The organism is Leptothoe sp. LEGE 181152 (genome assembly GCF_032906605.1).
GTDB lineage: Bacteria > Cyanobacteriota > Cyanobacteriia > Phormidesmidales > Phormidesmidaceae > Leptothoe > Leptothoe turfae.
This window is the reverse complement of sequence record NZ_JASATU010000006.1, coordinates 1-57,671: the sequence shown is the minus strand read 5'-3', so window position 1 is coordinate 57,671 and position 57,671 is coordinate 1. Positions and strand designations below refer to the sequence as shown.

General features: G+C 47.9%; 49 protein-coding genes (1 of these 49 running past the window's edge). 22 read left to right on the top strand and 27 right to left on the bottom strand.

Features of this window, described 5'->3' with window-relative positions:
• Nucleotides 1-6 carry the start of an exodeoxyribonuclease VII large subunit gene (gene xseA / locus QGP82_RS03425; RefSeq protein WP_163661165.1) on the bottom strand. 1,227 nt of this gene lie to the left of the window's left edge, so the window shows 6 of its 1,233 coding nt (coding positions 1-6); it begins with the start codon at nucleotides 4-6; its stop codon lies off the left edge, out of view.
• Nucleotides 7-265: 259 nt separating this feature from the next.
• On the opposite strand from xseA, the gene recA reads away from it, so the two are divergent.
• Nucleotides 266-1,354 carry a recombinase RecA gene (gene recA / locus QGP82_RS03420; RefSeq protein ID WP_163661163.1) on the top strand — a complete coding sequence of 363 codons (1,089 nt, stop codon included), beginning with the start codon at nucleotides 266-268 and terminating at the stop codon, nucleotides 1,352-1,354.
• 39 nt (nucleotides 1,355-1,393) lie between these two features.
• Here recA and QGP82_RS03415 read toward each other — a convergent pair whose 3' ends face one another.
• From QGP82_RS03415 to QGP82_RS03395, 5 genes are all read right to left on the bottom strand, one after another.
• Nucleotides 1,394-2,023: an FHA domain-containing protein gene (locus tag QGP82_RS03415; RefSeq protein WP_163661161.1), complete on the bottom strand. Its 630-nt coding sequence runs from the start codon at nucleotides 2,021-2,023 to the stop codon at nucleotides 1,394-1,396.
• Nucleotides 2,024-2,329: 306 nt separating this feature from the next.
• Nucleotides 2,330-3,202, bottom strand: a complete 873-nt coding sequence (locus QGP82_RS03410; RefSeq protein WP_163661159.1) for an alpha/beta fold hydrolase — start codon at nucleotides 3,200-3,202, stop codon at nucleotides 2,330-2,332.
• A 108-nt stretch (nucleotides 3,203-3,310) separates the two neighbouring features.
• Nucleotides 3,311-3,652 (bottom strand): DUF1815 family protein, encoded by a 342-nt coding sequence (locus tag QGP82_RS03405; RefSeq protein ID WP_006517269.1) that lies wholly within the window; start codon nucleotides 3,650-3,652, stop codon nucleotides 3,311-3,313.
• Between the two features lie 522 nt (nucleotides 3,653-4,174).
• The gene (locus QGP82_RS03400) at nucleotides 4,175-4,390 is read right to left on the bottom strand and encodes a DUF2839 domain-containing protein (RefSeq protein WP_006517270.1); all 216 of its coding nucleotides are present in this window, start codon (nucleotides 4,388-4,390) and stop codon (nucleotides 4,175-4,177) included.
• A 35-nt stretch (nucleotides 4,391-4,425) separates the two neighbouring features.
• Nucleotides 4,426-5,991, bottom strand: a complete 1,566-nt coding sequence (locus tag QGP82_RS03395) for an ATP-dependent DNA helicase (protein WP_163661156.1) — start codon at nucleotides 5,989-5,991, stop codon at nucleotides 4,426-4,428.
• Between the two features lie 174 nt (nucleotides 5,992-6,165).
• On the opposite strand from QGP82_RS03395, the gene QGP82_RS03390 reads away from it, so the two are divergent.
• A complete protein-coding gene (locus QGP82_RS03390; protein WP_163661154.1) occupies nucleotides 6,166-7,044 on the top strand; it encodes a prephenate/arogenate dehydrogenase in 879 nt (292 codons plus the stop codon).
• 42 nt (nucleotides 7,045-7,086) lie between these two features.
• On the opposite strand, the gene QGP82_RS03385 is transcribed toward QGP82_RS03390, so the two are convergent.
• On the bottom strand, nucleotides 7,087-8,850 hold the full coding sequence (locus QGP82_RS03385) for an ATP-binding protein (protein ID WP_250564735.1): 1,764 nt from the start codon (nucleotides 8,848-8,850) through the stop codon (nucleotides 7,087-7,089).
• 495 nt (nucleotides 8,851-9,345) lie between these two features.
• Between QGP82_RS03385 and lepA the strand changes: the two genes are divergently transcribed.
• Nucleotides 9,346-11,151, top strand: a complete 1,806-nt coding sequence (gene lepA, locus QGP82_RS03380; protein WP_163661151.1) for a translation elongation factor 4 — start codon at nucleotides 9,346-9,348, stop codon at nucleotides 11,149-11,151.
• Nucleotides 11,152-11,469: 318 nt separating this feature from the next.
• Here lepA and polA read toward each other — a convergent pair whose 3' ends face one another.
• Nucleotides 11,470-14,346: a DNA polymerase I gene (gene polA, locus QGP82_RS03375; protein ID WP_499057075.1), complete on the bottom strand. Its 2,877-nt coding sequence runs from the start codon at nucleotides 14,344-14,346 to the stop codon at nucleotides 11,470-11,472.
• A gap of 458 nt (nucleotides 14,347-14,804) precedes the next feature.
• Here polA and amt point away from each other — a divergent pair, with 458 nt between their 5' ends.
• The 5 genes from amt to QGP82_RS03350 all read left to right on the top strand — a co-directional run bounded on the left by amt (nucleotide 14,805) and on the right by QGP82_RS03350 (nucleotide 20,883).
• Nucleotides 14,805-17,447, top strand: a complete 2,643-nt coding sequence (gene amt, locus QGP82_RS03370) for an ammonium transporter (RefSeq protein WP_499057074.1) — start codon at nucleotides 14,805-14,807, stop codon at nucleotides 17,445-17,447.
• A gap of 44 nt (nucleotides 17,448-17,491) precedes the next feature.
• Nucleotides 17,492-17,815, top strand: a complete 324-nt coding sequence (locus QGP82_RS03365; RefSeq protein ID WP_499057072.1) for a low molecular weight protein tyrosine phosphatase family protein — start codon at nucleotides 17,492-17,494, stop codon at nucleotides 17,813-17,815.
• A gap of 302 nt (nucleotides 17,816-18,117) precedes the next feature.
• Nucleotides 18,118-19,074 (top strand): metal ABC transporter substrate-binding protein, encoded by a 957-nt coding sequence (locus QGP82_RS03360; RefSeq protein WP_499057071.1) that lies wholly within the window; start codon nucleotides 18,118-18,120, stop codon nucleotides 19,072-19,074.
• A 137-nt stretch (nucleotides 19,075-19,211) separates the two neighbouring features.
• On the top strand, nucleotides 19,212-19,988 hold the full coding sequence (locus tag QGP82_RS03355; RefSeq protein ID WP_163661143.1) for a metal ABC transporter ATP-binding protein: 777 nt from the start codon (nucleotides 19,212-19,214) through the stop codon (nucleotides 19,986-19,988).
• Nucleotides 19,981-20,883, top strand: coding sequence for a metal ABC transporter permease (locus tag QGP82_RS03350; protein WP_284681701.1), 903 nt, complete (start codon nucleotides 19,981-19,983; stop codon nucleotides 20,881-20,883). The genes QGP82_RS03355 and QGP82_RS03350 overlap by 8 nt, the downstream gene beginning before the upstream one ends.
• 26 nt (nucleotides 20,884-20,909) lie before the next feature.
• Here QGP82_RS03350 and QGP82_RS03345 read toward each other — a convergent pair whose 3' ends face one another.
• Nucleotides 20,910-23,426: an HD family phosphohydrolase gene (locus tag QGP82_RS03345; RefSeq protein ID WP_499057068.1), complete on the bottom strand. Its 2,517-nt coding sequence runs from the start codon at nucleotides 23,424-23,426 to the stop codon at nucleotides 20,910-20,912.
• 478 nt (nucleotides 23,427-23,904) lie between these two features.
• A complete protein-coding gene (locus QGP82_RS03340) occupies nucleotides 23,905-24,693 on the bottom strand; it encodes an ADP-ribosylglycohydrolase family protein (protein ID WP_163661138.1) in 789 nt (262 codons plus the stop codon).
• A 190-nt stretch (nucleotides 24,694-24,883) separates the two neighbouring features.
• On the opposite strand from QGP82_RS03340, the gene QGP82_RS03335 reads away from it, so the two are divergent.
• The gene (locus QGP82_RS03335) at nucleotides 24,884-25,579 is read left to right on the top strand and encodes a peptidoglycan-binding domain-containing protein (RefSeq protein ID WP_499057066.1); all 696 of its coding nucleotides are present in this window, start codon (nucleotides 24,884-24,886) and stop codon (nucleotides 25,577-25,579) included.
• 14 nt (nucleotides 25,580-25,593) lie between these two features.
• On the opposite strand, the gene QGP82_RS03330 is transcribed toward QGP82_RS03335, so the two are convergent.
• Together QGP82_RS03330 and hisF are read right to left on the bottom strand one after the other, a co-directional pair.
• Nucleotides 25,594-25,890, bottom strand: a complete 297-nt coding sequence (locus QGP82_RS03330) for a hypothetical protein (protein ID WP_250564732.1) — start codon at nucleotides 25,888-25,890, stop codon at nucleotides 25,594-25,596.
• Nucleotides 25,891-26,050: 160 nt separating this feature from the next.
• Entirely contained in the window at nucleotides 26,051-26,812 is a 762-nt protein-coding gene (hisF, locus tag QGP82_RS03325; protein ID WP_163661733.1) for an imidazole glycerol phosphate synthase subunit HisF, read from the bottom strand.
• A 170-nt stretch (nucleotides 26,813-26,982) separates the two neighbouring features.
• Between hisF and petP the strand changes: the two genes are divergently transcribed.
• The 5 genes from petP to psb35 all read left to right on the top strand — a co-directional run bounded on the left by petP (nucleotide 26,983) and on the right by psb35 (nucleotide 32,265).
• Entirely contained in the window at nucleotides 26,983-27,177 is a 195-nt protein-coding gene (gene petP, locus QGP82_RS03320) for a cytochrome b6f subunit PetP (protein ID WP_036021259.1), read from the top strand.
• Between the two features lie 105 nt (nucleotides 27,178-27,282).
• The gene (locus QGP82_RS03315; RefSeq protein ID WP_499057064.1) at nucleotides 27,283-28,365 is read left to right on the top strand and encodes a Get3/ArsA fold putative tail anchor-mediating ATPase NosAFP; all 1,083 of its coding nucleotides are present in this window, start codon (nucleotides 27,283-27,285) and stop codon (nucleotides 28,363-28,365) included.
• Between the two features lie 54 nt (nucleotides 28,366-28,419).
• Complete coding sequence (chlG, locus tag QGP82_RS03310) at nucleotides 28,420-29,436, top strand: chlorophyll synthase ChlG (RefSeq protein WP_163661132.1); 1,017 nt, start codon at nucleotides 28,420-28,422, stop codon at nucleotides 29,434-29,436.
• 149 nt (nucleotides 29,437-29,585) lie between these two features.
• Entirely contained in the window at nucleotides 29,586-31,961 is a 2,376-nt protein-coding gene (locus QGP82_RS03305) for a transglycosylase domain-containing protein (protein ID WP_499057062.1), read from the top strand.
• Nucleotides 31,962-32,049: 88 nt separating this feature from the next.
• Entirely contained in the window at nucleotides 32,050-32,265 is a 216-nt protein-coding gene (gene psb35, locus QGP82_RS03300) for a photosystem II assembly protein Psb35 (RefSeq protein WP_163661128.1), read from the top strand.
• An 8-nt stretch (nucleotides 32,266-32,273) separates the two neighbouring features.
• On the opposite strand, the gene QGP82_RS03295 is transcribed toward psb35, so the two are convergent.
• The 5 genes from QGP82_RS03295 to QGP82_RS03275 all read right to left on the bottom strand — a co-directional run bounded on the left by QGP82_RS03295 (nucleotide 32,274) and on the right by QGP82_RS03275 (nucleotide 36,839).
• Nucleotides 32,274-32,474, bottom strand: a complete 201-nt coding sequence (locus tag QGP82_RS03295; protein WP_163661126.1) for a hypothetical protein — start codon at nucleotides 32,472-32,474, stop codon at nucleotides 32,274-32,276.
• A 196-nt stretch (nucleotides 32,475-32,670) separates the two neighbouring features.
• Nucleotides 32,671-33,480 carry an ABC transporter permease gene (locus QGP82_RS03290; protein ID WP_163661125.1) on the bottom strand — a complete coding sequence of 270 codons (810 nt, stop codon included), beginning with the start codon at nucleotides 33,478-33,480 and terminating at the stop codon, nucleotides 32,671-32,673.
• A complete protein-coding gene (locus QGP82_RS03285) occupies nucleotides 33,477-34,394 on the bottom strand; it encodes an ABC transporter permease (RefSeq protein WP_499057059.1) in 918 nt (305 codons plus the stop codon). Before QGP82_RS03285 ends, QGP82_RS03290 begins: the two co-directional genes overlap by 4 nt.
• Nucleotides 34,395-34,398: 4 nt before the next feature.
• Nucleotides 34,399-35,544: an ABC transporter substrate-binding protein gene (locus tag QGP82_RS03280; RefSeq protein ID WP_499057057.1), complete on the bottom strand. Its 1,146-nt coding sequence runs from the start codon at nucleotides 35,542-35,544 to the stop codon at nucleotides 34,399-34,401.
• A gap of 158 nt (nucleotides 35,545-35,702) precedes the next feature.
• Nucleotides 35,703-36,839 carry an ABC transporter ATP-binding protein gene (locus tag QGP82_RS03275; RefSeq protein ID WP_163661119.1) on the bottom strand — a complete coding sequence of 379 codons (1,137 nt, stop codon included), beginning with the start codon at nucleotides 36,837-36,839 and terminating at the stop codon, nucleotides 35,703-35,705.
• Between the two features lie 407 nt (nucleotides 36,840-37,246).
• Between QGP82_RS03275 and mrdA the strand changes: the two genes are divergently transcribed.
• Nucleotides 37,247-39,073: a penicillin-binding protein 2 gene (gene mrdA / locus QGP82_RS03270; protein ID WP_499057055.1), complete on the top strand. Its 1,827-nt coding sequence runs from the start codon at nucleotides 37,247-37,249 to the stop codon at nucleotides 39,071-39,073.
• Between the two features lie 51 nt (nucleotides 39,074-39,124).
• Here mrdA and pheT read toward each other — a convergent pair whose 3' ends face one another.
• Entirely contained in the window at nucleotides 39,125-41,548 is a 2,424-nt protein-coding gene (pheT, locus tag QGP82_RS03265) for a phenylalanine--tRNA ligase subunit beta (RefSeq protein ID WP_163661115.1), read from the bottom strand.
• 527 nt (nucleotides 41,549-42,075) lie between these two features.
• On the opposite strand from pheT, the gene QGP82_RS03260 reads away from it, so the two are divergent.
• Together QGP82_RS03260 and QGP82_RS03255 are read left to right on the top strand one after the other, a co-directional pair.
• Nucleotides 42,076-43,689, top strand: a complete 1,614-nt coding sequence (locus tag QGP82_RS03260; protein ID WP_163661113.1) for a serine/threonine-protein kinase — start codon at nucleotides 42,076-42,078, stop codon at nucleotides 43,687-43,689.
• A 92-nt stretch (nucleotides 43,690-43,781) separates the two neighbouring features.
• Nucleotides 43,782-43,991: a ssl0294 family protein gene (locus tag QGP82_RS03255; RefSeq protein ID WP_006517302.1), complete on the top strand. Its 210-nt coding sequence runs from the start codon at nucleotides 43,782-43,784 to the stop codon at nucleotides 43,989-43,991.
• Here QGP82_RS03255 and QGP82_RS03250 read toward each other — a convergent pair.
• Nucleotides 43,981-44,601: a tetratricopeptide repeat protein gene (locus QGP82_RS03250; RefSeq protein WP_499057053.1), complete on the bottom strand. Its 621-nt coding sequence runs from the start codon at nucleotides 44,599-44,601 to the stop codon at nucleotides 43,981-43,983. The genes QGP82_RS03255 and QGP82_RS03250 overlap by 11 nt on opposite strands.
• A gap of 321 nt (nucleotides 44,602-44,922) precedes the next feature.
• Here QGP82_RS03250 and QGP82_RS03245 point away from each other — a divergent pair, with 321 nt between their 5' ends.
• Complete coding sequence (locus QGP82_RS03245; protein ID WP_163700050.1) at nucleotides 44,923-45,384, top strand: hypothetical protein; 462 nt, start codon at nucleotides 44,923-44,925, stop codon at nucleotides 45,382-45,384.
• Between the two features lie 245 nt (nucleotides 45,385-45,629).
• Here QGP82_RS03245 and QGP82_RS03240 read toward each other — a convergent pair whose 3' ends face one another.
• The 3 genes from QGP82_RS03240 to QGP82_RS03230 all read right to left on the bottom strand — a co-directional run bounded on the left by QGP82_RS03240 (nucleotide 45,630) and on the right by QGP82_RS03230 (nucleotide 47,507).
• Nucleotides 45,630-45,767: a photosystem II reaction center protein K gene (locus QGP82_RS03240; RefSeq protein ID WP_006517305.1), complete on the bottom strand. Its 138-nt coding sequence runs from the start codon at nucleotides 45,765-45,767 to the stop codon at nucleotides 45,630-45,632.
• A gap of 91 nt (nucleotides 45,768-45,858) precedes the next feature.
• Nucleotides 45,859-46,983, bottom strand: coding sequence for a tRNA guanosine(34) transglycosylase Tgt (gene tgt / locus QGP82_RS03235; RefSeq protein WP_163700052.1), 1,125 nt, complete (start codon nucleotides 46,981-46,983; stop codon nucleotides 45,859-45,861).
• 68 nt (nucleotides 46,984-47,051) lie between these two features.
• On the bottom strand, nucleotides 47,052-47,507 hold the full coding sequence (locus QGP82_RS03230) for a hypothetical protein (protein ID WP_163700054.1): 456 nt from the start codon (nucleotides 47,505-47,507) through the stop codon (nucleotides 47,052-47,054).
• 289 nt (nucleotides 47,508-47,796) lie between these two features.
• On the opposite strand from QGP82_RS03230, the gene cobS reads away from it, so the two are divergent.
• On the top strand, nucleotides 47,797-48,579 hold the full coding sequence (gene cobS, locus QGP82_RS03225) for an adenosylcobinamide-GDP ribazoletransferase (protein WP_163661103.1): 783 nt from the start codon (nucleotides 47,797-47,799) through the stop codon (nucleotides 48,577-48,579).
• Here the strand turns inward: cobS and cysK are convergent.
• From cysK to QGP82_RS03205, 4 genes are all read right to left on the bottom strand, one after another.
• Nucleotides 48,562-49,527 carry a cysteine synthase A gene (gene cysK, locus QGP82_RS03220; protein WP_163661102.1) on the bottom strand — a complete coding sequence of 322 codons (966 nt, stop codon included), beginning with the start codon at nucleotides 49,525-49,527 and terminating at the stop codon, nucleotides 48,562-48,564. The genes cobS and cysK overlap by 18 nt on opposite strands.
• 21 nt (nucleotides 49,528-49,548) lie before the next feature.
• Complete coding sequence (locus tag QGP82_RS03215) at nucleotides 49,549-49,983, bottom strand: RrF2 family transcriptional regulator (RefSeq protein ID WP_006517310.1); 435 nt, start codon at nucleotides 49,981-49,983, stop codon at nucleotides 49,549-49,551.
• Between the two features lie 174 nt (nucleotides 49,984-50,157).
• The gene (locus tag QGP82_RS03210; protein ID WP_163700058.1) at nucleotides 50,158-50,517 is read right to left on the bottom strand and encodes a (2Fe-2S) ferredoxin domain-containing protein; all 360 of its coding nucleotides are present in this window, start codon (nucleotides 50,515-50,517) and stop codon (nucleotides 50,158-50,160) included.
• 329 nt (nucleotides 50,518-50,846) lie between these two features.
• Nucleotides 50,847-51,332 carry a 2TM domain-containing protein gene (locus QGP82_RS03205; protein ID WP_163661100.1) on the bottom strand — a complete coding sequence of 162 codons (486 nt, stop codon included), beginning with the start codon at nucleotides 51,330-51,332 and terminating at the stop codon, nucleotides 50,847-50,849.
• 152 nt (nucleotides 51,333-51,484) lie between these two features.
• Here QGP82_RS03205 and QGP82_RS03200 point away from each other — a divergent pair, with 152 nt between their 5' ends.
• Nucleotides 51,485-52,282: an MOSC domain-containing protein gene (locus QGP82_RS03200; RefSeq protein ID WP_499057049.1), complete on the top strand. Its 798-nt coding sequence runs from the start codon at nucleotides 51,485-51,487 to the stop codon at nucleotides 52,280-52,282.
• Nucleotides 52,283-52,311: 29 nt separating this feature from the next.
• On the opposite strand, the gene QGP82_RS03195 is transcribed toward QGP82_RS03200, so the two are convergent.
• A complete protein-coding gene (locus QGP82_RS03195) occupies nucleotides 52,312-53,421 on the bottom strand; it encodes a YihY/virulence factor BrkB family protein (RefSeq protein ID WP_163661098.1) in 1,110 nt (369 codons plus the stop codon).
• A 256-nt stretch (nucleotides 53,422-53,677) separates the two neighbouring features.
• On the opposite strand from QGP82_RS03195, the gene clpB reads away from it, so the two are divergent.
• Both clpB and QGP82_RS03185 read left to right on the top strand, forming a co-directional pair.
• Complete coding sequence (gene clpB / locus QGP82_RS03190) at nucleotides 53,678-56,284, top strand: ATP-dependent chaperone ClpB (protein ID WP_163661096.1); 2,607 nt, start codon at nucleotides 53,678-53,680, stop codon at nucleotides 56,282-56,284.
• Between the two features lie 292 nt (nucleotides 56,285-56,576).
• Nucleotides 56,577-57,098, top strand: a complete 522-nt coding sequence (locus QGP82_RS03185) for a PTPA-CTERM sorting domain-containing protein (RefSeq protein ID WP_163661093.1) — start codon at nucleotides 56,577-56,579, stop codon at nucleotides 57,096-57,098.
• Nucleotides 57,099-57,671 lie beyond the last annotated feature (573 nt).

The window sequence follows — 57,671 nt, the reverse complement described above, 5'->3', positions numbered from 1 at the left end:
TGCCATCGATATTGCTAAACCTCCACAGCCCCCGATCTTAGTCTCTATGAAATGAGCACAAAACCTTTACCCTACTCCCTAGATTATTTGAGCAAATAAACGGTAATTTAATAGTACATTTGTATTTTTTTGAGGTACAATCACAAAGTTGGGCATGATGTCCTTACAAAGACCCATTGATTAGCCCGATCCAGCATGATTGGCGCACAGTCTGGGAGCTTATAATTGCTGAACTTGGCCAAATTTATCCCACCCCTTAGGCAGCATGGCAAAAACATCCACCGAAAGTAACGAGCGCAAAAAAGCGTTAGATATGGTGCTCAATCAAATTGAGCGCAACTTTGGTAAAGGTACCATCATGCGCCTTGGGGATGCGCAGCGTATGAAAGTGGAGACTATCCCCACTGGAGCCATGACGTTGGATCTGGCCTTAGGTGGCGGATTGCCTAAAGGCCGAATTATTGAGATTTATGGGCCAGAGAGTTCAGGTAAAACTACGCTGGCCCTACATGCGATCGCGGAGGCTCAAAAACAAGGCGGTGTAGCAGCTTTTGTAGATGCTGAACATGCTCTTGATCCCGTTTATGCTGGTGCTCTTGGCGTCAATATCGATGACCTCTTGGTTTCCCAGCCTGATACCGGAGAAGCTGCTTTAGAAATTGTGGATCAGCTGGTGCGGTCCTCAGCGATTGACTTAGTGGTGATCGACTCTGTGGCTGCCCTAGTCCCCCGTGCTGAAATCGAAGGGGAAATGGGCGATGCCCACGTAGGTTTGCAGGCGCGATTGATGAGCCAGGCCCTACGTAAAATCACCGGGAATATTGGTAAGTCTGGCTGCACTGTTATTTTCCTCAATCAGCTACGTCTCAAGATTGGTGTGACCTACGGTAATCCTGAAACTACCACTGGAGGCAATGCCCTTAAGTTTTATGCATCTGTGCGGCTAGACATTCGCCGTATTCAAACACTGAAAAAAGGTAATGATCAATTTGGCATTCGCGCTAAAGTCAAAGTCGCCAAGAATAAAATTGCTCCTCCTTTCAAAATCGGTGAATTTGACATCATTTTTGGTGAAGGCATCTCCACACTAGGTTGTATTGTCGATCTTGCAGAAGAAAATAACATTCTGATCCGCAAGGGAGCTTGGTATAGCTATAAGGGAGAAAATATCAGTCAGGGTCGTGACAATGCCATTCGCTATTTATCCGATAATCCAGAGGTTGCGACTGATATTGAGCAAAAGCTACGTCAGACGCTACAGATTGGTGATGATTCAGGAGCACCAGTTGACGTTGTTGATGAGTCAGCAGCCCCCGAACCTGCAAAAACCACTGCTAAAAAGGGTAAGTCGTAGTGAGCCTATCCTCCTTGAGCCATTGATTTTGGGAAAGCCTTAATGTAAGGTTCTGCCTCCCTCTGAGCTATCTACTTCTGGTTCAAGGGTTGATGGATTGTCGCCTTGATTGGTGTGGGTACCACTTTGGCTCGCATGGGGGGCACCTTGACTGGCGGGGCCACAGATGCCACAGATAAAGAAATAGAACAGTGAGCTGCCAATGCGGATGCGATCGCCATCACGCAGTGTATATACGCGCTTTAGTTTTTCGCCATTAACGTAGGTTCCATTAGTGCTTTCTAGATCAGAAATGATAAAGCCTTGATCTGGACTGTACTGCAAGGCAGCGTGGCATCGAGATAGACGCTTATCTAGCACCGCAAGATCTGATTGACGAGGATCTCGACCAATAGTCCATAAACCGTCTTTGGAATAGAGACTTTTGGATTTGCCACTTGCCAGATTGCTGATTATATAGACTTGCTGATCGCAAATCATGCCTTGAATATAGCTAGGAATCTGCGATGCATTATTCGCATCAATCGCAAGCATGTCATCCAATAGCTTGCGATCACCTTCATATAACTTAGAGAACGCTTGAAATAGACCTAGCTTAGACTCAGCCTCTGCTTCATCTTCAGCTGAGAACATCATGCGATATTCAGCTAGGTGGTTTGGATAAGCCATAAAAGTTCAAATAGAACGTTTAGTTTGAGCCCGATTAATAATGAAGTGACGATATGGATTCAAAAAATGGATCTCCAACTCCAGTATTCTTCAGAACCTGAGGAATATGGGGAGCACCAACGTATTTCTATGAAACTTTGAACTTGACTGGAATAATTATGAAAAGTTGATTAATCGTCCGGATAAAACGAGCTGAACTTGAATAGCAGTTTTTACTTTTACCGTATAGTTTATTCTCAAAACTATTATTAGTTTGAGCCCTGTCTTTGCAACAGCTTTAAAGGATAGTGATCTTGGCAGTAAACCCTAACTTAAAAACTCTATGAGCTCACGATTAACGCTATTGGGTGCCTCTTGCTGGATCCAATGACCACAGTCAGGGATAGACCGCCTAATACATTTTTCTATTGATAATGCATCAGAAAAAATACCTGTAGCGGGTACAAGATTGTCATCTTCTCCCCACATTAAAAGTGTGGGCGATGCAATTGCAAGTGTAGAGAGTCTTGAGGGAGTGAACCAATCATTTAGCCAATCATTCAAGCTAAAACAGTGACGCACATGTTGTAAAACAGCTGGAATGACACCAGGCTTTTGTAACGCAGCCTGATATAGATCAGTATTAGCTTGAGTAAACGCGCTTTTCCTAACGGCTTGTTGTTGAAAGAGATACTTCAGTAGCGAAGGCAAATTCTCTTTGATTAACCACTGAGGCAAACCAGGAGTTTGTAGCGCTAATAGGTGCCAATTTCGCTGTAGGTGCTCCCAGCTATTAGCAAGTCCATGACTCAGGGCAGATTGCCAGCGTTGAGGAGTGCTGAGTACAGCTAATCTGTCTACGCTTTTAGGAAACCGATGTGCAAGATTCCAAGCGATGGCTCCGCCCCAATCATGCCCAACAATATGGGCCTTGTTATAGCCTAATGAGTGGATCAACGCATGAATATCAGAGCTGAGCGTATCCAAGTCATAGCCAAGTCTTGGCTTATCAGAGTCGTTATAGCCCCTCAAATCAGGTACAACTACCTTAAAATGTCGAGATAAGTAGGGTAATTGATGCCGCCAAGAATACCAAAACTCAAATAAGCCGTGGAGCAAAATTAAGAGCTTGCCACTGCCTTGAGTTACGTAATGGAGCTGCACCGAATTCGCTTTGACGTATTTATGTTCCCAACTCAACGGTGCGACTCCAAATCAATTGACTGAATTGACAGCATCCAATTAACTAGGTGCCGCCTTATATTTTGTATCACAAGCAATTAAAGCTTGTGCTTTTTAGCTGGCCACTTAGGCAGAACGATAAGCAACCTGGTACTCAACGGGCTGAATCCGGTACTTCACCAGATTAGCGAGCTCTTGCAGCTGATTAATTGCTTCAGCGCCCTCTAGTTTCATTAATTCGCGATCATCACGCATTTCTGTCCACGTAATACCGTAATCTGAAACCAAAAAACGAATCAGATGGTCATTGCCGAGGCTGACCATGAATGATGCACTATTGAGCTGATCACCGCATGTATAACAGGACGCTAAATAGCCTTGATTCTCAAGGACAATTGCTAGCGCTTTTAGGTTTAGGACCAAATCTTTTACGAATTGGCGGTGCTGCTCTGCAAGTCGAACAAACATTTACGTTCTCCTTCCCACCGGTCACATTGTAAGGTTGAATCTTAATTTTTGCTTAATGTTTTTTATAAACTATCTAATTGGTTCTCCTTAACTTTCAGTTTTGGTAGAACTAATTCAGGGCAAAAATGATTGATTGTACGTACATAATTGTCTGAACTTTGAACATGAGCTTAAGTTGCTGTCAGGAAAGAGCTTTCCGGTTAACTCAGTAGATGAGCTAGAGGCTCATACTAACTGTATTTCGCTATGTTCCTTGTATCAATTTGCCCAGACTAGAACCTTATGTAGCCTTTGTATTAAAAGATGGTGTTGTATTAAAAAGGCTCGTGAGAATAAGTAAATTAAAGATAACTGTTGCTAACGGTTAAAAATGCCAAATACTAACTTTATGGTATTTGGTCATCAAACTATGACATTAGCCACACCATAGCTACCATAGGTCTATCTGTCCAGAAATGAGGTCTTCTTTGTAACGGTTTTGCTAAAAATATGAATGTTTTCATTGTCAATCTGGTAGCAATCTCATTCAGCTAAGGCCCACCAGCCAAAAGCTGGGCCGATAAATCTAACAGTGAGCCAGAGAAGAATCATTAGAATAATTCCTGCCCATGCCCCACGAGTACTCCAGGTTACGAAGGCTTGGGATTGCTTTTTTGTAATGGGCAGCCATGGAAAAATGCGTTCGGCTTTCCCGTAATCTTCACCGAGTTTTGACTGCCGACGCTTTGCTTCGCCCATGTTGCCCTATTAAATCTGCAAATTTTATTATTCGATTATAGCGCTTGGTTTACCGGTGCTAACCAGCTTGGGTCTAGGTAAGTGCTTTGGGCAATTGGGTTCAAGGTTTTGAGAATGGTGCGCCCATAACTACGATGATTGACTCGATTGTCTAGCAGGGCTACTTTGCCCTGTTGTGCACTGATGGGTGCGATCGCAAGCTGCAGAGTTTGCAGTGCTGAGGGTAATAGAAACAGTCGGAACCAATCCTGGCGCAGACGTTTGTAGTAGGCCACTTGACCCGCAACTAACGGATTTTCAAGGGATGGGATGGGTAGTGTGGTGATAATCAGTAACCCAGGGGGCAAGCACCGTAGCCGATGGTCCTGCCAAAATTCCCAACCTGTTACCAGGATGCCGTTAGACGGCCCGTCGGTTTTTTCAACCTGGACGCGAGAGCCATATTCCGCTGCTAAAATTGAGCCAATTTGAGCTTTGAGGGGATTATCACCTACCAAAATAACCGTGGGTTGAGTGCGGGTTTCTGGCAGCTGCAGCAGGTTGCGAATCTCCTGCAAAATAGCACTGGGGAACTGATTGCTATTAGGCATGGGCAGGCGGTCAGGAGCATAGAGCTGAATCCCATCCCGCTGTCGATCTGGGGTGAATTTTAGGCAAGTGAGATCCTCTAACCCCAGCCGTTGTCGATAATTTTCAGCACGGTTTTCTTCATCTACAGCAGCACCGATTAAAATGACGGGCTGTCGTTCCCAAAGCGGTTGCATGATATCTGCCAGGTGCACTGGCGCACAATGCAAGGCTAACTGCCCCGAACCACGATTCAGCTGTAGCCATGTCATGCTGTCTTCTTGGGTTAATTGCTGGCGAAATTTCTGCCATGTAGGTGGCAATGCCTCTAAACCTAAAGGGGTTTCGGTCAGCTGATTGTATAGATCCTCAAGCAGCGCATGTTCCTCCGCGTCGGCGAGATAACAGCTGTAGGGGTTCGCTGGATGTTGAAAGGCGAGGTGGGTTAGTTTGACCCGCAGATCTCGAATAGGTGTTTGCTGAGAGGGGTAGGCCAGCCCTAGCTGATGCCAGTCGCCATCGTCGAGGCGGCAAGTTAGCTCATGACGTACCCAGTTCACTAGCGGATCAATCCCATCGATCAAGGTGAGGATATTTTTTGGGAAAGCGGGTGCTGCTGTCGTTGATGAATTGGATTTTTCTAAGGCACTTAGTTGGCCGGACAGCCAGGCACTCGGCGTTGTAATTAAAATGCCTTGAAACGTTTCACCAGGCCAACGTTCACCTACCTGGATGGATTTAACGGTAGGGAGCGTTTGCAGCAATGTGGGAATCTCATCTTGGACTAGTTGCTGCTGGATTGCTTGGGGGACAACCAAGACAATTGGTCCAGGCCACACTAAGGCTGGCATCAGATAACTCAGGCGATAACGGCCTCGATACGCCGCAGTGCTACCGATTTGCAGAAGAGCACTGCGACCTAATCTGAGGGCTCTAGCTACTAACCGTGCCATCGTTAAATGGTGGGGCCATTGAATGTGCCCCTGCTGGCGTAAAAACTCTCGGAGTAGCTGATGAACTTCTGCCTCAATCACCTTTGCTGCAACTCTCGCTATGCCTCGATAATTCAGCTAAATCCTTAAAAAATGACTCAGTTGTGTGTCTCATTGTGACATACTCCCTTGGGGCGTTTGGTTTATCGCCGACCAGCTCATAGCCTCTGGACAGATGTCCCTTTGAATTATTGACACAATTTTTGATCTTCCACCATGTCACTGACCTCTATCTCAGCGCAAACTTCACAGCCAGATTTAATCATTGGGATTGTTGGCTTAGGGCTGATTGGTGGTTGTTTAGCCATTGATTGTAAACGTCTGGGCTATACCGTTTATGGAGTGGCTCGGCGACCAGCAACTACAGCGGTAGCGGTTGAGCAAGGCATGGTGGATCAATCAGGATGCGATCTGGCCCTGATGGCTAAGGCTGACCTTGTTTTTATTTGTACGCCTATGGCCCTAATCGTGCCAACCGTGCATCAACTGGTGGAGCATTTGCCAGAATCAACAATTGTGACTGATGTTGGGTCTGTGAAGGGGGAGGTTGTAGCTGCAGCGACTACAGCATGGCCTAATTTTGTTGGGGGGCATCCCATGGCAGGTAAGGCGGAGTCAGGATTAGCTGCAGCTGAAGCGGGATTATTTCGCGATCGCCCCTATGTGGTGACGCCAATTGAAACCACAAAACAAGTCGCACTGGATCAGGTGGTTGCGATCGCTACCCAGCTTGGTTCCAAAATCTATACATCCACACCAGCAGCTCATGATCGTGCTGTGGCGGCCATCTCCCATTTACCCGTAATGGTCAGTTCTAGTCTGCTCCACACCTGTCTCAGTGAGTCGGATTTCCAGGTCAAAGTTCTGGCCCAGCAATTAGCCAGTAGTGGTTTTTGCGATACCAGTCGCGTCGGCGGCGGTAATCCTGAATTGGGCGCTATGATGGCCCAATTCAACCGGGCAGCTTTACTCCAATCCTTACAGCAATATCGGCATCAGTTAGATACTGTGATCAATCTTATCGAGGTCGAGGAATGGGATGCGCTTAAACAAAGGCTCACTGTCGCCCAGCAAGAACGGCCAAAGTACCTCTGAAGTTATTATTTTGCCGTACAAATCACTGTCCAAGATTTGCGCCTAAGCCATGTGCTTTCCTTCTAGCTCGGCCATAATCACAGGTTCCTGATACAAAATTGCTGTGAAAGTAACCGTGGAACCGAGGCCTTCGCCCATGCTAATAAATTGCACCTTCCCCCCCATTGCTTCGATCAGCCGTTGGGAAATTGCTAGCCCAAGACCAGTGCCACCATACTGACGGGTGCGCTCTCCGTCTACCTGGCTAAAGGTTTGGAACAGACGATTTTGTTTTTCTAAGGAAACACCGATCCCGGTATCCTCAACACTAATTTTGATATGTCCAGGCCAGACCCGACCTTGGAAGCGTATGCTCTGGGGTTTGACTTCAGCGCTGATGGTTACCCCTCCCTCAGGTGTAAATTTGATGGCATTGCCAATCAGATTGAGGAGGACTTGCAAGATCCGCTGGTAGTTTCCGTATAGCTTGATTTCATCTAGCGTGGCAGGCAGCTTCATATCGAAATAGAGGCCTCGCTGTTCCGCCTGAGGGCGGGTGAAATTCTCCACATCGGAGAAGAGCTCTTGCAGGCTAATGGCGGTCAAATCAATTTCCATTTTGCCTGCCTCAATTTTAGCGATGTCGAGGACATCGTTAATTAAGTTGAGGAGATGGAGGGCTGATTTATGGGCTTCTTCGATAAACTCTTCTTGCTCTTCTGGATCGTCGGCCATGCCATCCAGCACCAATCGCAGAAAGCCAATCATGCCATTCAGCGGGGTGCGCAATTCGTGGGATGTATTGGCCAGGAACTCACTTTTAAGTCGCGATGCTTCCTCGGCATAGCGTCTTGCTTCTTCGAGCTCATCATTTTTATCGATTAGTTTTTCGTTAGCCCTTTGAAGATCGTCTGCGAGCGTACGACTTGCCTCAAAGAGTTTTGCGTGGGCAATGGCTGTTCCTACTTGGTCTGTGAGCTCATTAACCAGTTCGATTTCTAGTGGGTGCCAGGGGCGCTCTGGTGGCATTTGCAACAGTAAAACGCTGTTGGGTTCGTCTCGATAGCAGGTGGCTACAGTTAAAACGGTATATGGACCAGCGTCGTTATCTTCCCGATCAAAATCTGACAGTACGGGTTTGAGAGTGTTAATGGTGCAGCGAAAATCTGCCTTGTTAGCGAGTTCAAAAGTTTGCCCCAAACAAGGATCTAATTCGGGTTGATGAAACTCAGCAACTACATTTAAGGTCTGCATTGCCACTGAGTAGTCGCAGACGAGACAGCGATGCAGGTCTAAAAGGGTACCTAGACCATCTACGGTTTGCTGCCAAATAGTTTCGAGTTCTAGAGTTTTGCGGATATTAGACGCGATATTGGTCAGAACACCGTGGTAGTTAGAAATATTAGCTAATAGACCTGCTTGGGCATTATTGGAACAGGGATCTACCGCAATACCCATGGTGCTTACATGCTGAGGCATCTGAGCCGTATCCGCGACAGTGAGGATAGAACCTTCCCCTTTGATATATGGTTGACCGGGGGCATCGTGCCAATCGACTAGGCTTAGCTTAAAATCTAGGCCTACTGGGTGAGGGCCACAGCGGACAATGCATTGAAATGTCTGGTTTTGCCCATCGTCCAACACCTGTTTAACGCGTTGTAGGTAAGGGGCTATGGCGACAGGGCCAAAAAGCTGATCAATGGATTCGTGTAGATAGCGATCAGGTGCAGCGTGAAGGGCTTGAGGCCAATTGATAGCAACAATCCGCCCGTCGGGATCGTGAATAACTTGGAGGGAAGAATTATCAACTGTGGCGGGAACTGCCATAGGTTCAGGGTCAACTATCAATTGCGATCTCATAGTCCGTCAGAAATCTCTAGCCCTATACTTAACTGCTTACGAGTTTTCCCTGTCTGGATCAGAAACATCTAAGCTGAGATCGCTCGTCAGCAGTATGACAGACCTCAAAATTCTCTGATCACAGGGTAATGGGTGCCGCAAGTCAAAAAAACGCTTCGACTGATTCAGCACTGTTCGTTGGTAAGACGCCCCGATTAATCTTTATCTTGTCATGGGATTCATCAAATGGTCATCCCTTAATGTTTTCCCTGCAAGGATCCCATGCAAAAGCAATAAAGCTTTATTACTTGATTGCTTGAATAAGGTACTGCCTGACTCATCCAAGCAAACGCTCACCCTGAAAAAGCTTATGGATAAGCTTATGGATATTGGTGGGTAGGTTTATGGATGAACAAAGTATTGGAACAAAGCATTAAGATAAGCTAAGTGCTTCTTGCTCTCTAGTTTGAGTTTCTTCTTTCCATGACCGACGCACCCGTCTCTCGCATCCGAAATTTTTCGATTATTGCTCACATCGATCATGGAAAATCTACCCTGGCTGATCGGTTGCTACAGGAAACCAAAACCATTAGCGAGCGGGATATGAAGGCTCAGGTCCTCGACACCATGGACCTAGAACGGGAGCGGGGCATTACCATCAAGCTCCAGGCGGCTCGTATGAACTATCAGGCTGAGGGTGGCGACGAATATGTGCTTAACCTGATTGATACGCCAGGGCACGTTGATTTTTCCTACGAGGTCTCCCGCGCTTTAGCTGCATGTGAAGGGGCGCTACTGGTGGTGGATGCCTCCCAGGGTGTGGAGGCACAGACGTTGGCCAATGTCTATCTGGCCCTGGAAAACGATCTAGAAATTATTCCCGTTCTGAATAAAGTAGATCTGCCCGGTGCAGAACCGGATCGGGTCAAGAAAGAAATTGAAGATATCATTGGTCTGGACTGTAGCAATGCTATTCTGGCGTCGGCTAAAGAGGGGCTAGGCATCACTGAGATTTTGGAATCTATTGTAGAGACCGTCCCCGAGCCTGAAGATAATACGGAGAAGCCGCTGCGGGCGCTGATTTTTGATAGCTATTACGACAGCTATCGCGGGGTGATTGTGTATTTCCGAGTGGTGGATGGAACGTTAAGTCGTCGCGATCGCATCCGTCTGATGGCCTCCGGTAAGGAATACGAAATCGATGAGCTGGGCGTACTCGCTCCCCATCAAATCGAAGTTGATGAACTCCATGCTGGTGAAGTGGGGTATATATCTGCTTCTATTAAAGCCGTGGCTGATGCCCGAGTTGGCGACACCATTACCCTAGTTAAAAAGAAAGCCGAAGAACCTTTACCGGGTTACGTAGAAGCTAATCCCATGGTATTCTGCGGACTTTTTCCCACTGACTCTGATCGCTACGAAGATCTGCGCGATGCCTTAGAAAAGTTAACTCTCAGCGATGCTGCCCTACAGTACGAGCCCGAAACCTCCAGTGCCATGGGCTTTGGTTTCCGCTGTGGTTTCTTAGGACTCTTGCACATGGAAATTGTGCAGGAGCGGCTGGAGCGGGAATATAACCTGGATTTGATTACCACAGCTCCATCGGTGGTTTATCGAGTCACGACGATCGATGGCGCGGTGCTAAATATTGACAACCCTTGCGAACTGCCGGAGCCCCAAGAGCGGGAAAAAATTGAAGAGCCCTATGTCAAAGTAGAAATTTTTACTCCTGAAGAGTTTGTCGGAACACTGATGGACCTGTGCCAGACCCGACGGGGCGACTTTAAGGATATGAAGTATCTAACAGAAGGGCGTACTACGCTGGTGTATGAAATCCCCTTAGCTGAAGTGGTGACTGACTTCTTCGACCAGATGAAATCTCGGTCTCGCGGTTACGCCAGCATGGAGTACCAACTGATTGATTATCGTGTGAATTATCTGGTGAAGCTGGATGTGATGATCAATGGCGATAAGGTTGATCCGCTGGCGGCCATTGTGCACCGTGACCAAGCGTACTATGTGGGTAAGGCGCTGGCAGAAAAGCTCAAAGAGCTAATTCCCAGACACCAGTTTAAGATCCCAATTCAGGCAGCCATTGGTAGTCGCATCATTGCCAGTGCCAGTATTCCAGCCCTGCGCAAGGATGTATTGTCTAAGTGTTACGGCGGTGACATCTCCCGTAAGAAGAAACTGTTGAAGAAACAGGCCAAAGGTAAGAAGCGCCTAAAGGCCATCGGTACGGTGGATGTGCCACAGGAAGCATTTATGGCGGTATTGAAATTGAATTAAATGGGTTTGGGTACGCTGAATCCCCCCATTGAATTAGATATTCCGTAGGGGCACGCCCTTGTGGCTGCCCTGGGCTACGTTTCGCTATCAACCGAAAACCCAAAATTCCCATGAAAATAATGGCGCTATTGGTTTTGCATGTTGGTCAATAGCGTTAGCGATCGAGGGCAACCACAAAGGATGGCCCCTACGATGGTGATTAATCAACATGCCTGTGGGATTTATGATGGCCTATGGATTTTGGATATTGGTTAATGGCGTTAGCGAGTGAGGACAGCCAAAAGGGATGGCCCCTACGTGACGTAATGGATGTGCGGATTATTTCGCGTCCATCCAATTTTTGCCAGCGTTGATTTCCACCTTTAAGGGCACCGATAATTTCACAACGGATTCCATTGTTCGGGTGATTTTTTTCTCTAGTTCCGGCCATTCATCGGGGGGAATTTCAAAAATCAATTCGTCATGGACCTGTAGTAAAAGTCTGGCCTGATATTCCTTGAGGACTTCATGCAGCTGAATCATCGCGATTTTGATAATGTCAGCACTAGAACCCTGAATTGGGGCATTGGCAGCTGCCCGTAATAGGCCTGCATCATAGCCACCCGGTTTGAGCTTATTGAGTTCAATTTCATCTGGAGATCTGCCTTTCAGTGGCCGCAAGCTATTGCTCGAAAAGTTGAAATATCTGCGGCGACCTAAGATGGTTTCCACATAACCATGGGCAATGGCCTCACGCTGCATTTGTTGCAAGTACTCAAAGACCCGCGAGTAGCGCTCGTTAAATTTATCGATAAAGGCCTTGGCCTCCGTACGGCTCACACCCATTTCGCGAGCAAAACGCACAGCACCCATGCCGTAAATAACGCCGAAGTTGATGATTTTACCCATGCGGCGTTCGTCTGAAGTGATTTCTTCTTTATCCAAGAGTAGTTGCGCGGTGAGGCTATGGACATCTTGTCCGGTGCGATAGGCATCGACCAAGACTGACTCTCCGCTGAGGTGGGTGAGAATTCTTAGTTCGATTTGGGAGTAGTCGGCAGCGGCTAGTAGCCACCCTTCTTGAGGCAAGAATGTCTGACGAATTTGGCGACTAAAGGCGGTGCGAACGGGGATATTTTGCAGGTTCGGATTCGATGAGGACAGGCGACCGGTGGCAGTGACGGCCTGGTTAAAGTCAGTGTGGACACGGCCTGTATCAGCTCGCACTAGCTTGGGTAAGGCGTCCACGTAGGTGGATTTCAGTTTGGATAATGTGCGATGGCTGACGATACAGTCCACCACTGGATGATCGCCCTGAAGTTTCTCAAGAGTAGATGCGTCTGTGGAGTAGCCAGTTTTGGTTTTACGGGTTTTCTTTTTGTTCAACCCTAGGGTTTCAAATAGCAAGACGCTGAGCTGCTTGGGAGAGCTAAGGTTAAACTCTTCGCCCGCGTAGTCGTAGGCTTTGATTTGCAACTCGTAAAGGTCGGCTTCGAGCTGCTCTGAGAAGTGTTTCAGGTAAGGTTCGTCAATGCGGATACCGGTGGCTTCCATGTCGGCAAGGACGGCTTCGAGGGGGACTTCGATGTCGCGAAATAGGGTTGCGATCGCATCCACCTGCTTTAATTCATCTTGCAAAATCGGCACTAACCGATAGGTGGTGTGCACATCCCCACCGCAGTAAGTTGCTACCTGATCAATCGCAATATCTGCAATGGTTTTACCTTTTGGTACTAAGTCGCTATAACTTTGTGCTGCCACATTCAAATAGCGCAGCGACATATCTGTCAAATTGTGACTGCTTTCTGGATTCAGTACATAGCTGGCAAGCATGGTATCAAACACCACACCTGCTAGCTCAATCCCCTGACCTTTGAGCACCGCTCGGTCATACTTGGCATTTTGTAGAGATTTTGGATAGTCGGCACTTTCTAAAATTGGCTTGAGTGCAGCTAAGACATGCGCTAACGGTAGCTGCTCTCCTGAACCATGACCGACTGGCACATAGGCCAAATCCTCTGGTCCATCTCCCCAGCAGCAGCCAATCCCTACCAGCTCAGCATCCAGCGGCTCAATCGCCGTCGTTTCCGTATCCCAAGCCACGGGCCGAGCTTTATCTGTTTGAGTTTCTAATTCAGCCACCAGAGCCTGCAACTGTTCCGCTGTAGTAACAATCTGTGGCTTAATGTCCACCTCTTCCACATCGGTAGCGGCATCAGTTTCTTCTGCGGTGAAAAAAGATGTTTCCTCATCATCAATCGGTGTAGAGACCTTTGTTGATGTGGCTGTAACCTCGCCGCCAAATGCCTCCTGTAACTTGTTCAGACGATTAATGAAATGCTGAAACTCCAGATTTTTCAGTAGAGGGATGACCTTGCCTTCGTCAAACCCTTCTAATTTGCAATCCGCTAGATCGACATCTAGTTCAACATCAGTGACGATAGTTGCGAGATATTTGGACTTGTCTGCGTCCTCTTTGCCAGTTTCCAGCTTTTTCTTGACTGCACCCTTCATGTCAGGCACTGCGTCATAGACACGTTCCAAGTTTTCGTGTTCTGTCAGCAGCTTGACGGCAGTTTTTTTACCAATGCCTCGCACCCCAGGAATATTATCCGAGGTATCGCCACAGAGGGCTTTGTAGTCGATTACCTGGTTAGGCTTAATGCCAAGTTTTTCCTCAACTTCCTTAATGCCATATTCCTTGGCCAGACCATTGGTGCGGCCAAAGGTACTGCCCAGATGCAGTACCTTAATGTGCTCGTTATCGTCGATCAGCTGAAATAGATCCTGGTCGCCGCTCAAAATTCTGACTGCATAACCTTCTTTCTCGGCTTTGGTTGCTAACGTGCCAATGACGTCATCCGCCTCAAATCCTGGGGCTGTGAGAATCGGCAGCTTAAAGCTTGTCAACAGCTGCTTGAGGTTTTCTACATCTTCGATAAAGTCTTCTGGTGTTTCTGGCCGCCCTTCTTTGTAGCTATCAGCAGCTTTGTGGCGAAAGGTGGGCTCAGCTAAGTCAAATGCGACGGCTGCATAGTCAGGTTTTTCCACCACCATCATGTCGCTCATGGACTTGAGAAAGCCAAAGCAAACGCTAGTGGGAATGCCTTTGGATGTGCGTAATCCTCCATCGCGACTTTTGGCGTGGGCGTAGTAAGACCGAAACGCCAGGGAGTGGCCGTCGATGATTAGCAGGGTGGGTCTGTCAGAACTCAAAACACTTGTCGCCAATGCAGCTTTTTAATTAAAGCGTGTCCACGGCCAGAACTGTAGTTTTTTCGGTAACGAAGCGACCGGTTTCAACTGGGACGTGGTCTATGGGGTAGTTTGGCGATAGGGGCACGCCATATCGATTGTGAATTCAGCATTTACCCTGCTCCTTATCTGGCAAGTATGTCTTGCTTCCAATGTAAAAGTTATTCATATAAGCGGTGACTATAGTCTGCTTGTGGAGCTAGAGTTGACGAGTATTGAAGTGTTTAGTTGAGAGTTATTTGATATCAAATAGTTTTGCCTTCTCCTTGGTGTGAGAGCAAGGAGGTGTTGTGGTCTCACCTAAATCCATCGGATACTCCACATCAGCATTCACCCATCAGGATTCAAAGCTAGTTAGTCTCCGGACGATCGGACTGCCATAGAGAAGTTTGTACTTATATAGTTAGCTTTTCAGAACTATGTCGCTTTCATTAGATGCACTGTGGGTGGTTATGAGCGCTAGCCTAGTGTTTCTGATGCAAGCGGGTTTTTTATGTGTAGAGGCTGGTTCCACCCGTCGCAAAAACAACATCAACGTTGCCATTAAAAATATTGCGGATGTTGGCCTATCAATCATGATGTTTTGGGCCTTTGGCTACGGCTTGATGTTTGGCACCTCTATGTATGGCTGGTGGGGTTTTAGTGACTTTTTGCCTGAGTTTAACCAAGCGGATAGTTGGCCTCTCATTTTCTTTCTATTTCAGGCAATGTTTTGTAGCACTGCTGTCACTATCGTCTCAGGAGCAGTGGCTGAGCGCATGACATTTCGAGGGTATCTATTCAGCGCTGTACTGATATCCGGGTTGGTGTATCCAGTATTTGGTCATTGGGTCTGGGGTGGTTTAGATCAATCAGTTGCAATTGGTTGGTTAAGCAAAAAAGGCTTTGTCGATTTTGCAGGTTCTACGATTGTCCATAGTTTAGGTGGGTGGGTTGCCTTAGCTGCAGTTTTGGTCATCGGTCCGCGTCTTGGTCGCTTTTCTCGACAAAACTTTGATCAACAAGCCCCCAGTTCAGATCTGCCCTTAGCTTTTTTAGGCGCGCTACTGATGTGGTTTGGCTGGTTTGGATTTAATGGCGGCAGTACCCTTGCTTTCAATGATCAGGTCCCAAGAATTTTGGTAAATACCTTGTTAGCAGGGGCGGCGGGATTGACTGCTCCTTTGACATGGTCTCTCATGGTGCAAAAGAACCATTTGCCGTTTAAGGCCGTGATGAATGGCTCTCTTGCGGGCCTAGTATCGATTACGGCTAGTTGTCATGCTGTGTCTTTGAGCAGTGCGGTGCTGATTGGCGGCATGGGTGGATTGGTGATGTTAGGCGTTGACGCCCTCCTAGACAAACTGCGCATTGACGATGCAGTCGGGGTCATTCCTGTCCATCTTGGCCCAGGTGTTTGGGGAACATTAGCCGTTGCATTATTGGGTGATTTAGGGCGATTAGACACTGGGCTGAACCGCTGGGAGCAATTTATTGCTCAGTGCTCAGGCATTTTGGCTTGTGGACTATGGTCATTCACGGTAACGTTGCTAGTCTTATTACTGCTTAATCGGTATGCGTCGCTACGGGTATCCCTGAAGCAAGAGTACATTGGCTTAAATGTGTCAGAGCATGGTGCGCGTAATGAGTTTCAGAACTTATTTGAAACTATGCAAACCCATGCGAAAACCGGTAATTTACAGCGACGGGTGACAGTCAGTGCGTTGACAGAAATTGGTCAAATTAGCCGTTGGTATAACCAGGTGGTTGATGCTCTAGACCGATCTACCGCCAGAACAAATGCAATTATCATGACTGCAGCGGATGGCATTTTGACGGTTGATCCTGACACCTTGATCCTTCAGAGCACGAATCCGGCTGTTGAAAAAATTTTTGGTGGCCACTGGTTACAGATGATTGGGCAATCCCTAACTACTTTGATTGAGACAGATTTGGTGCAGTCCCAAGATGCCGCTTTTCAATCCCTGCAACAGTTTTTGCAACAGGGTTGCCGTACAGGTGAGGCCTACATGGCGATTGGCATACACAATCAGGGCCGACGATTCCCCATTGAAGTTTTGGTCACTGATTCTCAATTAAGGTCCGCCAACTTTTTGACCATCATGGTGAGGGATGTCACCGAGCGTAAGGAATCAGAAGCGGCTCTGATGGCGTCCGAATTAGAGGCCCGTAGAACTGCCGGTCAACTGGAAAAAGCACTAAACGAACTGAAGCAGGCTCAGGCTCAGCTATTGCAAAGTGAGAAAATGGCAGGGTTAGGGCAGTTAGTGGCTGGTATTGCCCATGAGATCAATAATCCCGTCGGTTTTATTTATGGCAACCTTGAACATGCCATAGCGTATGTGGAAGATTTGTTACTGGTGATTAGCCACTACCAATCACAGGCAATTGAGCTGCCACCTGACATGCAAAGAGATGTCGAGGATGCAGACATCGCCTACATCAGGAAAGATTTTCCAAAATTAATTGGCTCCATCACAACTGGTACAGAACGCATTCGAGAGATTGTGCAGTCCTTGAGACAATTTGCCCGCTTTGGTGAATCAGATGTGAAAACTGTCGATATCCATAGGGGATTGGATAATACGTTGATGATGCTGGCACATCGTTTAAATATGACTGCTAGACGTCCCAAGATTTTGGTGGATAAGCGCTATGGTAATGTCTCTAAAATTCAATGCTATGCAGGGGCGTTAAACCAGGTCTTTTTGAGCCTATTCAATAATGCTATTGATGCTTTGGAGACGCACGGGTCAGGCACAATTACGATTACAACCGAGGAGCAGCCAGAGTATGTTGTGATCACTATTGCTGATAATGGCACAGGTATTCCGAAGGCCTTACAGCAGCAAATTTTTGATCCCTTTTTTACGACCAAGCCTGTTGGTTATGGAACTGGGATGGGTTTAGCTATCAGTCATCAAATTGTTGTAGACCAGCATGGTGGTGAGTTGCGCTGCAATTCTGTATTGGGTCAGGGCAGTGAATTTCAGGTGGTTGTACCGAAGACACTGGCATTGCGATCGCACTCTAAAACTGCTGCAAACATGTCTACACCTTGAGCTCATAGCACCAATCATGACCCCGTTCTCCTGACCTAGATGACATGAATATTTTGTTCATCTGTAGTCGTAATCAATGGCGTAGCCCTACTGCTGAGAAGGTTTGGTCAAAACAGCCAGGTATTTATGCCCGATCAGCGGGTACTAGCCCTAGAGCCCGTAAAACAGTTTCAGCCAAGGATATCCAATGGGCAGATACGATTTTTGCCATGGAGCAAAAGCACAAAGATAGACTCAAGGCTGAATTTCCTCGATTGATGAGCCACAAGACTATCCATGTCCTTGATATTCCAGATGAATATCAGTTGATGGATGCAGAGCTGGTAGAAATCTTGCAAAACTCTGTTGAAAGCTATCTTGGCATCTGATAGGTGCTGCACTTGATTATTGCCCATGCTTGTCGGCTAGTAGCAGTTGCTGAAATGCAATGTCCCAATAACATTCACTGGAAAATCTACAGCAGCAGCCTTGTCTCGCGACGTGAACAAGGCGAATTCGATGCATGGAAGAGTCTTCCTGGTTCAAACCCTAGCTTTAGACCAGACGGCTGCAAAAGTCTAATCGGATTTTAAGCTTCACATCTCCACAGCGTTCTTCAATTATGAGACAATTATGAAAAGTGAAGTAATTATGAAATAAGAAGGTGGGTCAATCCCACCAGTAATGGATCATGATCAACGAACAGTGGGTACATCGATTTAAGCCTCTATCATCCAGAGTGTTTTGGGCATCTAGTATTGCGGTCTTGTTGGGTTTAACCGCCTGTGGTCAGGAGTCTCCAACATCTGAGAACACGACTGCTGACGACCAAAAAGTTGTACTGACAACGTTTACAATCTTGGCAGATATGGCCCAAAACGTAGCTGGGGATGAGCTGCGGGTGGAATCTATCACCCGTATTGGCGCAGAGATCCATGGATATGAGCCGATACCTAGTGATTTAACCAAAGCCCAGGATGCTGATCTCATTTTTTATAACGGCATGAATCTGGAGCGCTGGTTTGAGCAGTTTTTGGGCAACGTGCAGGATGTGCCATCGGTGATTTTGACGGAAGGGATTGAACCGATTGCTATTTCGGAAGGTCCTTATGCCGATAAACCAAATCCCCATGCATGGATGTCTCCTCAAAACGCACTGATATATGTGGAAAATATTCGCCAGGCGTTTGTAGAACTTGACCCTGAAAACGAGTCGATCTATAACGCCAATGCTGCCGCGTACAGCGAACAGCTGCAAGCTATTGATGAAAAGTTACAGGTCAATTTAGCTCAGGTGCCGGTTGACCAGCGTTATTTGGTGAGTTGTGAAGGTGCGTTTTCTTATCTAGCCCGTGATTACGGTCTACAAGAAGTCTATCTCTGGCCCATAAATGCCGAACAGCAATCTACCCCTAAGCAAATTCAAGGGGTGATTGAAGACGTTCAAGCTAACGATATTCCAACTGTTTTTTGTGAAAGCACCGTTAGTGATGAAGGGCAACGAGAGGTGGCACGAGCCACCGGGGCTAAGTTCGGTGGCAACTTATATGTTGACTCGCTGTCTACGGCTGATGGTCCTGTACCTACGTTTTTAGATCTGTTGGCATATGACGTGCAGGTGATTAGCGAAGGACTGCTATCACCATAATGTTTTGGCTATGGGCCAATAGCTTTCTCATCCCAGGAAATTTCTAGAGTGGGCATTGCCCCATCGATATGATTCACATGCAATAGGTTTTGGTGGGTATTGCCCACCCTACTCTGTCCTTTACTCCTTAGCCAACGATGCGATCAGATACTTTTGGCATCACTGTCGAGAACATTAGTGTTACTTACAGCAATGCCCACCTGGCTTTGTACAACGCTAGCTGTTATGTCTACCCTGGCACGATTACGGGCTTGGTTGGTCCCAACGGTGGGGGCAAATCCACGCTGTTCAAAACCATCATGGGGTTTCTCAACCCTAATCAAGGACGAGTACACATTGACGGCCTTTCCGTAAAAATGGCGCAAAAGCGTCAGCTCATGGCCTATGTCCCCCAATCAGACGACGTGGACTGGAATTTTCCGGTGAGTGTGTCGGAGGTGGTGATGATGGGGCGTTATGGCTACATGAATATGTTGCGCATTCCTGGGCGTGAGGATCGTCGACAGGTGGCGGAGAGTTTAGACCGTGTGGGTATGGCTGATTTTCGTCAGCGGCAGATTGGCGAATTGTCGGGGGGGCAGAAAAAACGAGCATTTTTGGCGCGGGCGATGGCGCAAAATAGCCCAGTGATTTTGCTTGATGAACCGTTCACTGGGGTAGATGTGAAGACGGAAAAGCGGATTGTCAATCTACTGCTGCAATTACGTGAAGAGGGACACACGATTTTAGTGTCTACCCATGATTTGGCGTCGATTTCTACGTTTTGCGATCGCACCATTCTGCTTAACCATACTGTTCTGGCCGAAGGCACCACCGCCGATACCTTCACCGAAGAAAACCTGTCCATGACCTTTGGCGGTTTGCCATTGAGCAGTTTATCCAAGGTAAATTTATCGAGACAACGCTATGAGTAATCTATGGGCTATCAGTGGAGCAGTCTTAAGCCCCCTTTGGCAGTGGGTCAGCGAGCCACTCCAGGCTGGCTTTATGGTTAAAGCCCTGTGGGTCAGTGCCTTTGTCGGTGTCGTGTGTGCCGTCTTGTCTTGCTACATCACCCTCAATGGCTGGTCTTTAATGGGTGATGCGGTTTCCCATGCAGTAGTACCAGGTGTAGTGGTGGCCTATGCCATAGGATTACCCTTTGCCTTGGGGGCTTTTATCTTTGGGTTTGGGGCCACGGTGCTCATCGGCTATGTAAAATCCCAAACGCGACTTAAGGAAGATGCCGTCATTGGCGTGATTTTCACTGGTTTCTTTGCCTTTGGGCTGGTATTAGCCACCAGAATCCCGAGCAATGTAGACCTGTTTCATATTTTGTTTGGCAATGTGTTGGGGATTTCCCGGTCAGATATCGTGCAAACCTTAATAGCAGGTATCGTCACATTAGTGATCATTCTGCTGCGCCGTAAGGATTTGCTGCTTTTTTGTTTTGACCCTAACCATGCCAAAGCCATTGGTCTCAACACTCAGCTAATGTACTACACGCTGCTGTCGGTGCTAGCGCTGACTATTGTGACAGCCTTGCAAACAGCAGGCATTGTTTTGGTGGTTGCCCTGCTAGTGACGCCAGGAGCCACAGCCTATCTACTGACCGATAGGTTTGACCATATGCTAGCGATCTCAGTTGCTACCAGTGTGCTTTCCTGTGTTTTAGGCACCTATCTGAGCTATCACCTGGATGTTTCGACGGGGGGCAGCATTGTTGTTCTAATGACTGTTCTGTTTGGTTTAGCCATGGTGTTTGCCCCTAAGTACGGCATTTTGGGGCAACGGTTGAGGCGTCAGATGCAGGTGAGTCAAGAGCTCTAAGGGCTTATACCATTTCCTAGCCAGCCTTACCTTGCGGTTAGTGCGCCTTTGGGATAGGCGATGCGTTTGTGGTTGAACTGCTGCCACACTTGCACAAATACATTGGCGATGATGTCCATGTCTTTCCGGGTGAGGCAAGAGTCAATTAACTGTTTATCTTTCCAGCGAGCGCGAAGAATTTTGTTCACCATGGCATAGGCCTCTTCGGCGCAGGCTTCTTTGTTGAGCGATCGCAATGCCGCTTCACATGAATCTGCCAGCATGACAATGCCGGTTTCAGGAGATTGGGGAATCGGGCCATCATAGCGAAAGTCTTCTTCGCGGATCTCCATCTCAGGATTTTCCTTGGCAATTTCCTGGGCCTGATAGTAGAAGTAGCTGATCAGCATGGCTCCCTGATGCTCAGGAATAAAGGCCTGAATCGCCTTGGGGAGTCGATGTTTACGAGCCATGACTAACCCTTTTGTTACGTGCTTTTTGATAATGTCAGCGCTGACCCATGGATCGTCGATCAAATCATGTTTGTTAGGTCCTCCCATCTGGTTTTCAATGAATCCTAAAGGATCATGCATCTTGCCAATGTCGTGATAAAGCGTCCCTGCGCGGACAAGCTCAACATTGTGACCCAAGGCACGGGCAGCAGCCTCTGCCAAATTAGCCACAAACATGGTGTGTTGAAATGTGCCAGGGGCATCCGCCGCTAGACGTTTGAGGAGAGGACGATTGGGGTTGGATAATTCAGCCAGACGGATGGGGGTGACCACATCAAATACTGACTCTAGATAGGGGCTTACCCCCAGAGCAACAATACTCCAGGCGATACCGTAGACCCCAAACAGAGCTGAATCACGAATGACGGTGTACCAAAGGGAGGCGGCAACACTGTTGAACATGAGGGTCAAGACTAGGTGAATGACACCTTGGGTGAGACCGACCACACCACCTAGTAGGGCAAATTCTTCTCGCGATCGCAACCGTGGTGCAATCCATGCCCCTACCAACGCTGCGCAGGCTGCTGAAAATAGAGATAAAAAGGCGACTGAGCCCCCTACTGGTAATAGAATCACCAATAGGACAATGGTGACTGCTCCCAAAATGTAGCCATAAAAGCTACCCAGTAATAGGCCAACAGCTGGTAAACCTAAGCCAGGTATTCTCAGGGCCATTAACACAGCGACGCTGACAATGAGACACAGCACCAATAGATGATCGCGCTGCCGTAGCCCCCCTGCTTGCCAATGGTCGATCCATAGCAATAAGCCAACACCGACACTCACTAATCCACCAAAGCCAGCAAAACCTAACCAGTTAATGCGTCGCTGGGTCATATTAAAATGATCCAGCAAGACAAAATCTCCTTGGGTGATGGCCTCTCCTTTTTCGACAATCGCGTCACCCTGCTCAATAGATACAGTTACTGTTTGGACCTCATTTTCCACCTGTTCAGCCCGTAAACGCGTTTGTTCTTGATCCTCAATCAGATTAGGGCGTAAAACAGAGCTAATGATCTTGGCGGTGATTTCCTTGGCGATGGTTTCTTGGGCTAGCAGCTCATCGCGATTAAGAATAGTGGAATCTGCTAAATCTAAGGTTCCTTGGAGCTGAGTCTCGATGGCCTGTTGCCATAGTACGATCGGTGTACCTTCATGAATACCTTGGGTCAGCATTCGATTTAAGACTAAGCGACTGGTGGTTTGAACAGCTTGCCAACTGGGCTCACTTAAATCAAAAAGTCTGGTGTCTAATGGCTGACCACCATCACGAGTCGTCAGACTCTGTAGTTTGGGTTTAGTGGCTGCTAACTGTTGTCGATTAGCATCCACCTGACTCCGTACAGCTGCCATGGACTGGGGAGAGGTGCGGTCTCTTAGGCGTAATAGCTCGTTGAGGGCAATACGCTGATTCGTTTCTAAATTATTGAGACGTCCTTGTAGTGCGCCATTGGTTCCCTGTTGTAAGACACTGCTTGTCAGTGTGGAAATCTGAGTCAAACTCCAAATTTCCGTCCACTCCTCTGACGTGGTTTGGCGTAGATGTTGCTGGGTTCTAGTTGATAACTGAGCTGTTGAAATATAAGGGATATCACCAGCCTGCTGCCGTAACGTACTACCCTGGCTCAAGATGCCGTTGGCTTCTTCTAGAATCGCTTTTGTCTTTGCTTGATCAACCTGCAAAACAATAATAGAGCCACTGCGGGCCGCTTGGCGGTTGGCCTCAGTGGTGATCATGTCTGGCAAAGTCGCGTTGTAGGGCGCTATGAAGGTGTCGGCAGCGATAGTGCTTACAGTCAATGCCGGTTGGTTATAAAATCGCTGACCCAGTATGGCTGTCAGCAGCAACACTGTGAATACAATGGCAATTTGAGTTTGGTTGAAGGGATTGTGACGGGAAATAACGTAACGCCCCGTCGAATCATTGCCTGACTTGGTAGACTGACGGATTGATGTATTAGATCTTTGACGCAAAGACGTCGAAACTTGAGGTAACTGAGTTTTGCACCAGCCAACCGAAGTACGCAAACGTTGCCAAACTGCTTTGACCATGAATGTCACCGACTGCATGAAAGGCCTCAACAACCAAGGCTGCCATTATGAGCTACAGGTGTGAAACACCGCTGATTTAGTGGCCTAATAGCGTTAGACACCTGATAAAGGTGATGGAGGGCAATAAATTGCCCCTGGAAGTACCCTAGATGTCTCAAACAATCAACAGTCAACGCTTTGGTTTATTAGGGCTCATTAACTAGAACGTTGGCCATATTCTTATAGATTCTGTTGAGCTAATAATTACCCATACATTGTCTAAAAGAACGCATTTGAATCCTACGATTCAGTGCTGAACATGCACCCTAAATAACACTGTGCCAATCTGAGTCGGTCAGTGTTACTAACTTTAAATAAGCAGTCGCCTAAGCGTACCACTCTTTTCATCCTCAGCTTTAATGGGCAACTGTGTTGGAAGATGCTTAGCATACCCATGCAGCTATTATAGCTAGCTCTATTTTAAGAGAGGGGGCAGAGCCTATAAATCTAGGGGGAATACTTCGCAGTTGGCTGAAATATTAGCAATACCAGCCCAATGGCGATAGAGTTTGCTAGCAATTTGCTCAAGGGAATGCCTTTGCTCAGGGGGGATTGTCAGTATCCACCTAGTTGGAATAACCGACATACCGCCCCAAGCGCCAAGTAAACAGCCAATCATTGCTGGTATTGGTGTGACGATGTCTGGGTGTGCGATCGCTAAGGCCAAATTTTCTCGGTAACTTAGGGATTGTTGGATGGCTAATACCATGATCGCTGAGGGCTGAGGATCCAGCGCTTCAAGATTGAGTGTGGGTGACGGGGGATCTAAGCACTCGATGATGTGCTGGGCTTGGGGTATAAGACTGGCTGGATAGTCGGATAGCTGTTGGCTGAGGTGCTGACTCAGCAATGGAGGTGAGTGTTGAGTGACTGGATTGTAGTGCATGAGCCATGCTAAGCAGTCACCCAATATGCCAAGAGTTGCCATAGTCTCAGTCACACTTATAGCCTCGGTGTGATGGCCTGACTCTATGATTTGCGCTAGCCAACGATGACGGGCATCGCTGTTATCGTGATGATGTAACAACCAGGGTAGCCCTAGGAGCGGATTAGCATCTGTGGGTGTTGGCTGCAATAGGTTTTGCTGTGTACCGTGCAGCCATGATTGATATAGGGGGCTCTCATGGAGAGGCAGCCACGGGCCTCGATAACCAGCTCCATAGCTATGGCCTAGATAGGCTCCCATCAGACTCCCGTGAAATTTAGCGGCGATTGATATAGTCGGCATAGTTTCTCTGGAGTAAGACTGAGCAGCTTGTAATGAACCCAATAACGTTACAGGGCTTATGTCTAATACCTAGAAATATCAATTTATCTGGACGCAATCAGCATGCTGTGCCATCGTATTGTTTAACTTTGACTGGGCGTTAAACTTGATTGGTCTATGCCCATGCCACACATTATGGTGAGCTCTTCACATGAAACGTTGGGGTTTATTTACGATCTCTAATCTTTGTTTGTCAGCAGCTGTTGCGGGATTGATGTCAACAGTTGTATTGGCGGAAATAGAGGGTTCATCCCCAGAGCAAAGCGATGAATTGAATGCTGCTGGAACTGCTTCCCTCAAACAAGCAGGTTCGGTTTTAGGACCGGGCAGTACAGGTTCTGACGTCAAAAGAGTGCAGGCGATGTTAGCGCTGATGGGCTACTATTCCGGTGCTGTAGATGGTACCTATGAACAGATGACCCTGGAAGCTGTTCGTCAATTTCAAGTCGATGCGGGATTGACTGCGGATGGATTGGTCGGACCTTTAACATGGCGTCGGTTATTGCCCACACCAGAAAATTTGACAGAGCCTATCGAACCGCAGGTTTCCGCAGACGCAACTGACGAGACAGCAACCGTGTCAGATGATGATAGCAACGACGATTCATTGGCTGAAGACACCATCGTTGCGACGGCAGGCAATGTGCCAATTTTGCAGCTAGATGATTCTGGAGTTGATGTTAGCCGTTTACAAAATCGTTTGGCTGACCTCAATCTTTACCAAGGGCCTATTGATGGTGTGTTTGGTTTTCTCACAGAGGAAGCAGTACAGGAGTTTCAACGTCGAGTCGGCTTAGAAGTAGATGGTGTCGTTGGGCCAGCTACCTGGTCAGAACTATTCAAGTAACAGTATTAAGGCTGCTACTTAGGTAAGCTTGCTACATCAAGTGAGTACAGCTCAGCATCTAAGGACGATATCTGTTCATCCAATACTAGGAAACCAGACGGATATTGGTCTTTCAATAAAAGCTCACTCTGGTGCATGTACACCATGTAATCGCTCATAAGAAAGTAAACACCGACCATGGCGGCGGCAGCAGAAGCCACCAAAAAACCTGCCAGCATGAGAGAGAACTCTTGGCTGACTAAAGCCCTATCCATGAGACGTAGGGCCCAAAAAACTAAACCGGTAACGATGGCTATTATGAGAAGAGTCATCGATTAAGAAGTAAGTAGGCCTTAAAGATTTACTATTATCTTTTACATATTGTAACAGAGTTATCATAAAAGCGCCTTGTCTAACGGCAATATTTTATAAGTCCGAAAGAATTGGTTGAAGTATCTGATGTATAAGGTTTTTGAGGACTCGAATCTGGCCTTAGGGCCTGATGGTTACGTTTTTTTCTGCTAAATGAGTTTTAATTTCTGCGACTGTAAGCTCACCGTAATGTAGCAGGGATGCCAGTAGGGCCGCTTCTGCTTGACCGCTGGTTAGTGCTTCATGAATATGTTCACAGGTTCCAGCCCCCCCTGATGCGATCACTGGAACGCTCACTACTTCAGCGATGGTGCGGGTCAGATCTAGGTCGTATCCGGCTTTAGTGCCGTCAGCATCCATACTTGTCACCAGCAGTTCACCAGCACCTCGGGCGACAACATCTTGAGCCCATGAGATCGCATCTAGCCCAGTATTTTCTCGACCACCCCGCACAAAGACATCCCACCCTGAGTTATCAGAGCGGCGTTTGGCATCAATGGCCACCACAATGCACTGACTACCAAAGCGATCGCTGGCTGTTTGAATAAAGTCAGGATTACGAACAGCGGCAGAGTTGATGCTGACCTTATCTGCTCCAGCTCGTAAAAGGGCCTTGATGGTTTCAACCGAATTAACGCCACCCCCGACGGTCAGAGGAATAAAGACCTGCTCTGCCGTCCGATAGACGACATCAAAAATGATGTTGCGATCTTCATGGGTGGCTGTAATGTCCAGAAAGACTAGCTCGTCGGCTCCTGCTGCGTTATAGGCTTGAGCGAGCTCAACTGGATCGCCTGCATCCTTCAGCTCTACGAAATTAATGCCTTTCACAACGCGACCCGCTTTGACGTCAAGACAGGGCAAAATTCGCTTAGCCAGCATAGGTGCTTCCGTAAAGTAGACAAAAAATAAATAGAGCGCTTGCTGGCATGGCTCCAGCAACAGTTCTTCAGGATAGCTTACAAAGAGCAAGACACTGATAGACTGAGGATTAGTTTTAATTCTTAATATTTGTCAATCTTACCCAGAGAGGAGAATCTTGGAGTATGGCTTTGGATATCGGACAAAAGGTAAAAGTTGTACGCGTACGAGATCGGGTGTCTGATAACGTTGCCAAGCGTCTAGGGCAAGAGGGCACGATTACTCAGTTCAAAATGGTTGATGGCAGTGGTGTGGGCGTTGTCGTTGAGTTTTCAGATCAGTTTTCTAGCTGGTTTTTTGAAGATGAACTGAAGCAAACGACCTAAGCCGTTGTTGAGCATGTCTGTTTGACTATTACATAGGAGCACCTAGAAATAGGTGCTCCTAATTAGAGTTGTTCAGATCATCCGCTAGTTCTGTATTTATCACTGATGGCGCTAATTCTTACGTTTTTAGGCAAGGGAGGCAGTGGTCGCTCAACATCTGCGATCGCAACCGCCAAAAAACTATCGACCCAGGGTCAGCGTGTGTTGCTGGTCACTGAAGATGCTGGGCCAGGGTTTGGTCTGCTTTTAGGCCATGCTGTTACAGCCGCCCCTAAGCCAGTGTCTCCGACTTTATCGGTGGTTCAGCTGCAATTTACACAGCTCCTGGGACAAAATTGGGAGCAGTTAAAAAAGCTTGAAGCCCAATATCTAAGGGATCCCTTTTTCAAAGCCGTATATGGTCAAGAGCTGAGTTTGTTGCCAGGGATGGACCAGGCGCTTACCCTCAATGCGCTGCGGGAATACGATGCCAGCAGCGACTATGATGTCATCGTCCATGATGGTCCAGGAAATCAGGCGAGTCTACGAATGTGGGGGATGCCAGCGGGCATAGACTGGTACTTCCGACGATTCAAGCAAGTATTCCAGGAATCACAATTCTCTAAATCAGTAATGCCCTTTGTGCAGCCCATTGCTGGTGCAGTGCTTAGCGGTGGTATGTCTGGTGATTTATTTGACCAGCCCCAAGTGGCGGAAAGTACAAATCTGGTAGTTAAGGGCATTGCTGCCGTTAAAGACCCGATGCGAGTGCGAGCTTATCTGGTATCTACCGGTGAGCAGGTTGCGATCGCAACTGCTCGCTACCTTTGGGGGGCCGCTCAGCAAATAGAAATGACTGTGGGTGGAGTCTTGCTGAATCGTGCTGATACTAGTCAAGATTTCGAGCCTTTGCCGGTCCATACGTTGCCTCAGTCCAGCGACTGGCAGCCTTTGATGAATTCTTTGCCAGATTATATGGCGGCTCCTTCAGTGCCAGCCCCTGTAGAGATTGATTTATCTAGTAATACCGTCCGTCTGTTTTTACCAAGCTTTGATAAAAAACAGATTCAGCTCACTCAATATGGCCCAGAAGTCACCATTGAAGCTGGGGACCAGCGTCGGAACTTAAGCCTGCCGAAGTCTTTGAACGGTCGTTCGGTGACTGGAGCTAAGTTTCAATCTGGCTATCTCATCTTGACCTTTGGGTAAGGTTTTGATCATTTCCATTTCTTTGTTAATACCACTGCTAATACCTTCGAAGCTATGGCTGACAATTCTTCTCCAGTAACGTCCAGCGCCGATGACCAGGTATCGGCAGCATCAGAAGGTTCCAAGGCTCGTCAGCTATTGGGGATGAAAGGTGCCGCCGATGGTGAAACGTCTATTTGGAAAATTCGTCTGCAGTTAATGAAGCCAATCACCTGGATTCCTCTGATTTGGGGCGTCCTTTGTGGTGCGGCCTCATCAGGGCATTTTGTCTGGAGTGTGGACCATGTGTTGGCATCCTTAGCCTGCATGTTGATGGCAGGACCTCTGCTGACAGGGTATACCCAGACCATCAATGATTATTATGATCGAGAGCTAGATGCCATTAACGAGCCTTATCGTCCTATCCCCTCTGGGGCAATTGCCCTCGGGCAGGTGCAGCTGCAAATTTGGGTGTTGTTGCTGGGGGGAATTGCAGTCGCCTACGGTTTGGACCGTTGGGCAAGTCATGATTTTCCGATTTTGACAGCGCTGGCAATAGGCGGTTCATTTGTGTCATACATCTACTCTGCTCCACCGCTTAAGCTCAAGCAGAATGGTTGGCTTGGTAACTATGCCTTAGGTGCTAGCTACATTGCTTTGCCATGGTGGGCGGGGCATGCTCTGTTTGGTCAGCTTAATCCCACTGTCGTTGTGCTGACATTGCTCTACAGCATGGCTGGTCTAGGGATTGCTGTTGTCAACGACTTTAAGAGTGTTGAGGGTGACGAGGCTCTGGGCCTTAAGTCTTTACCAGTGATGTTTGGTGTGGGGACTGCCGCTTGGATCTGTGTCCTAATGATCGATATTTTCCAAGCCGGAATGGCCACTTACCTGATCGCTATTCACAAGAATCTCTATGCAGTGCTTTTAATCTTGATGATTATTCCGCAAATAACCTTTCAAGACATGTATTTTCTGCGGGATCCGTTGGCTAATGACGTGAAATATCAGGCAAGTGCTCAGCCATTTTTAGTAATTGGTATGCTGATTTTGGGTTTGGCGCTTGGCCACACTGATTATTTGGTGAGTTAGGTCAGATTCTGATAGCCTTTTTGGAGGTGTGTCAAGATATTTCAACCAGGTTTTGTTAGTTTCAGGTGCAAATTCTCATCGCAAAGCGAACCAACGGGTGCTAACAAGGTAACCATTTTTGAAAATGGGTTAGGTAGGGTTTCTTTAACGTGGCTAATTGGATTGGCAAAGTCAAAAATGATCGGTTTAAAACAGCTTCTGTAGGTGCTACTAAAGTTGTTAAACAGAAACGGCCTAAGCCTCTCTATAAGAGCGTTTTGTTTTGGCTGGCGCTGTTGGCAGGAGCTGGTATAGCTGGGCCAGCAGCCCGTGGCTATCGATTTTGGCAAGAAGCCGATGCCAATTTGCCCAATGTGTCCGATGCTTTGACCTTTGAGCGTACGGGGACCATCACCATTAAGGCCGATGATGGTAGTGTTCTTCAAAAAATTGGTCCGGCGACCCAGGAATATCTGGAGTTTGACGATATTCCAGATACGTTAGTCCAGGGGTTTATTGCCTCTGAAGATCGTCGGTTTTACGAGCACAATGGTATTGACTACAAGGGTATTGCTCGGGCCATTAACTCTAACCTGCGTAATCGGCAGTTGTTAGAAGGGGCCAGCACAATTACGCAGCAGGTCGCCCGGATCATCTTTTTGGACCAAGACCGGAGCTTTCAGCGAAAGTTTCGAGAAGCCTTACTTGCCAATAAATTAGAGCAAGAATTAGGCAAAGAGAAAATCCTAGAGCGCTACCTAAATCTGGTGTATTTAGGGGCAGGTGCCTACGGCGTGGCCGATGCTGCCTGGATTTATTTTGGTAAGACGGTTGAAGAGCTGACGGTTTCGGAAATTGCTCTGATTGCGGGCATGGCTCCTGCTCCCAGCTTTTACTCGCCGCTGGTGGATGAAGCGGCGGCCCGTCAGCAGCGGGATAAAGTCATTAGTCGGATGCTGGAAAATGGAGTGATTTCTCAGGCCCAGGCTGATACAGCTTATGAGAGTGAGGTAACGACTACGCCCAACGAGCCTAAGTTTCTCTATAGTGAGTTTCCCTACTTCACTATTTATGTGCAGAAGCAATTGCCTCAGCTGATTTCTCAAGACGAGATTGAGGCAGGTGGTCTAGTGGTGGAAACTAGCTTGAACCCTAAATGGCAGCGGGCGGCTGAAACCACACTGGAAGAAGTCTTGGAAGAATATAGTGGCTGGCAGCGCTTTGAGCAAGGGTCAATTGTTGCGCTGAATCCTAAGACTGGTCAGGTTCATGCAATGGTGGGGGGCACTGACTTCGAGGACAGTCAGTTTAATCGGGTTACTCAAGCTCAGCGCCAGCCTGGTTCTACGTTTAAGGCATTTGTTTATAGTGCTGCGATCGCAAGCGGCATGTCTCCCTATAAGGGCTATGTTGACGCCCGCTATGTTGTCGATGGTTATGAGCCTAAAAACTACGGCGATCGCTTTAGCGGTAACGTTGAACTCCGTAGGGCGTTAGCATCCTCCATTAACATTGTGGCCGTTAAGGTTCTGGTGGAAGTTGGCTTTGAACCCGTGATTGCTTTAGCTAAACGGATGGGCATTAAATCAGATTTATTGCCCGCTTATTCCTTGGCTTTAGGGTCTTCAGAGGTGAATTTGCTGGAGCTTACAAATGCTTACGGTACATTAGCTGCCAATGGTAAATATGTGGAGGCCCACGGCATTAAGCGAATCACCAACCGTACTGGCGAAGTGCTGTATGAGTTTGTCGATGAGCCTAAGGCGGCCATTGATGAAACCTCCGCCGCCATCATGACCTGGATGATGCGCAGTGTAGTTGACGGTGGCACTGGTAGCAACGCCTATATTAGTGGTCGACAAATAGCAGGAAAAACAGGAACCTCTGAGAAAAATCGAGATCTGTGGTTTATCGGTTTTACGCCTCAGCTGGTGGTGGGTGTTTGGTTTGGTAATGATGATAGTAGCCCCACTCGCGGGGCAAGTAGTACAGCGGCTTACGCCTGGCGGCAGTTTGTTTCTCAATTCATTGAAGATCTGCCAGTGGAAAAATTCCCAGAACTACCCCGTTTGTCAGGTCGGAAGGGGTCAATTGAGGCAAAACCCATAAAACCAAGGAAAGTTGTGGCAGACAAGGCAGGCAGCCGTTCTTCGAGTGAACCTGAGCCCCAAGCTTCCCCTCCACAGCGTTCAGAACCTGAACCTGTCGAAGAAAATTCAGCCCCAGCAGCGGCATCTTCCGAGCCTGCAGCTCCAAGAAGACAACCGGAAGTGGGTCGTAGCAGTCGTCCGGCCCCAGCACCTGCTCCTGTTGCTCCGGCCCCGGCCCCGGCCCCGGCTGTTCCAGCGGTTACGTCATCTGACCCTGAGCCAGTGGCTGCCCCCGCGCCGATTGCGCCAGAGCCTGCTCCTGTTGCTCCGGCCCCAACTCCAGAACCCTCGGCTCCAGCGGCCCCGGCGGCTCCGGCCCCAGCTCCGGCGGCCCCGGCCCCAGCTCCAGTTGCGCCAGCGCCAAGTCCAGTGGATTCAGGAGCGTCTGCGGAGTAAAATATAAAATGTAAATAATTGCTTAGATGCGTTGCGTTTTTTGCGCGTTTATATAATTTAAGCATCTTAGAAGAGGTTAGGCTGGTTTATGGCATTTTTGTTCGGGGAAGTAGGTGCATCGGGCATCCCCATGTATTACTTTCAATTAGTTTACGTAGTTGGCTTTATTGCTGCTGTTGTAATTGGCTCGCTCGCTTGGTACAACTCCAAGCGTCCTCCAGGTTGGGAAGATGCGGCACGTCCTGACTTTATACCCGATGTGGAAGCTAAGGATGTAGAGAGTCAGGAAAGCGATCAAGCCTAGGTCTGAGTTTAGTCAATCACTCGTAGGCGACCTTGGCTGATCGCCTCAAAGATTTTTTGTACCTGTGCCTGTTCATGGCTGTTGAGTTGTGCTTTGCCGAGCAATGATGCCATCAGTGCCTGTTGAGTTTCGCGATTGATTCGACGACGATTGAGGATTGTTTGCATGAGACCCTCTAGGGACTGGGTCGTAGCTTTGTGGTTTAGCATGGCATTGGCTCGAAGGACAACTACAGGAAACAGAAATTAGTGAGTTATAAAGTCTTTGAAGAGAACTTTTATGTCTACTCCTAATATGCTCTCTGGGCAAGGTTTTCACCGTGATTTTTAGTGTCTAAACCTGTGATCCTTGGCACGCTTTTAGGTGATTTAATTCAAGTTAAATAAAAGTATATTCAGAAGATTTTTAGGCATTATCACTTTTGCAGCGAAAATACTCTGAGAGTGCGGCAATCAAACCTGAGACGAGAATGAGTAACACGCTCAAGGCATTGATGTCAGGTTTAATACCCGTTTTGACACGACTGAAAATTTCAATTGGTAGCGGATTTGCCCCACCTGCAGTGAAGCTAGAAATCAGTAGGTCGTCCATGCTTAGAACAAAGGCTAGCAAACACCCTGACAAAATGGCTGGTGTTAGCTGCGGGATTAAGACTTTGATTAGGGCTTGGGTAGGGGTGGCACCTAGATCTAAGGCGGCTTCTTCTAGGTTGGGATCTAATCCCTTGAGGCGGCTAGAGACAACAATGGCAATGTAGGCCAAGCAGAACACCATGTGGGCGGCTATGGCTGTCCATAAACTCAGTGGGATGGCTACAGATGCTAAGAAGACCAGTGTAGCGACTGCGATCGCAATATCTGGAATAATTAGCGGCAAATAGGAAATGCCGGTATACAGCGATTTACCTGGAAATCGATACTTCGATAACCCCACGGCCATTAACGTGCCGAGCACCGAAGAGACCGCAACAGCGCACAGGGCAATTTTGAGACTATCGCCCAGGGCAAAAAACAGCCGCTCATCACCTAGCAACTTGCGATACCAGGTGAGGCTAAACCCCTTCCAAATAGCGCCATACCGCGACTCATTAAAGCTGTACACTCCCAAAATAATAATGGGGATGTACATAAAGCTGTACATGGCCAGGGTCAGCATGGCCTGCCATGACGGGAGCTTGCGTTCAGTTTTCTGATTGGTAGAGGCAGCAGGTTTCATGAATAAAGCTCAGGGTTGCGATCGCCATATTTGAGTAAAAGTGCGATCGCTAAGCTCACCATCAAGATCAACACCATACTCAGTGCAGAACCAAATCCCCAATTACGAGCTACTCCCAAAAACTGGTTATAGATCAATCGGGAGATAGTCATACTGTTGGGACCTCCCAGCAGAGTGGGCACCACAAAATCACCCAGGCTGGTAACAAACACCAGCAAGCAGCCAGCCGCAATTCCTGGCATGGTTTGAGGCACAGTGACGCGCCAAAACGCTATGCGCGGATTTGCGCCTAGGTCGGCAGCTGCTTCCAGGAGCTGCAAATCTAACCGCTCCAGAGAGGCATATAAAATTAGCACCATATAGGGCAGAAAACTATAGGTCATGCCGATATACACGGCCCAGGGTGTATTCATCAAGTCTTGAGTTGGTAATCCCAGGGTGCTCAAGACCAGGTTAATCACCCCAGATCGTCTGAGTAGCGTGATCCATGCATAGGTGCGCAGCAATGATGATGTCCAAAGGGGCAAAATAAATAGCACCAATAGCAAGTTCCGCCATCGCTTAGGTGCCATGAGGGCTAGCCAGTAGGCCACTGGAAAGCCCAGGAATAAGCACAATAATGTGGTGCCCATTGCAAATGTAGCTGAGCGTTGTAAAACCTTTAGATAAGTAGGTTCTAAAATTCTGAGATAGTTGAGCAGGCCATAGCCCTCAATGGCCTCTCCTGGTCTCAATCCGGGTACTAGACTCAACTCTCCAATCAGCAAGGTTGGCAGCACCATTAACAGCAACAGCCATATGCCTGCTGGTCCTAATAATCCTAATGGCCTCACACTAGCCCTGAGCTTTTGCCCAATTGTGGCTAGATTCAGGGATTTTGGTAAGGCCGCTGTTGCTCTAATGCCTCTATCCATTACTTTAGGCGCTGGTCACCTTAGTCCAATACTCGTCGTAAAGGGCGTTAGCCTCACCCACTGGAGCAATACCTTCGCACTTGGCTAGGAGATCCTCGGGAGGGAATAAATTTTTATTGTCCAGAAGCTCTTGGGAGAGCATTGTCATCGCTTCTCCATTAGGCGTGGCAAAGAACAAACGCTCTACCGTGTCTTTTGAAATCTGGGGCTGTAGATTGAAATTAATCCACTCATATGCCGCCTCCACATTGGGTGCAGATGCGGGAATCACCATGGTGTCTGTCCAAACCGAGGAGCCACTTTCTGGAATCACGTACTTGAAATTGGGGTTTTCAAGACTGACTGGGATACCTTCTACTGAATAAACCATGGACAGTAATAAGTCACCGCTCAGTAGTTCGTCTTGCCAGCCAAATGACTTGAATGATGCCAGAGAAGGCTTGAGTTCAAGCAGTTTCTGGTATGCCTCTTCTAGTTGGGCAGGGTCAGTGGCGTTATAGGAATATCCCAAGGAGCTAAGAACTGCCCCCATGGTTTCGCGCACATCGTCAAGCATGGTCATTTTGCGCGATAGGACGTCACTGCTATCCCAGAGATAATCCCAATCTGTAGGTGCTGTAGTCAGGACTTCAGAGTTATAAAGTAGACCTGTGGTGCCCCAGCTGTAAGGAATGCTGTGGGTATTGTCTTCATCGTATACGGGGCTCTTCCACTTCTCCCGCATTTTGTCTAAGCCTACGAGTCGAGACTTATCCAATGCGGTGAGCATACCTAGACCGATCATCTCAGTGACCATGTAGTCTGACGGATAAAGCAAACTGTAGTTCGCTCCACCACCAGCCTGCATCTTAGCCAACATGGTTTCATTGGAATCATAGACGTCGATTTTGACTTCTATGCCAGTGGCTTCCGTGAACTGTGCAGCGAGTTCATCGTCTGTATAGTCAGCCCACGTATAAATGTGTAGTGTGCCAGAGGCTGGGGCTGCATCAGTCGTATCAGCACTGGGGGGAGTTTCGGTGGTCTCGCCGATGGTGCGGCGACAGTTCGACAGACCGACTCCAGCTAGGGCTGCTACAGAGCCTTGCAAAAAACGGCGACGAGACGTACGCGAAAACAAAGATGAATTGCGGGATAGTCGGCGGGGCACAGTCTTTCTCTCCTCTAAGCAGACACCATGAATACTTTAGAACCACTTCCTGACCTTAGGCTATTGGGAAATCGGAATTTGTTCATGTCGATCGTTATCAGGGAGTAGGAACGACTTGGTTTTGAAATCAGGAGTAGCTGAGTTATCGATAACCTTGATTATGTGGGGCTATGGTCTATAAGGACCTGGCAGTCAGGGGCAGCCCAAGATACATGGACTGGAGTTCCTGGTTGATACGTCATATGGTTTGGTTGCAGCACGCGCAACTGTTCACCTGTAGCTAATTCAATAATGCAATGAATATGGGGACCTGTGTATAGGGTGTGTTTAACTTCACCTGCATAACAGTTGTCATGGTTGATAGGTTTTGCTGTCTCAGTTTTAGCTCTCAGGTGAATTTTTTCAGGGCGAATACTAATATCCACTGAGCTGCTACCGTTAAGCTGCTTCAAGTCTGTAGATGAGGGGGAAAGAGCTACCTGAAGACCGTTGGCGGTGACCAGCGTTAGCGGCTGGTTTTGAATTTGTCCTGAGAGTAAATTGGTATCACCGATAAAGTCAGCGACAAATGCGGTTGTGGGGTGTTCATAGATTTCATTGGGCGAGCCCACCTGTTCGATGCAGCCATCTTTCATCACCGCAATGCGATCAGATAGGGAAAGCGCTTCTTCTTGGTCGTGGGTCACCATGATGAAGGTAATCCCCAAACGTTGGTGCAGATTCGAAAGTTCAACTTGCATCTGTTTGCGCAGCTTTAAATCCAAAGCTCCCAATGGCTCATCCAGAAGCATCACTGCGGGGCGATTCACAAGGGCACGGGCCAAAGCCACCCGCTGTTTTTGGCCTCCAGATAACTGATTGGGAAACCGTCTGGCAAAGCTTTCCATTTGCACCAAGTTGAGGGCCTCCCCTACCTGGTGGCGCAGCTCAGACTTGGCAGTTTTTTTGATTTTGAGGCCAAATGCTACGTTGTCCCATACGCTCATGTGATTAAACAAAGCGTAGCTCTGAAATACAGTATTGACTGAACGGCGGTGGGCAGGTACGCCATTCATACATTGCCCTTGAATTGTTAACTCGCCGGAGGTGAGTGTCTCAAACCCAGCAATCATACGGAGTGTAGTGGTTTTTCCACATCCCGATGGTCCGAGGATGCTAAAGAACTCTCCCTGTCGAATCTGTAAATTAAGGCCTTGAACTGCCGTCTCATCCCCAAAGATTTTGACGACGTCTTTGAGTTCTACATCCAATGCCGCCGCTAGTGTGTCTGCTGGCGGAGAGATCGTTTGAGCCATAGGATGCAACCCTCATGATTGTCCATTTGAATTATTTTACGGTCAGTAGCCCAAAATCCCAATTAATTGGTAGGGGCAATATTCAGGGAGTGATGAGATGTGGGGGCAATGGTACCCAAACCATGACGTGTTGCCAGATGCTGGGTTGCTGTGATGTTGAGCATTTTCATGCTGCTGGGATTTTGCCTTAGGAGCTACACTGTTCAAAGCTTAAGCTATCTATTTGGACGCAGTTTTAGCTTAGGTATGTAAATCTATTAATCACTGATAATCACTGAATTGGTGGATGGAACCTGTAATTTGAGGAGTATGGCTTGATGGTATCTACCCCCATGCCTCTCTCCATTCGCCGCTGCCCTGTTTCTATAATTTTGCCCCGTCGCTAAAATTTTTCAGCATAGTCAATCATGGTCTTTCTTCAATACCCCTCTGCCAAGGTTGAAAAAAAGGGAGGACGTACTGTTGGTCGCCAATACCAGTCAGTGATCATGATGCTTTTTGTGTCGTTGGTGATGCTGGGAGGCATTGGTAGCCGGCTGTTTTATTTGCAATTGGTGGAAGGCGAACGCAATCGTGAGCTGGCCGAAGAAAATCGGATTTTGCTGCTGCCAAGACGACCGGCTCGGGGCACGATGTTTGACCGCAAAGGCAAAATTTTGGCGGGTAGTCGTCTTTCTCACTCGGTTTCTATTTGGCCCATTGCACTACCGGTGGATCAACGTGATCGAGTGGTAGAACGTCTAGCTCAGTTATTGGAAATCCCAAAAGAGGAGATTCAGCAACGGATTGCATCGGCTGGATATGAGTCGACTCAGTCCATTGCGATCGCCCGTGGCCTGAGTCCGGCTCAGACCACCGCCCTGGCCGAATATGCATCGGAACTACCGGGTGTGCGAGTGGAGGCAGAAGCGATCCGAAGCTATCCCAATGGTGACCTGGCCGCCCATGTCATTGGCTATACAGGGGAGATTGACGAAGCAGAATTTGACCAAATGGTGGCGGATGGGCGCGACTATCGCCTTGGGGATATCATTGGCAAAATGGGTTCTGAAAAATCCTTTGAGTCAATGTTGCGTGGCGTTTGGGGTGGTCAGCAGGTTGAGGTCGATAGTGCTGGTAATGTTCTCAGTATTTTGGGGGAAAAACCGCCGCAATCGGGTCAAAATATTCGCCTGACATTGGATTTGGAGCTACAGAAATCTGCTGAAAAGGCTTTAGGTGATAACGTTGGAGCCATTATTGCTATGGATCCCAATGATGGAGCGATCTTGGCCATGGTTAGTCGACCTACCTTTGATCCCAATATTTTTTCTACCCGGATTACCCAAGCCCAATGGGAGCAACTGAACAGCCGTGGCAATCCATTTTTGAATCGTTCTCTACAGGCTTATCCACCCGCTAGTACCTTTAAAATCATTACCACTGCTGCTGCAATTGAATCGGGGTCATTTGCGGCCAATACCGTTTTACCCACCTTCCCCAATATCAATGCGGGGGGTATTTTATTTTGGGACTGGAACAATGCTGGATTTGGTCCCCTGGGATTTGTTGGAGCCATGCAGTGGAGCAGCGATACCTTTTTCTATCAAGTGGGGATGAGGATGGGGCATGAACCCATCATCGAGTGGATGCGCAAGTATGGTTTGGGAGAGAAAACTGGCATTGAACTAGGATCTGAGGAGGCTGCTGGGTTGGTGCCTGACGAGGCCTGGAAACAGGAAATGCTTGAAGAGCCATGGTATCTAGGGGACACCATTAACATGACCATCGGCCAGGGCTATATGCAGGTAACACCGCTACAAACGGCGGTGATGTTTGCGATCGCAGCCAATGGCGGTTATCGGGTTACCCCTCACTTATTATTAGATGGTGCTGAATCCAAACAGTGGAAAACATCCGTTGGCATGCAGCCTGAGACTATCAAGGTGATTCAAGATGGTTTGCGCAAGGTAGTGACCAGCGGTACAGGTACCCGATTAAACGTTCCTACAATTCCAACACCAGCGGGTAAAAGCGGTACGGCAGAAGCACCTCCCTTTGAAAACCACACCTGGTTTGGGGCCTATGCCCCCTTTGAAAACCCTGAGGTTTTGGTTGTCGCGTTTGGTGAGCATTCCGGTGGTGGTGGTGGTGCTTTTGCTGCCCCCATGGTGAAAGAAGTATTGGAGGTCTATTTCAACGGACCATCGAAGACAAAGAAGGATGAGGAGGCACCACCACCGTCCGCAGGATAGGAATTTGTAGAGGTCTGCATGCAGCACCGCTACAAACCGCTACAAAATCCTTTAGCTACGTAGAGTAACTTTGAACTTTTTCTCCAATGCGGCGCGGATTTTGTCCTGTAGGGGGTCAATATCCTGGTCGGTTAGGGTGCGATCGCTAGCTCGGTACAGCATACGAAATGCTAAACTCCGCTGACCCTCAGGCACTCCCTGGCCCTTGTACTCATCAAACAGGGTGACTGTTTCCAAGAGCTGACCCCCCGTGCGAGAAATTAGCTTCTCTAGGTCGGCTACGGATACGTTAGTGGGTGCATAGAAGGCAATGTCACGGTCGGACCCAGGATAGGGGGAGAAGCTCTTGAACTTAGGCGCACGGAAGCGGTCGCTGACGAGACATGTGGCGATCGCATCCCAGTTCAGCTCAAATACGTAAACTTCTTCTGGCAAATCCCGCTCTTGACGTAGCCGGGGATGGAGCTGACCAAAGGTGCCCAAACGCGTACGACCCCGTACCCATAGAGACGCGGTGCGGCCAGGATGTAATCTCTCATCCTCGCTATCAGGTCGGTAATCGACAGCCAGACCGACCTGCTGGAATACAGTCTCCAGGATTCCTTTGGCTTCATACCAGGTCATAGGCGCTGTTGTGCCACTCCACTGACCTTCAGCCGCGTTGCCACCCAGAATGCCGCCTATGCGCTCATATTCGTTAAGCTGACCATCTTCATTAGCAAATACATGGCCAATCTCAAAGGCATTGAGAGGACCATTGCCCTTCTCCAGGTTGGATTGAAACCCATCGATCAAACCGGAGAGTAAATCGGAGCGTAGAGCGGAATATTCTGTAAATAGGGGATTTTCAAGCACTACGCGCTGAGGGGCTGGATTCGTTAGTGAATAGTGCAGCACTTCAGTCAAGCCAGCTCCCCGGAAGGCGGCCCTTAGCTGACGTGCCAAGGCTGCTTCAGGGGAGAGTCGACCACGGGATGTCTGCTGGGGCAAGGTGTTGCCAAAGCGGTTGTAGCCAAATAAGCGGGCCACTTCTTCGATCAAGTCAATTTCCCGTTCCAGGTCACGATAGCGATAGGCAGGGACGGTGACGATCCAGGCACCATCACCATCGTTCGTCAGACCGCAGCCTAAACGAGCCAACGTATCTTCCACATCAGCAGCGTTGAGGGGGGTGACAGTGCTATCTTCGGCGATGTAATTGCCCAGGATTTGCCGTACTCGCTCCAGCCTTAAGCCCACTGTGCGAGTGGGCGTGATTTTGCCGATCTCGGTGCGTTCGTCCTGTAGGTGGGTTGCCTTAGCATCCGTTAGCTCCACCATGAGCTGAATCGCTCGGCCAGCAGCCAGCTCTAGTTCAGCTGGATTGACACCTCGCTCATAGCGAGCTGATGCTTCTGTGCGCAACCCCTGACTCCGAGCTGAACGTCGAATCACAGCCGCATCAAAGAATGCGGCCTCAAGAAAAACGTTTTGAGTGCCGTCGTAAACTTCAGAGTCTTCGCCACCCATGACACCAGCAAGCGCTACGGGCTCATCATTGGCGGTAATGGCTAAGGTCTGGTCTTTCAGCGGTCGATCTTGGCCATCCAGAGTTTTGAGGGTTTCGTCAGGTTTGCCAAAGCGGACGCTAATCGTTGTTTGTTTTCCTTGCGTCAGACGATCAAGATCAAAGGCATGGAGGGGCTGGCCCCATTCCAAAAGTACATAGTTGGTAATATCCACCACATTGTTGATGGAGCGAGTACCCGAAGCTTCCAAGCGTTGCTTGAGCCAGGTGGGGGATGGGCCAATTTTTACCTGCTCTAATACTGTGCCGATGTAAATGGGGCAGGCTTTGGGATCTGAAAGTGCGATCTCAATCTGACTCTTCGCAGTCGTCGGCACAGCCACCTCTTGAATGGGCAGCTTGAGCTCTGCGCCAGTAATGGCAGCAACTTCACGGGCAATGCCCACCATGCTGAGTGCATCGGCCCGATTGGCCGTTGACGATAAATCAAGGACAGTGTCATCTAAACCTAACAATGGGCGTACATCTTGCCCCAATTCCAAGGTGGATTCCCCAAAGACATGGATGCCTGCTGAGTCCTTGGCCAAACCCAGCTCGGCTAAAGAACAAATCATGCCTGAGGAAAGGATGCCGCGTACCTTACGTGACTTAATTTTTAGGTCTACCTGGGGTAAATAAGTATTCACCTTAGCCACAGGGACCAAAATATCGGCCCGCACATTGGCTGCGCCACAGACAATGGTGGACGGTTCAACTTCACCGATATCCACGGTACAAACGCTCAGCTTATCAGCGTCTGGGTGAGGCTGGCGGTCAGTTACCCTGCCAACAACTACACCATCAGCCCAGCTACGGCGTTCTTCAATATCTTCTACTTCAAACCCTGCCATTGTTAGAGCGTCGCCAATGGCTTCAGGTGTTAGCTTAGGATCGACAAATTCTTTGAGCCAGTTGACAGAAATGCGCATGGAAACTGGGTTAAACGGTAATGGCAATAGACCGAAATCATTTTACCGTTGAAGCCCCGATTTAAGCCGCCTGTTTAATTGTGTTGCGCGAGTCTGAATATTCTCTCATATCAATTCCCTAAAATAGGCTCAACGCTTTATCCTTAAGACACCAATTCTTAAATTGACACTGGCACCATTAACAGTTGGATAAGATAATAAAGATAATAAACAAATACATTGTGATTATTTGATAAGCAATATTGCTTTAATACTGATCTAATCTCCATGTGGGCAAAGCCAAGGGAATTCTTTAAATGGGTAAGGAATAAAATTAAGCTATTAAAAGAATCTTGGTTATTCTCTTACTCATGGCTGATGGTTGAGAAATGCGAAGTAATTAGAAATTACTGGAGCAAATTCCAATCGATTTCATTCTCTATGGATTCAGTGGTAAAGGGTCGTTCCCTGCCCAGTGTTTTGAGATGTCGTGCCATAGTTAAACCATAGCCCCATTCATATCATGTGAGCAGGGTGGCTAAAGCTACATGACCTACTGCATCAATTCAGAGTGTCCTAGCCCTAAAAATCCGTCCACGGCAAGACAGTGTCTTGCATGTGGGGCAGATTTACTATTACGCGATCGCTATCGTGTCAGCGGCGCGTTAGGTAAGGGTGGTTTTGGCACTACATTTCTGGCCCATGATGAGGGCTTACCTGGCTGTCCGCCTTGTGTAATTAAGCAATTGCGACCCACTGCAGAAGCTCCCCATGTGATGCAGATGGCCCGCGATCTATTTGCGCGTGAAGCTAAAATCCTTGGCAAAATTGGCAATCATCCTCAACTGCCACGTCTGCTAGATTACTTTGAAGCCCGCACAGATTTCTTCTTAGTGCAGGAATATATCCATGGTTTCACACTTCAGAAAGAGGTAAAAACCAATGGGGCGTTTAGCGAAGCTGGTACCAAACAATTTCTAAGTGAAGTGTTGCCAGTCATGCAGTACATTCATCGTAACCAAGTCATTCATCGTGACATTAAACCAGCTAACCTGATTCGTCGGGATGCCGATAAGCGTTTAGTACTGATTGATTTTGGTGCCGTCAAAGATAAGGTGAACCCGGTTAAGGCGAATGAAGAGTCGGGGCATACAGCCTTAACTGCTTATGCTGTAGGTACTCCAGGTTATGCACCGCCTGAGCAAATGGCAATGAGACCGGTATATGCCAGTGATATCTATGCAATTGGGGTTACCTGTCTCTATCTGCTAACGGCAAAGTCGCCGAAGGAGATGTCCTATGATCCCCAGTCTGGGGAGATTCTTTGGCAGCAGCATGTAAAAGTGAGCGATCACTTCGCAAATGTTTTGAGCAAAATGCTGGAAATTTCAGTGCGCCATCGCTATAGTTCAGCTGATGCCATTTTGCGAGATCTTGATTTAGAGCCATATTTAGATAGCCTGGCGCAAAATATGGCGATTCCTACCACTGCACCTAAAGATGTCGGGCCTGTGAGTCAGCCGACCTTCAATAGTGACGATACGGCTACAGTATTGGGGTTAGATGATTCCCAATCTGTAGTTTCCCCATCCGCTCGGATGGCGGCAGCTATTCGGGCGCGAAAAGAACGACGCCAAAATACAAAACCATCTCCAGTTGCACCCCGTCGCCCTTCGGGTAATTTGTTGTCTAGTAGCTCAAGCCAATCGGGTCCCTTTTCTGGGCATGGTAAGAAAATTACACCTGAAGCGGTGCAAAGGGCTTATAGTCGAGGTCATCGTGATTTTTCGTTGCAGCCTTTGGCTCAGCTCAATTTACAACGCATGATCCTTAGCGGTGCGAGTTTTGCTGGTGCGCAGCTGAGGTACTGTAATTTACAAGGGGCTGACCTCACGAATACCAACTTGAGCAAGGCTGACTTGCGTCAATGTAATTTGAAAAATGCCAAGCTTTCCAATGCTTATATGGGAGCAGTAAATTTGGAGAATAGCGATCTGCGTGGGGCTAACTTGAGCCGTAGTAATTTGGCAGGCGCTAACCTCAAAGGGGTCAACTTGTGTGGTGCTGATTTAACAGGCGCTAATTTAACTGAGAGTCAGTTGGCGGCAGCTAAAACAAACTGGTCTACGATCTACCCCAATGGGCGTCGAGGGCTACGCTAAAGACCTAAGAGATTTGCCTCTACCTTACACCCGATTTTTCCTGAGCCGCGTTAGGATAACTAAGGTAATTTTTGTGACGATCTATTAATTCTATGTTTCTTGATGAGCTCACACCTCTTGTGCAAGAACTCTTGGGAAATCCTATGGCCTTTGTTGGCGGATTTGCATCTGGTCTTCTAAAGCTCAACTTGAATGATGATCCAGTCAAAAGCTGGTTGGTGGATCAGGGAGCCAGTGTTGCAGACCAGGCAGATGATGATGATAATTCTGGCAAAGGCCCTCAAACTATTTCTATTGACTAGGCAGTAATTCTGAAATCCAGGCTTGTATTTGAGATTTTAAGGGTGAGCTAGGAGCTTTACACAGGAGTTCCAGAGCCTTTTGATAGTCTCCAAAGGCACAGTTCCAATGGCCCATTAATTGATAAGTACGTCCTCGCTCTGCGTAGATGTGAGCGTTTAATTGACCTAAAAATAGTGCTAAATCGAAGCAAACGATGGCATCGTCATACATCTGGAGGGCTCTGAACAGTACACCCTGATGGAGCCTTGCTTGAGTGTTATGTGGGTTGATATCGATAGCGAAGTCGTAGTCGGTAATGGCTGCATCCCAATGCTCTAGTGCGATATTGCACCGGGCACGATACGCATAAATCCGATCATCGTTGGGATTAATCTGAAGCGCCTGGTTGTAATCGCGTATTGCTTGAGGCCACTTTCCTCTGTGATAGTGCATTAGGCCCCGGTTGCTATAGTGCTTTGAGGTTTGAGGCTCCTGAGCAATCAGATAGCTCAATAGATGAATTGCCGTGGAATAATCCTGCTGCTGTATGGCTTGATGCAGTAACTTGTGGGTGTTTTTATGGCTAACTGAAAGGCTGTTGGCAGATGATGGGGGTCTAGATAGCAGCATGTTAATTGCACTCCCTATCGTTTCAGGCTAATGGATAGAGTTAGCCACTAACCGAGGTAATAGCGCGTTGTTCATGCCTGACAACACCACTAACTGAATCGTTGCATGGCTGTTGTTTCTGACCCAACCGGGAAATAACGGAGCATTGCTCGTAAAATCACAAAGTTAATAGGTGTTTTTACGTACACCGAATCCCCTGACAGTTGCCAAACATTACAGCTCGTGGGGTTTTATAACGGATTTCAGCGGAATTCTTTGCTACTTCCTTGAGACAGTTACGATTGGAAGCGGTAAAGCTAGCAAAAATCGTTTTGAGCTACTATGACTCTCTCTTCTCCGTCGACAGTGCTATCAGACAATGACTACGTGATTGTTGGTTTAGCTCACTGTTTTATGAAGCAAGACGGTGATGTGGTGCCGGTAAAAATTTTAGAGCCTGTTCCCTCTGCTTATTTTGAAGCGCTTGTTAAAGGGGTGCCCACGTCCTATAGGACCCTCTACAGTTTGCAGCTGGGTGAGCTAGTAAAAGATAAGCAGCCAATCGTAACTCATTTACCCGTTGATCCAAAAAATGTTCAATTTTGTGAGGATTTTGTAGAGCGGGCATTAGCGGCTGCAAGAACCTATCAAACGAGAGACGATATTCAGGCGAAGGTGCCCTATGGTCAATCATTTTCGGATGTAAATTTCTCTAGTGAGAAGAAGCGAATCTTAAATTCGACTAACAATGTGACTGCTGAAGACAATGTGAAGCAGCACAAATATACTCATATGACACTTTAGCCTTGCAATAGACTATAGAGCTGCGGACTTCAGGCATACGTTGTTTGGGGGCAATATTAAAAATAAAGAGGGAGCAGTCCATAGACCGCTCCCTCTTTATTAAAAAACATTGAGAATTTGAGAAAACTGAATTGACGAGAGGTCGATTAATATAAGTGGAATTGCGATCGCAACAATATGATCACATCCTGATTAACCAACCGAAAGGCACTTGACACTGGGGCTAATTACTTAAGGAATGTGACTTAACGAAAACCAACAGATGCCTGCCAAACGAAAGCTAGTAGCAAGAAAAATATAGGTAGAATAGGCAAAATATCTACCAGGGGAGCAAATGCTTGATATGCTTCGGGGAGTTTAGCTAACAGTAGGACCGCGTCCATGAAAACCTCTCTACGTTGGCGACAGTTTGCTTAATAATTGACTCACATCTTAACATGCTGTGGTGCATGCTAAGGTTTGTTCATATTTTGTCTAGCTACTAGAAGTAGAGGGTTCTAGCCACTGTTGAAACTTTGCCACAAACTGATTTTGTAAAATTGCTTTACGAATGGCCTGGGTAAATCGAATTAGCTCAGTGATGTTATGAATAGATAACAGCGTATATGCCAGAAGTTCGTGGGCATGGATCAAATGGCAAAGATAAGCCCGCGTAAAATTCTTGCAGGTGTAGCAGGTGCACGTTGAGTCCAGGGGAGTGAGGTCCCGACGAAACTTTTGATTCTTTAAATTCCATCGTTCACCTTGAACCAAGGCTGCTCCATGGCGAGCTAAACGAGTTGGAATGACACAGTCAAATAGATCCATGCCAGCGGCAATTGCTTGAGCCATTTCTCGGTAGGTGCCGACACCCATGAGATATCGAGGTTTATCGGGTGGCAGTAGCGGCGTGGTGGCTTGAACGATTTTTTCTATGAGCTCAGGCGGTTCACCGACGCTGACACCGCCGATGGCATAGCCGGGTAAGTCTAACTCCACTAGCTGTTCTGCAGCGGCTTGGCGTAAATCTAGATGAACACCGCCTTGTACAATGCCAAACAGAGCCTGATCGTTGCGTTGATGTGCCTCTATACAGCGCGTCAGCCAGCGATAAGTACGTTGGGTGGCTGCTTCGACTGCCTCTCGATGGGCGGGATAGGGGGGACATTCGTCAAAGGCCATAATCACATCAGCTCCCAACTGATTTTGGATGCGGATGGATTCCTCCGGCGGCATATAAATAACACGACCATCGCGGGGTGAGCGGAAGGTGACCCCCTCTTCAGAAATTGTACGGATTTTGCTCAAGCTAAAGACCTGGAAACCCCCTGAGTCGGTCAACATAGGGCCAGACCAGCCCATAAACTTGTGTAGCCCACCGGCCTCAGCCACTAAATCTTCACCAGGTTGTAGGTGTAGGTGGTAAGTATTGGACAGCACCATTTGTGCGCCAGTATCTTTGAGCTGTGATGGCGTTATGGTCTTAACATTTGCTAAGGTGCCCACTGGCATAAAACGTGGCGTGTGGACTGGGCCATGGGGTGTATGAAAAATTCCTGCTCTCGCCTTAGTGTGGCAGCAGGAGGCTTGATGTTCGAATGAAAAATGGTCAGTACCCAACAGTTAGTGTTGTCCTCAAGTAATACTGTTGGCAACGTTACTAGATTTAAGCTAATGGATACAAGTGACTAACTCGTAAAGTTATTGCTGTCATCGTCTAGACAAGCATCCCACCGAGCTGTTAATGCCTCAGCCAGCATAGCTTCTAGCGTAGCGTCATTAATGTTGCAGCTATTCTGCTCTGTGAGAGGATTTGATTGGGGCAAAATGCGAAGGCAACGGTTGTCCTGGATTAAATCAAAATAGGGTTGGTTATCCGCTAGCTGCCCCATCTCCAAGTAGTCAAAGCTAGCGACGTTGAGATAGAGACTTCTGTTGGCCACCAGCGTTGCTTGTTGAGGATCGCTAAAGACTTCGACGACATAACCCTCGCCTTCTCTGAGAACTTGTTCTTCTTGTTGATGGATATACCGAACACGTCCTAGATGCTGCAAGATTCGCACCATGTCCTTTGGGTTGACTACGATGCCTACATCGACAAGACATGGGGCTGGTAAGGAAGTTGTTGAAGGTTGATAGCTCATAACAGGGTCGGTAGATGGGCACTTATAGTCAGCAGTGGGCCCGTGAAACACCGAAGTTTTTAACAATCTATACTCAAGATAGATGAAATCTGATTATTTGGAACGTCCAAGACAAAAATAATCTTTCTGTTTGTTTGTATCCTTTTAACTTCACATTATTTCAGCAATTTTTCGTACTGCCTTCAGCCAGAATACTGAACGTTAATTCTTACGTCTCAGATTAATCGTGTGGTCAGAGTACGTTGCTGACTGCTCAAGTTATTTGATGACAAGCTTTTGAAGGAAATTTATGGAGCAGTGGATTAAAGCTTTTGCCCGAGCTGGACAGCAACAATGGGCTTTGTTAAATGGAGCTTTGTTGTTTTACACGAGTGTGCCGTTACCTCGGCAATGGCCAGCAGAGTTAGGGCAGGTCGCCCGCATCGTTCCTGTTATTGGTCTTGGATTGGGGGGGCTTTTGACGGTGCTTGATGCTGTGCTCAGCCTTGGGATGCCGCTTTTGCTCCGTAGTGCTGTGCTCATTTTGGTAGGGGTCCGACTGACCGGAGGATTGCATTTAGATGGTGCCATGGATACCGCCGATGGCCTTGCAGTGCAGGATAACCGACGGTTAGACGTGATGGCCGATAGCTGTTCCGGGGCATTTGGAGTGATGGTTGCGATCGCAATTCTGCTGCTCAAAACAGTTGCCTTAGCAGCGATTACTCAGGGGCGATGGTTTGCCCTGATGGCATCGGCTGCCTGGGGACGGTGGGGTCAGCAGTGGGCTATTGCTACTTATTCCTATCTAAAACCCAGGGGTAAGGGGGCATTTCATAAGCAAGCACTACCATCCTGTTGGTACGCTCTACCCTGGGCGATAGGACTGGTGCTATTGACCGGTTTAGGTGTTGTTGCGGGAGGTATTTCCTGGCGTTATGGTGTTGTTGCGATCGCAGCTGGATTAAGCAGTGCTGGATTGGTGGCAGACTGGCTCAATCGCAGATTAGGGGGACATACAGGGGATACCTATGGGGCCGTTGTCGAGTGGGTTGAGGTTGTTGTTCTGGTGAGCTTAGCGTGCGCTAACTAGGGAGGCTGTCAGGGTAGGATCCTGGAATAAGGGAGTGCTGAGGTAGCGTTCACCAAAGCTAGGCTGAATCACGACGATCAATTTGCCTGCATTTTCAGGTCGGCGACCTACTTTGATAGCCGCACAGAGTGCTGCACCACTGGAAATACCAGACAAAATTCCTTCTTCTTTGGCAAGACGACGACCAAAAGAAATCGCTTCGTCATCCGTCACGGGAATAACTTCGTCAATGAGTTTTACTTGCAATACTTCGGGCACAAAACCGGCACCGATACCTTGAATCTTATGGGGACCCGGCTGACCGCCAGTTAGTACTTGACTGTTGGCGGGTTCTACGGCGATGGTTTGAAACTCAAGTTTGCGTTGCTTAAGGACTTCACTGACTCCGGTAATCGTGCCACCAGTGCCCACGCCAGCGACTAAAAAATCTGCCTGCCCCTCGGTATCTTGCCAGATTTCTTCCGCTGTCGTGTTGCGGTGCATATCTGGATTGGCCGGGTTGCGAAACTGTTGCAGCATGTAAGCATTTGGTGTTGATGCTACCAACTGCTGGGCCCGCTGAATACACCCTGCCATCCCCTCATTGCCTGGGGTCAGTTCTAGCTCGGCACCGTAGGCACGTAACATGGACCGACGCTCGGCGCTCATGGTTTCTGGCATGGTCAAAATCAAACGATAGCCTTTAGCTGCCGATACCATGGCTAAAGCGATGCCAGTATTCCCAGAAGTTGGTTCCACTAACGTGGTTTTACCAGGTTGAATTTTGCCTGCGGCCTCGGCAGCGGCGATCATATTGACGCCAATTCTGTCCTTAACCGAAGCCGACGGGTTCATGCCTTCAAGTTTGAGAACAATTTGAGCCACACATTCCTCACTTTGAGGAATGCGATTGAGCTTTACTAGCGGTGTTCGACCCACCAGTTCAGTAATATTTTGGGCGATCCGCATGGCCAGCTATTTCCCAATGCGCTAAATGTAATACATCAAATCAACCTGATGTTTGGCGTTGCGTTGCTCTACCAAATCTTGCAAAGTGTGAGCAGATAGCACTTCTCTAGCCGCTTCCTGCACTGCTTGCCACAAGCTCCGGACAACCTGCCGCTCTGTTGTCAATACAGCATCGCTTGCATTGTCCTTCTTTTCTAGACCTTCGATACAATTTACAACGTCCAATAGCAATACATTCCACGGAGCCTGTGCTAATAAATAGCCTCCTTTGGCACCGCGTTGACTTTTTACAAAACCTGCGCGGCGTAATGTGGCTAAAAGTTGCTCTAAATATCGATCAGGAATATTTTGTTGAGCTGCAATTTGACGAATTTGCAGAGGCTCGCTCTTTTCATAGTGCAAGCTGAGTTCTAGCAGTGCAAGCAGGGCGTATTCACTTTTGCAAGAGAGTTCCACGGGGCGGCATAGCTGCAACCCTTATAGTATACTCCGGTTCTCCACTGGGGAATGGATAATTATATATTTATGATTATTTCTACCATGCCGAACTGGGGTGCCAGCTCTATGGGTCAGACATTTACTATTTATATGCTCGGGTTATATGCTCGGAGCTAATAATGTGTGCCTCATCTAAGTCTGAGATTTGAGCTTTTCTAGCAGATGGTTGTAATCGGGATGAAATCGAGGATGGAGCAAACGCTTGACGGGTTTACCCTGTTGGATATGCTGCTCCAGAATGTCATTGACGTCATGGGGATGAACACGGCAGTACCAAACATTATCAGGAGCCACTCTGACGTTAGGTCCTGAACCGCATTGGCCGAGACAAGAACTGGCTGCCACCATCAAATCGGGACCTGCATATTGCTTTAAAGTCTTGAGTACAGCTGCTGAATTGAAGCGAGTGCAACTGCGGTACTGGCAAACTTGAATAAATCGGCGTTGGGGTGACGATTTGCTAGCCGCTCGGTTAGCTGGAAGTTCTTCCATCAGGAATGATGACCAAAAAAAGGCCTAAATTGGACAGCTGCAAGTATGAGCATAAAAAATCACACCCGCAGCTATTGAGTGAAAATCAAGGACACACAACCAGCCTTGTGTTTCGTATCATTGCAGGATTGACCATAAAGTGCAAACTATCTTGCTATCTATAAGGAAAATTCATAAAAATTGGCCTGACTATTGGTGTGCTTAAGGTCATGCGAAATCATATTGTTGCGATAGTGACTCTTGATAAACCCTGGTTGTAAGGCTTGTAACAGTTGTTGTGGGCTGCCAGATGTTTTTGCAAGACTTTATAACATCTTAAAAAAACGTCACTAAACAGATCCTAAAAAGCGGTTGACGACACCGTTAATTGTTTGTTGCATGCTGCGTTTGCGTCGCCACCGGTTTAAATCACGTTCGTAGCGTTCGCCTGACGTTTGTAATGTCCGCCAGGCTTTGAGGGATAAACCCAGTCCCCAAAATAATGCAACGTAGAGCGAAAAGCCAAGGTGACCTAAAAATGTGCCGCCTGGAGTGAGAAAGTCTATTACGACTAAAAAGATAATGACGATGCTATAGCGGATGGCCTGACTCTGCAAACGTTGTATGCGCTGACGTTGAAACAGGCGGTGATCTTCGGCCTCCCCCTTCATGATTTTCCACTCTTGTTCAGCCGTTTGCAGCGCGGCTGGGCTGATGTTGAGTTCTTCCGCAATTTCTACCAACTGTTGATGGGAGAGTTCACCCGATTCGGTCTCTTGTTCGATCGCAAGTTGCAAGATCCGCTGAGCGTCTTCCATTCGGTAGAGCTTGTCCATGGTTGTCTACGGGGATTGGGGTGATTTGGGCAGGCTCCACCGTCTAAAGCGGCGATATCTATACCAACGCCCTATCCTTAGTTATAGATAATTTCGCGGCGATTGAACTAGGGGAGTCGCCGATCGGATAACCGTCTTTTAGGAGCATTGCGATGTCTTTGATCGAACTGAGTGGCTTGACCACATATCCAGTTAAGTCGGCGGCAGGTATTGGTTTGCATCAGGCTCAGGTGACTAGCCGGGGGCTGTTGCATGACCGACGCTGGATGGTGTGCGATCGCAATGGCAAATTCCTGACTCAACGTAAACTCCCTAAAATGGCGCTGATTCAAGTGACTGTTGATGAGGCGCTACATCTCAGCATTGCTGGAGTACCGGATTCCTCACTAGAGCTCCCAGCGGTGCCAGCTACGGCCCAGCTGCTGCATGTGAATGTGTGGGGTGATGCTTGTACTGCCTGGTCCATGGGAGATAAAGCGGCTCAATGGCTCCATCATTTCTTAGGCGTGGATGCTCAGCTTGTTTACATGCCAGATAGCACCCATCGCCCCGTGGACCATGGACGGTTTGAGACGCCGAATAGTTTTTCAGATGCGTATCCGTTTTTGCTGATTTCCGAAGCCTCGTTGGCGGATTTGAATGGCCGTCTAGAGCAGCCAGTGCCGATGAATCGATTTCGGCCTAACTTGGTGGTCAGGGGCTGTGAGCCATTTGCTGAAGATACCTGGAAGCAAATCAAAATTGGCGACATTTTGTTTGATGTGGCTAAATCCTGTTCCCGCTGTTCTATTCCTGGTGTGGAGCAGTCCACAGGAGAACAGGGCAAGGAGCCATTGAAGACCCTGGCTACCTATCGTCGTTGGGATCATGCGATTTGGTTTGGTCAGAACCTGATTGCCAACGGTGAAGGGACGTTGGCTGTGGGGGACACGGTGGAGATTTTGGCCTAAGAATGCAGAATATAAACCCCCGTAGGGCGTTACCGATGTCGATCTTTATTAATGGTTGACTTGCCTAGGCTAGGCAGCTGATTCGAGGTGCGGTAACCGGGCGTTGATGATGGCGGATGGCGTCTGCGTCTGATCAATGGCATCCGTGGGCTGTGGATCATCAGTTCGCCGACGATAACATTGAGCTGGTCGCCAATGAGCATGACCAGTGATGTGAGGAATAACCAGAGCAGCAGGACAATCACCGTACCAATGGCACCATAAACCTTGTTGTAGTTACCAAATTGGGCTACATACATGCGGAATGCTGCGGATAAAATGGCCCAGGATAGGGCTGCCAGCACTGCACCAGGCATGAGGGGTTTACCACGGGTCCAACGGCTGGGGCCAAAACGATAGACAAAGGCAAATGCAGATGAAACAATGCCCAACGCTAACGGCCATGTAAAAAGCCGCCAAATGGTGAGCACCCACTCTCTGACGTTTTCACCGCTTTGCTCTGCCCCAATATCAGCTAGCAGTTGGATAACGCCATCGCTAAGAAACACCAGATAGGATGCGGTCATGAGCAATAGGATGGTGCCAATGGTCAAGCCAATGGATAAGAGCCTGGCTTTCCAAAAGGGACGACGCTGCTCAACGGGAATCTGGTGGATTTCATCCAGGGCACGCATGGCGGCGCTGATGGCTCCTGAAGACGCCCATAGGGCGATCGCAAAACTCAAGGAAAATAATCCTCGGTTACCACCAGCGGTAACTTCATCGGCAAAGTTTTGGATCAGTTCATTAACAGCGCCTGGTGCGATTTCACTTAACCGCATGGCCAGGCGATTAAATGTATTCTCTAATGAATTAACTAAACCAATGGCTGTCAGCATGGCTAAAATGCCGGGGAAAAGGCCCAGCATAGCGTTGTAGGCCATTTCTGACGCTAAACTTGGTAACCGTCGCCTGAGGGTGGCGTGTACAACAGCACGAACGGTGTGCAGATTGATATAGCTTAAAAATCGAATAAATTCGAGCGGCGAGAAGGTTCTCGACAATCGTCGCAGCGGTTGCTGTGCACAATAGGTCGTATACAACGTCTGACGCAGCGTAGAATGCAGCTGACCAGTCTCTCGTCGGGGAAGGTTTGGCAAAACGTCTAGCTAATCAAAACACTTCTTCAAAATACAGATTTCTACTTATATATCAAGTAACAATCGTAGAAACCTTACGTTTTTACCCCTCAGCACCTATTTGTAACATACCCGCTTGCCATTGGCCGCTACGAACGAAGTGTGCAAATTCTTAGTATGGGCGGCAATACCTACCTACTCACTGGGGGAACACCGATCATCAGGTATTTGACCCTTTGCCTAGAATGCAAATAGGCGCATACGAGGAGGCTTGGCTATGCAACCATCTAATCCAAATCAGTTTACGGAGCAGGCATGGGCTGCGATCGCAGCTACTACCGATCTGGCTAAGCAGTGGCAGCATCAACAAATTGAGACCGAGCATTTAATGCTGGCTTTACTAGAGCAAGATGGATTAGCCAGTCGCATTTTCCAAAAAGCCGGAGCTTCCATCGATGCATTGCGCAGTGCAACTGAGGCATTTTTACGTAAACAACCCCAGGTAACGGGGCAAAGCGACAACATATATTTAGGGCGTTCGCTAAATACTTTGCTGGACAATGCAGACGTGTTTCGCAAAGAGTTTGACGACGATTACATTTCCATTGAACATTTACTGCTGGCCTATCCTGAGGACACCCGCTTTGGTAAATCTTTGCTGCGGGAGGCGGGTATCAACGCCAAGCAGCTCAAAAATGCTGTTAAACAAGTACGAGGCCATCAAAAGGTGACCGATCAAAACCCTGAAGGTAAATACGAAGCGCTAGAGAAATATGGCCGTGACCTGACTGAGTATGCCCGCGAGGGTCGTCTCGATCCAGTCATTGGTCGAGATGATGAAATTCGTCGGACCATTCAAATTTTGTCTCGCCGTACAAAAAATAATCCTGTCCTTATTGGTGAACCAGGGGTGGGTAAGACGGCCATTGCCGAAGGAATGGCTCAGCGAATTATTAATAATGACGTACCCCAGTCGCTACGCGATCGCAAACTGATAGCCCTGGATATGGGTGCGCTAATTGCCGGGGCCAAATATCGTGGTGAATTTGAAGAGCGTCTCAAAGCCGTACTTAAGGAGGTGACCGACTCCCAGGGACAGATCATTCTGTTTATCGATGAAATCCATACCGTGGTGGGTGCTGGCGCAACTCAAGGAGCCATGGATGCAGGCAACCTACTCAAGCCGATGCTGGCTCGGGGTGAGCTACGTTGTATTGGGGCGACGACACTGGATGAATATCGCCAGTACATCGAAAAAGATGCTGCGCTGGAGCGTCGTTTCCAACAGGTTTATATTGATCAGCCGACTGTTCCTGACACTATTTCTATTCTGCGGGGTTTAAAGGAACGCTATGAGCTGCACCATGGTGTCACCATCGCGGACAATGCATTGGTGGCAGCGGCTACGTTATCAACTCGCTACATTAGCGATCGCTTTTTACCCGACAAAGCCATTGACTTAGTCGATGAAGCAGCGGCCAAACTCAAAATGGAGATTACCTCCAAGCCAGAAGAGTTGGATGAAGTCGACCGCAAGATCCTGCAGCTAGAGATGGAGCGTCTGTCTCTCAAAAATGAGACCGATGCTGGTTCCATTGAACGCCTAGAACGTTTAGAGAGAGAACTCGCAAATCTTAAAGAAGAACAAAGTACGCTTAACGCTCAATGGCAGTCTGAGAAAGATGGAATTGATCAAATTCAAGTCATTAAAGAAGAGATTGATCGTGTCAATATTGAGATTGCGCAGGCAGAGCGAGACTATGACTATAATCGAGCCGCTGAACTAAAATATGGCAAGCTCAACGAACTTCAAGAAAAAGTCTCCCAAGCCGAAAAACAGTTAGCTGAATCTCAGGCTAGCGGTCGTACTTTGTTGCGAGAAGAAGTGTCTGAAGAAGACATTGCCGAGATTATCTCTAAGTGGACGGGAATTCCCATCAGTAAACTGGTGCAGTCAGAGATGCAAAAGCTGTTGCTGCTGGAGGATGAACTCCATAAACGAGTGATTGGACAAGAGGAAGCGGTTACCGCTGTTGCAGATGCAATTCAGCGATCACGAGCGGGTCTGGCAGACCCGAATCGGCCCACAGCAAGCTTTATCTTCCTTGGCCCTACTGGTGTGGGTAAAACCGAGTTAGCTAAAGCCCTGGCAAGCTATCTGTTTGATACAGAGGAAGCGATTGTTCGCATCGATATGTCAGAGTACATGGAGAAACATGCGGTATCTCGCTTGATCGGTGCACCTCCAGGATACGTGGGCTATGACGAAGGTGGTCAGCTAACGGAAGCATTGCGCCGCCGTCCCTATTCAGTGATTCTATTTGATGAGATTGAGAAGGCGCATCCAGATGTGTTCAACATTATGTTGCAGATTCTCGATGATGGCCGCGTGACAGATTCTCAAGGTCGCACTGTGGACTTTAAGAATTCGGTGATCATTATGACTAGCAACATTGGCTCCCAGTTTATTCTGGATGTGGCGGGGGATGATAGTCGTTACGAGGAAATGAGAACCCGTGTAATGGATGCCCTGCGCTCAAACTTCCGTCCTGAGTTTCTAAATCGGGTGGATGAGATGATTATCTTCCACAGTTTGCAGAAGTCTCAGTTGCGAGAGATTATTAAGCTACAGGTGCAGGCGCTTGAGAAACGATTGGCGGATCAGAAGATTGGACTATCGTTGTCAGAATCAGCCTTAGATTTCTTGGCTGATGTGGGGTATGACCCGGTTTATGGGGCAAGACCTCTGAAACGGGCAATCCAGCGTGAGTTGGAAACTGCGATCGCAAAGAGTATTCTTCGGGGAGATTATAAAGGTGGCGACACCGTTGTGGTTGACGTAGAGAATGAGCGACTGGTGTTTAAGGTCAAAGTTGCAATTTGATGAGCGATTAAATTCTGACATTCGAAAGGTGGGCATGCCCACCTTTCTTGGGGCTTGCTTCAGGCCCCCGTTCTGAGTTTTTTGCCTGACTGTGTATTTTGGCTTCGTATAGTCAGGCTAATGACTGTTCACCGTTGTCCGCTATCTTTTTAAAGTCTTGATAAAAGAGTGAACTTTCTAATATTTAATGTTCTAGGTTACGTTTTCCTCTAGAAACAATTTTTATATAGTGTATAGCGATAAGTGTGTCGATCCAGCTGATTTTGCTGTTTTTCTAGATCCTATTGTGAGAATGAACAAAATTGCTGCTTCTATCGCATGTTCTTTGGGCATTGCTTCTGTCTCTGCTGTCGTTTTAGCTGCTGCTCCTGTGTCTGCTCTGTCTATTACGGCAGAAGACTCGATCTATGAGTTAACGTTAGAGGAAACTACGTTTGATGATTTGCGTGCAAGGGAAGATTTTGAGAATTTAGTCCCGTGGTTCGGTGATGAGGATTTAGCGCAGGCAGTAGCAGCGGCGGCTGGTGAGGCTTTTGCTGATGGCAATAACGAGTTGGGAGTGCCTGATGGTTTTTTTGGTCCCTCTTTTGCGTTTGATGTGGATATAAATGGGAGTATTGATTTTACTACCTACATTAATAATGAGAGACGTTTGGTAGAGGCCGGAAAAATTAACTCCGATTCAGACACTTTTTATGCTGTTATCAATCTTGAGGTGTCTCCGGATGGTGCGGCAGATGTGCCCACACCTGCATTACTGCCAGGGCTAATGGGTATGGGACTGGCTGCGATGCGCAGACGTAATCTGGATTGATGAGAATTTAATTTAAAGGCAGGGGGGATGTTGGTTTAACCCAGCCTACGGTTTAAATGACTGACGTTCAGAGGTGTTTAGGCCTTGTTTTAGTACCTGTAATACTGTTACTAATAATGGATTGGCCCCTTTGCTCAATCCTCAACAGTGCATCGGGCTGGGTTTCTCGTTGGAACGGTCACTTCGGCTTCGCTCAGTGACCGTCTGGCTTCGCTCAGTGAATGCCTGGTGGCTGAGCAGAGTCGAAGGCATCAGGCAATTTTCTCGATTACAGGCGTTTGACGAGGATGCTGATGACGTCGCCTGGTTCAGGGGTAAGGATTAGCCGATTGTCGGGAGTTTCTATCAGGGGACTCCACTGGCTTTGCTCGACGTACTTCAGGTTATGTAACAGGTGGATGGTTTGGCGGATGCCGCCGGGGCTGCCCAGGAGAATATGGCGGATAGCTTAAAGGGTGACAGCGTAGCTATAAAGCATGTTCCATAAGGGACAGAGCGAGAAAACCCCGTTGAAAATAGAGCCGTTTATTCGGTTTGAGAGCGATCAACTTCAAGGCCGAATCAGCCCATATA

What these genes read in the sequence shown, in the direction of transcription:
- QGP82_RS03250 (WP_499057053.1), bottom strand. Translation starts at nt 44,601, where the DNA reads ATGCTGCTATCTAGACCCCCATCATCTGCCAACAGCCTTTCAGTTAGC.
- QGP82_RS03335 (WP_499057066.1), top strand. Translation starts at nt 24,884, where the DNA reads ATGAAACGTTGGGGTTTATTTACGATCTCTAATCTTTGTTTGTCAGCA.
- QGP82_RS03290 (WP_163661125.1), bottom strand. Translation starts at nt 33,480, where the DNA reads ATGAAACCTGCTGCCTCTACCAATCAGAAAACTGAACGCAAGCTCCCG.
- recA (WP_163661163.1), top strand. Translation starts at nt 266, where the DNA reads ATGGCAAAAACATCCACCGAAAGTAACGAGCGCAAAAAAGCGTTAGAT.
- QGP82_RS03390 (WP_163661154.1), top strand. Translation starts at nt 6,166, where the DNA reads ATGTCACTGACCTCTATCTCAGCGCAAACTTCACAGCCAGATTTAATC.
- clpB (WP_163661096.1), top strand. Translation starts at nt 53,678, where the DNA reads ATGCAACCATCTAATCCAAATCAGTTTACGGAGCAGGCATGGGCTGCG.
- QGP82_RS03260 (WP_163661113.1), top strand. Translation starts at nt 42,076, where the DNA reads ATGACCTACTGCATCAATTCAGAGTGTCCTAGCCCTAAAAATCCGTCC.
- QGP82_RS03315 (WP_499057064.1), top strand. Translation starts at nt 27,283, where the DNA reads ATGGCGCTAATTCTTACGTTTTTAGGCAAGGGAGGCAGTGGTCGCTCA.
- hisF (WP_163661733.1), bottom strand. Translation starts at nt 26,812, where the DNA reads ATGCTGGCTAAGCGAATTTTGCCCTGTCTTGACGTCAAAGCGGGTCGC.
- QGP82_RS03400 (WP_006517270.1), bottom strand. Translation starts at nt 4,390, where the DNA reads ATGGGCGAAGCAAAGCGTCGGCAGTCAAAACTCGGTGAAGATTACGGG.
- QGP82_RS03205 (WP_163661100.1), bottom strand. Translation starts at nt 51,332, where the DNA reads ATGGACAAGCTCTACCGAATGGAAGACGCTCAGCGGATCTTGCAACTT.
- QGP82_RS03275 (WP_163661119.1), bottom strand. Translation starts at nt 36,839, where the DNA reads ATGGCTCAAACGATCTCTCCGCCAGCAGACACACTAGCGGCGGCATTG.
- QGP82_RS03200 (WP_499057049.1), top strand. Translation starts at nt 51,485, where the DNA reads ATGTCTTTGATCGAACTGAGTGGCTTGACCACATATCCAGTTAAGTCG.
- QGP82_RS03210 (WP_163700058.1), bottom strand. Translation starts at nt 50,517, where the DNA reads ATGGAAGAACTTCCAGCTAACCGAGCGGCTAGCAAATCGTCACCCCAA.
- QGP82_RS03240 (WP_006517305.1), bottom strand. Translation starts at nt 45,767, where the DNA reads ATGGACGCGGTCCTACTGTTAGCTAAACTCCCCGAAGCATATCAAGCA.
- QGP82_RS03360 (WP_499057071.1), top strand. Translation starts at nt 18,118, where the DNA reads ATGATCAACGAACAGTGGGTACATCGATTTAAGCCTCTATCATCCAGA.
- cysK (WP_163661102.1), bottom strand. Translation starts at nt 49,527, where the DNA reads ATGCGGATCGCCCAAAATATTACTGAACTGGTGGGTCGAACACCGCTA.
- QGP82_RS03255 (WP_006517302.1), top strand. Translation starts at nt 43,782, where the DNA reads ATGTTTCTTGATGAGCTCACACCTCTTGTGCAAGAACTCTTGGGAAAT.
- QGP82_RS03405 (WP_006517269.1), bottom strand. Translation starts at nt 3,652, where the DNA reads ATGTTTGTTCGACTTGCAGAGCAGCACCGCCAATTCGTAAAAGATTTG.
- QGP82_RS03365 (WP_499057072.1), top strand. Translation starts at nt 17,492, where the DNA reads ATGAATATTTTGTTCATCTGTAGTCGTAATCAATGGCGTAGCCCTACT.
- QGP82_RS03385 (WP_250564735.1), bottom strand. Translation starts at nt 8,850, where the DNA reads ATGGCAGTTCCCGCCACAGTTGATAATTCTTCCCTCCAAGTTATTCAC.
- QGP82_RS03285 (WP_499057059.1), bottom strand. Translation starts at nt 34,394, where the DNA reads ATGGATAGAGGCATTAGAGCAACAGCGGCCTTACCAAAATCCCTGAAT.
- QGP82_RS03330 (WP_250564732.1), bottom strand. Translation starts at nt 25,890, where the DNA reads ATGACTCTTCTCATAATAGCCATCGTTACCGGTTTAGTTTTTTGGGCC.
- amt (WP_499057074.1), top strand. Translation starts at nt 14,805, where the DNA reads ATGTCGCTTTCATTAGATGCACTGTGGGTGGTTATGAGCGCTAGCCTA.
- QGP82_RS03230 (WP_163700054.1), bottom strand. Translation starts at nt 47,507, where the DNA reads ATGAGCTATCAACCTTCAACAACTTCCTTACCAGCCCCATGTCTTGTC.
- cobS (WP_163661103.1), top strand. Translation starts at nt 47,797, where the DNA reads ATGGAGCAGTGGATTAAAGCTTTTGCCCGAGCTGGACAGCAACAATGG.
- QGP82_RS03245 (WP_163700050.1), top strand. Translation starts at nt 44,923, where the DNA reads ATGACTCTCTCTTCTCCGTCGACAGTGCTATCAGACAATGACTACGTG.
- QGP82_RS03415 (WP_163661161.1), bottom strand. Translation starts at nt 2,023, where the DNA reads ATGGCTTATCCAAACCACCTAGCTGAATATCGCATGATGTTCTCAGCT.
- QGP82_RS03355 (WP_163661143.1), top strand. Translation starts at nt 19,212, where the DNA reads ATGCGATCAGATACTTTTGGCATCACTGTCGAGAACATTAGTGTTACT.
- pheT (WP_163661115.1), bottom strand. Translation starts at nt 41,548, where the DNA reads ATGCGCATTTCTGTCAACTGGCTCAAAGAATTTGTCGATCCTAAGCTA.
- psb35 (WP_163661128.1), top strand. Translation starts at nt 32,050, where the DNA reads ATGGCATTTTTGTTCGGGGAAGTAGGTGCATCGGGCATCCCCATGTAT.
- QGP82_RS03340 (WP_163661138.1), bottom strand. Translation starts at nt 24,693, where the DNA reads ATGCCGACTATATCAATCGCCGCTAAATTTCACGGGAGTCTGATGGGA.
- QGP82_RS03345 (WP_499057068.1), bottom strand. Translation starts at nt 23,426, where the DNA reads ATGGTCAAAGCAGTTTGGCAACGTTTGCGTACTTCGGTTGGCTGGTGC.
- QGP82_RS03350 (WP_284681701.1), top strand. Translation starts at nt 19,981, where the DNA reads ATGAGTAATCTATGGGCTATCAGTGGAGCAGTCTTAAGCCCCCTTTGG.
- mrdA (WP_499057055.1), top strand. Translation starts at nt 37,247, where the DNA reads ATGGTCTTTCTTCAATACCCCTCTGCCAAGGTTGAAAAAAAGGGAGGA.
- chlG (WP_163661132.1), top strand. Translation starts at nt 28,420, where the DNA reads ATGGCTGACAATTCTTCTCCAGTAACGTCCAGCGCCGATGACCAGGTA.
- QGP82_RS03185 (WP_163661093.1), top strand. Translation starts at nt 56,577, where the DNA reads ATGAACAAAATTGCTGCTTCTATCGCATGTTCTTTGGGCATTGCTTCT.
- lepA (WP_163661151.1), top strand. Translation starts at nt 9,346, where the DNA reads ATGACCGACGCACCCGTCTCTCGCATCCGAAATTTTTCGATTATTGCT.
- QGP82_RS03295 (WP_163661126.1), bottom strand. Translation starts at nt 32,474, where the DNA reads ATGCTAAACCACAAAGCTACGACCCAGTCCCTAGAGGGTCTCATGCAA.